The sequence below is a fragment of the Rahnella inusitata genome, from assembly GCF_965118895.1.
In the GTDB taxonomy this organism is placed as follows: Bacteria; Pseudomonadota; Gammaproteobacteria; order Enterobacterales; family Enterobacteriaceae; genus Rahnella; species Rahnella inusitata_A.
This window is the reverse complement of the sequence record NZ_CBCPJJ010000009.1, coordinates 170690-228050: the sequence shown is the minus strand read 5'-3', so window position 1 is coordinate 228050 and position 57361 is coordinate 170690. Positions and strand designations below refer to the sequence as shown.

General features: G+C 53.6%; 52 protein-coding genes and 4 tRNA genes (2 of these 56 cut by a window edge). 32 read left to right on the top strand and 24 right to left on the bottom strand.

Features of this window, described 5'->3' with window-relative positions:
- A protein-coding gene (gltX, locus tag ACMHLI_RS09120; RefSeq protein ID WP_413529184.1) for a glutamate--tRNA ligase crosses the window boundary here: on the bottom strand, positions 1 to 124 show its beginning. The gene continues 1295 nt to the left of window position 1, outside the view; 124 of the gene's 1419 nt are visible here — the first part of the coding sequence; it begins with the start codon at positions 122 to 124; its stop codon lies off the left edge, out of view.
- Positions 125 to 387: 263 nt separating this feature from the next.
- Here gltX and ACMHLI_RS09115 point away from each other — a divergent pair.
- The 4 genes from ACMHLI_RS09115 (at position 388) to ACMHLI_RS09100 (ending at position 785) form a co-directional block, all read left to right on the top strand.
- A tRNA-Val gene (locus ACMHLI_RS09115) sits at positions 388 to 463 on the top strand.
- 44 nt (positions 464 to 507) lie between these two features.
- Positions 508 to 583, top strand: a tRNA-Val gene (locus ACMHLI_RS09110).
- A gap of 43 nt (positions 584 to 626) precedes the next feature.
- Positions 627 to 702, top strand: a tRNA-Val gene (locus ACMHLI_RS09105).
- 7 nt (positions 703 to 709) lie between these two features.
- Positions 710 to 785, top strand: a tRNA-Lys gene (locus ACMHLI_RS09100).
- 209 nt (positions 786 to 994) lie between these two features.
- Here ACMHLI_RS09100 and eutC read toward each other — a convergent pair.
- From eutC to eat, 3 genes are read right to left on the bottom strand one after another with little or no spacing between them, the layout of a single operon-like run.
- Positions 995 to 1780: an ethanolamine ammonia-lyase subunit EutC gene (eutC, locus tag ACMHLI_RS09095; protein ID WP_413529524.1), complete on the bottom strand. Its 786-nt coding sequence runs from the start codon at positions 1778 to 1780 to the stop codon at positions 995 to 997.
- A 30-nt stretch (positions 1781 to 1810) separates the two neighbouring features.
- Positions 1811 to 3193 (bottom strand): ethanolamine ammonia-lyase subunit EutB, encoded by a 1383-nt coding sequence (locus ACMHLI_RS09090; RefSeq protein WP_413529183.1) that lies wholly within the window; start codon positions 3191 to 3193, stop codon positions 1811 to 1813.
- A gap of 21 nt (positions 3194 to 3214) precedes the next feature.
- Positions 3215 to 4624 (bottom strand): ethanolamine permease, encoded by a 1410-nt coding sequence (gene eat / locus ACMHLI_RS09085; RefSeq protein ID WP_413529182.1) that lies wholly within the window; start codon positions 4622 to 4624, stop codon positions 3215 to 3217.
- A gap of 271 nt (positions 4625 to 4895) precedes the next feature.
- Here eat and ACMHLI_RS09080 point away from each other — a divergent pair, with 271 nt between their 5' ends.
- Positions 4896 to 5444 (top strand): nucleotidyltransferase family protein, encoded by a 549-nt coding sequence (locus ACMHLI_RS09080; protein ID WP_413529523.1) that lies wholly within the window; start codon positions 4896 to 4898, stop codon positions 5442 to 5444.
- Between the two features lie 102 nt (positions 5445 to 5546).
- On the top strand, positions 5547 to 5888 hold the full coding sequence (locus ACMHLI_RS09075; RefSeq protein ID WP_413529181.1) for a FlxA-like family protein: 342 nt from the start codon (positions 5547 to 5549) through the stop codon (positions 5886 to 5888).
- Between the two features lie 32 nt (positions 5889 to 5920).
- On the opposite strand, the gene ACMHLI_RS09070 is transcribed toward ACMHLI_RS09075, so the two are convergent.
- Entirely contained in the window at positions 5921 to 6847 is a 927-nt protein-coding gene (locus ACMHLI_RS09070; RefSeq protein ID WP_413529180.1) for a LysR substrate-binding domain-containing protein, read from the bottom strand.
- Between the two features lie 100 nt (positions 6848 to 6947).
- Here ACMHLI_RS09070 and ACMHLI_RS09065 point away from each other — a divergent pair, with 100 nt between their 5' ends.
- Complete coding sequence (locus ACMHLI_RS09065; RefSeq protein ID WP_413529179.1) at positions 6948 to 7940, top strand: bile acid:sodium symporter family protein; 993 nt, start codon at positions 6948 to 6950, stop codon at positions 7938 to 7940.
- A gap of 51 nt (positions 7941 to 7991) precedes the next feature.
- On the opposite strand, the gene ACMHLI_RS09060 is transcribed toward ACMHLI_RS09065, so the two are convergent.
- The 3 genes from ACMHLI_RS09060 to zipA form a co-directional block, all read right to left on the bottom strand.
- Positions 7992 to 8234: a DUF3820 family protein gene (locus tag ACMHLI_RS09060; protein WP_056774102.1), complete on the bottom strand. Its 243-nt coding sequence runs from the start codon at positions 8232 to 8234 to the stop codon at positions 7992 to 7994.
- 3 nt (positions 8235 to 8237) lie between these two features.
- Complete coding sequence (ligA, locus tag ACMHLI_RS09055; RefSeq protein ID WP_413529178.1) at positions 8238 to 10259, bottom strand: NAD-dependent DNA ligase LigA; 2022 nt, start codon at positions 10257 to 10259, stop codon at positions 8238 to 8240.
- A gap of 70 nt (positions 10260 to 10329) precedes the next feature.
- Entirely contained in the window at positions 10330 to 11316 is a 987-nt protein-coding gene (gene zipA, locus ACMHLI_RS09050; RefSeq protein WP_413529177.1) for a cell division protein ZipA, read from the bottom strand.
- 223 nt (positions 11317 to 11539) lie between these two features.
- Here zipA and cysZ point away from each other — a divergent pair, with 223 nt between their 5' ends.
- The 5 genes from cysZ to crr all read left to right on the top strand — a co-directional run bounded on the left by cysZ (position 11540) and on the right by crr (position 16517).
- Positions 11540 to 12325 carry a sulfate transporter CysZ gene (cysZ, locus tag ACMHLI_RS09045; RefSeq protein WP_413529176.1) on the top strand — a complete coding sequence of 262 codons (786 nt, stop codon included), beginning with the start codon at positions 11540 to 11542 and terminating at the stop codon, positions 12323 to 12325.
- A gap of 234 nt (positions 12326 to 12559) precedes the next feature.
- A complete protein-coding gene (cysK, locus tag ACMHLI_RS09040; RefSeq protein WP_413529175.1) occupies positions 12560 to 13525 on the top strand; it encodes a cysteine synthase A in 966 nt (321 codons plus the stop codon).
- A gap of 399 nt (positions 13526 to 13924) precedes the next feature.
- Positions 13925 to 14182 (top strand): phosphocarrier protein Hpr, encoded by a 258-nt coding sequence (gene ptsH / locus ACMHLI_RS09035; RefSeq protein ID WP_003038086.1) that lies wholly within the window; start codon positions 13925 to 13927, stop codon positions 14180 to 14182.
- 50 nt (positions 14183 to 14232) lie between these two features.
- Complete coding sequence (gene ptsI, locus ACMHLI_RS09030; RefSeq protein ID WP_413529174.1) at positions 14233 to 15960, top strand: phosphoenolpyruvate-protein phosphotransferase PtsI; 1728 nt, start codon at positions 14233 to 14235, stop codon at positions 15958 to 15960.
- 47 nt (positions 15961 to 16007) lie between these two features.
- Positions 16008 to 16517, top strand: a complete 510-nt coding sequence (gene crr / locus ACMHLI_RS09025) for a PTS glucose transporter subunit IIA (protein ID WP_056774079.1) — start codon at positions 16008 to 16010, stop codon at positions 16515 to 16517.
- Positions 16518 to 16645: 128 nt separating this feature from the next.
- Here the strand turns inward: crr and ACMHLI_RS09020 are convergent, their stop codons facing one another.
- From ACMHLI_RS09020 to ACMHLI_RS08975, 10 genes are all read right to left on the bottom strand, one after another.
- Positions 16646 to 17971, bottom strand: a complete 1326-nt coding sequence (locus ACMHLI_RS09020; RefSeq protein WP_413529522.1) for an ATP-binding protein — start codon at positions 17969 to 17971, stop codon at positions 16646 to 16648.
- Between the two features lie 4 nt (positions 17972 to 17975).
- On the bottom strand, positions 17976 to 18659 hold the full coding sequence (locus ACMHLI_RS09015) for a response regulator transcription factor (protein ID WP_112164964.1): 684 nt from the start codon (positions 18657 to 18659) through the stop codon (positions 17976 to 17978).
- Positions 18660 to 18759: 100 nt separating this feature from the next.
- Positions 18760 to 19644 carry a cysteine synthase CysM gene (gene cysM / locus ACMHLI_RS09010; RefSeq protein WP_413529173.1) on the bottom strand — a complete coding sequence of 295 codons (885 nt, stop codon included), beginning with the start codon at positions 19642 to 19644 and terminating at the stop codon, positions 18760 to 18762.
- 115 nt (positions 19645 to 19759) lie between these two features.
- Positions 19760 to 20854 (bottom strand): sulfate/thiosulfate ABC transporter ATP-binding protein CysA, encoded by a 1095-nt coding sequence (cysA, locus tag ACMHLI_RS09005; protein WP_413529172.1) that lies wholly within the window; start codon positions 20852 to 20854, stop codon positions 19760 to 19762.
- Complete coding sequence (gene cysW, locus ACMHLI_RS09000; protein WP_413529171.1) at positions 20844 to 21719, bottom strand: sulfate/thiosulfate ABC transporter permease CysW; 876 nt, start codon at positions 21717 to 21719, stop codon at positions 20844 to 20846. Before cysW ends, cysA begins: the two co-directional genes overlap by 11 nt.
- On the bottom strand, positions 21719 to 22549 hold the full coding sequence (cysT, locus tag ACMHLI_RS08995) for a sulfate/thiosulfate ABC transporter permease CysT (RefSeq protein WP_112164931.1): 831 nt from the start codon (positions 22547 to 22549) through the stop codon (positions 21719 to 21721). The genes cysW and cysT overlap by 1 nt, the downstream gene beginning before the upstream one ends.
- Positions 22549 to 23526, bottom strand: a complete 978-nt coding sequence (locus ACMHLI_RS08990) for a sulfate ABC transporter substrate-binding protein (protein ID WP_413529521.1) — start codon at positions 23524 to 23526, stop codon at positions 22549 to 22551. Before ACMHLI_RS08990 ends, cysT begins: the two co-directional genes overlap by 1 nt.
- Before the next feature lie 297 nt (positions 23527 to 23823).
- Complete coding sequence (locus tag ACMHLI_RS08985; RefSeq protein ID WP_112164928.1) at positions 23824 to 24723, bottom strand: Dyp-type peroxidase; 900 nt, start codon at positions 24721 to 24723, stop codon at positions 23824 to 23826.
- 106 nt (positions 24724 to 24829) lie between these two features.
- Positions 24830 to 25456 (bottom strand): RpoE-regulated lipoprotein, encoded by a 627-nt coding sequence (locus ACMHLI_RS08980; RefSeq protein WP_413529170.1) that lies wholly within the window; start codon positions 25454 to 25456, stop codon positions 24830 to 24832.
- Positions 25457 to 25603: 147 nt separating this feature from the next.
- Positions 25604 to 26047: a DUF2919 domain-containing protein gene (locus ACMHLI_RS08975; RefSeq protein WP_413529169.1), complete on the bottom strand. Its 444-nt coding sequence runs from the start codon at positions 26045 to 26047 to the stop codon at positions 25604 to 25606.
- A gap of 171 nt (positions 26048 to 26218) precedes the next feature.
- On the opposite strand from ACMHLI_RS08975, the gene ACMHLI_RS08970 reads away from it, so the two are divergent.
- Positions 26219 to 26617: a YgiW/YdeI family stress tolerance OB fold protein gene (locus tag ACMHLI_RS08970; protein WP_413529520.1), complete on the top strand. Its 399-nt coding sequence runs from the start codon at positions 26219 to 26221 to the stop codon at positions 26615 to 26617.
- A gap of 69 nt (positions 26618 to 26686) precedes the next feature.
- On the opposite strand, the gene ACMHLI_RS08965 is transcribed toward ACMHLI_RS08970, so the two are convergent.
- A complete protein-coding gene (locus ACMHLI_RS08965; RefSeq protein WP_112164920.1) occupies positions 26687 to 27112 on the bottom strand; it encodes a GNAT family acetyltransferase in 426 nt (141 codons plus the stop codon).
- A gap of 278 nt (positions 27113 to 27390) precedes the next feature.
- Between ACMHLI_RS08965 and amiA the strand changes: the two genes are divergently transcribed.
- From amiA to ACMHLI_RS08945, 4 genes are all read left to right on the top strand, one after another.
- A complete protein-coding gene (amiA, locus tag ACMHLI_RS08960; RefSeq protein WP_413529168.1) occupies positions 27391 to 28275 on the top strand; it encodes an N-acetylmuramoyl-L-alanine amidase AmiA in 885 nt (294 codons plus the stop codon).
- A gap of 72 nt (positions 28276 to 28347) precedes the next feature.
- On the top strand, positions 28348 to 29313 hold the full coding sequence (hemF, locus tag ACMHLI_RS08955; RefSeq protein WP_413529167.1) for an oxygen-dependent coproporphyrinogen oxidase: 966 nt from the start codon (positions 28348 to 28350) through the stop codon (positions 29311 to 29313).
- The gene (locus ACMHLI_RS08950) at positions 29313 to 29762 is read left to right on the top strand and encodes a YaiI/YqxD family protein (RefSeq protein WP_413529166.1); all 450 of its coding nucleotides are present in this window, start codon (positions 29313 to 29315) and stop codon (positions 29760 to 29762) included. Before hemF ends, ACMHLI_RS08950 begins: the two co-directional genes overlap by 1 nt.
- A gap of 47 nt (positions 29763 to 29809) precedes the next feature.
- Positions 29810 to 30757 carry a nucleoside hydrolase gene (locus ACMHLI_RS08945; RefSeq protein WP_413529165.1) on the top strand — a complete coding sequence of 316 codons (948 nt, stop codon included), beginning with the start codon at positions 29810 to 29812 and terminating at the stop codon, positions 30755 to 30757.
- Positions 30758 to 30965: 208 nt separating this feature from the next.
- On the opposite strand, the gene maeB is transcribed toward ACMHLI_RS08945, so the two are convergent.
- Positions 30966 to 33245 carry an NADP-dependent oxaloacetate-decarboxylating malate dehydrogenase gene (gene maeB, locus ACMHLI_RS08940; RefSeq protein WP_413529164.1) on the bottom strand — a complete coding sequence of 760 codons (2280 nt, stop codon included), beginning with the start codon at positions 33243 to 33245 and terminating at the stop codon, positions 30966 to 30968.
- Between the two features lie 398 nt (positions 33246 to 33643).
- Between maeB and tal the strand changes: the two genes are divergently transcribed.
- The 3 genes from tal to yegD all read left to right on the top strand — a co-directional run bounded on the left by tal (position 33644) and on the right by yegD (position 38234).
- Positions 33644 to 34597, top strand: a complete 954-nt coding sequence (tal, locus tag ACMHLI_RS08935) for a transaldolase (protein WP_413529163.1) — start codon at positions 33644 to 33646, stop codon at positions 34595 to 34597.
- A 66-nt stretch (positions 34598 to 34663) separates the two neighbouring features.
- On the top strand, positions 34664 to 36658 hold the full coding sequence (gene tkt, locus ACMHLI_RS08930; protein ID WP_413529162.1) for a transketolase: 1995 nt from the start codon (positions 34664 to 34666) through the stop codon (positions 36656 to 36658).
- Positions 36659 to 36881: 223 nt separating this feature from the next.
- The gene (gene yegD, locus ACMHLI_RS08925) at positions 36882 to 38234 is read left to right on the top strand and encodes a molecular chaperone (protein ID WP_413529161.1); all 1353 of its coding nucleotides are present in this window, start codon (positions 36882 to 36884) and stop codon (positions 38232 to 38234) included.
- Positions 38235 to 38317: 83 nt separating this feature from the next.
- On the opposite strand, the gene ACMHLI_RS08920 is transcribed toward yegD, so the two are convergent.
- On the bottom strand, positions 38318 to 39271 hold the full coding sequence (locus ACMHLI_RS08920; RefSeq protein WP_413529160.1) for an aldo/keto reductase: 954 nt from the start codon (positions 39269 to 39271) through the stop codon (positions 38318 to 38320).
- A gap of 269 nt (positions 39272 to 39540) precedes the next feature.
- On the opposite strand from ACMHLI_RS08920, the gene mdtD reads away from it, so the two are divergent.
- From mdtD to ACMHLI_RS08875, 9 genes are all read left to right on the top strand, one after another.
- Positions 39541 to 41013, top strand: coding sequence for a multidrug transporter subunit MdtD (gene mdtD, locus ACMHLI_RS08915; protein WP_413529159.1), 1473 nt, complete (start codon positions 39541 to 39543; stop codon positions 41011 to 41013).
- On the top strand, positions 41010 to 42395 hold the full coding sequence (gene baeS, locus ACMHLI_RS08910; protein ID WP_413529158.1) for a two-component system sensor histidine kinase BaeS: 1386 nt from the start codon (positions 41010 to 41012) through the stop codon (positions 42393 to 42395). Before mdtD ends, baeS begins: the two co-directional genes overlap by 4 nt.
- A complete protein-coding gene (baeR, locus tag ACMHLI_RS08905; RefSeq protein WP_413529157.1) occupies positions 42395 to 43114 on the top strand; it encodes a two-component system response regulator BaeR in 720 nt (239 codons plus the stop codon). The genes baeS and baeR overlap by 1 nt, the downstream gene beginning before the upstream one ends.
- 166 nt (positions 43115 to 43280) lie before the next feature.
- Positions 43281 to 43628, top strand: a complete 348-nt coding sequence (locus ACMHLI_RS08900; RefSeq protein WP_413529156.1) for a YegP family protein — start codon at positions 43281 to 43283, stop codon at positions 43626 to 43628.
- 185 nt (positions 43629 to 43813) lie between these two features.
- Positions 43814 to 45199, top strand: a complete 1386-nt coding sequence (gene yegQ / locus ACMHLI_RS08895; protein ID WP_413529155.1) for a tRNA 5-hydroxyuridine modification protein YegQ — start codon at positions 43814 to 43816, stop codon at positions 45197 to 45199.
- A gap of 369 nt (positions 45200 to 45568) precedes the next feature.
- Positions 45569 to 46456: a lipid kinase YegS gene (yegS, locus tag ACMHLI_RS08890; protein WP_413529154.1), complete on the top strand. Its 888-nt coding sequence runs from the start codon at positions 45569 to 45571 to the stop codon at positions 46454 to 46456.
- Between the two features lie 252 nt (positions 46457 to 46708).
- Entirely contained in the window at positions 46709 to 47923 is a 1215-nt protein-coding gene (gene rspA, locus ACMHLI_RS08885; protein ID WP_413529153.1) for a starvation-sensing protein RspA, read from the top strand.
- Between the two features lie 11 nt (positions 47924 to 47934).
- The gene (locus ACMHLI_RS08880) at positions 47935 to 48948 is read left to right on the top strand and encodes a Zn-dependent oxidoreductase (RefSeq protein ID WP_413529152.1); all 1014 of its coding nucleotides are present in this window, start codon (positions 47935 to 47937) and stop codon (positions 48946 to 48948) included.
- A 131-nt stretch (positions 48949 to 49079) separates the two neighbouring features.
- Positions 49080 to 50369 (top strand): MFS transporter, encoded by a 1290-nt coding sequence (locus tag ACMHLI_RS08875; protein ID WP_413529151.1) that lies wholly within the window; start codon positions 49080 to 49082, stop codon positions 50367 to 50369.
- Positions 50370 to 50440: 71 nt separating this feature from the next.
- Here ACMHLI_RS08875 and ACMHLI_RS08870 read toward each other — a convergent pair whose 3' ends face one another.
- Both ACMHLI_RS08870 and ACMHLI_RS08865 read right to left on the bottom strand, forming a co-directional pair.
- On the bottom strand, positions 50441 to 52417 hold the full coding sequence (locus tag ACMHLI_RS08870) for a glycoside hydrolase family 127 protein (RefSeq protein WP_413529150.1): 1977 nt from the start codon (positions 52415 to 52417) through the stop codon (positions 50441 to 50443).
- A gap of 26 nt (positions 52418 to 52443) precedes the next feature.
- Complete coding sequence (locus ACMHLI_RS08865) at positions 52444 to 53853, bottom strand: MFS transporter (RefSeq protein WP_413529149.1); 1410 nt, start codon at positions 53851 to 53853, stop codon at positions 52444 to 52446.
- 270 nt (positions 53854 to 54123) lie between these two features.
- Here ACMHLI_RS08865 and ACMHLI_RS08860 point away from each other — a divergent pair, with 270 nt between their 5' ends.
- The 3 genes from ACMHLI_RS08860 to ACMHLI_RS08850 all read left to right on the top strand — a co-directional run bounded on the left by ACMHLI_RS08860 (position 54124) and on the right by ACMHLI_RS08850 (position 56730).
- Positions 54124 to 54960 (top strand): AraC family transcriptional regulator, encoded by an 837-nt coding sequence (locus ACMHLI_RS08860; protein WP_413529148.1) that lies wholly within the window; start codon positions 54124 to 54126, stop codon positions 54958 to 54960.
- Positions 54961 to 55072: 112 nt separating this feature from the next.
- Positions 55073 to 55759, top strand: coding sequence for a GntR family transcriptional regulator (locus ACMHLI_RS08855; RefSeq protein WP_413529147.1), 687 nt, complete (start codon positions 55073 to 55075; stop codon positions 55757 to 55759).
- Positions 55760 to 55881: 122 nt separating this feature from the next.
- Positions 55882 to 56730 (top strand): hypothetical protein, encoded by an 849-nt coding sequence (locus ACMHLI_RS08850; protein WP_413529146.1) that lies wholly within the window; start codon positions 55882 to 55884, stop codon positions 56728 to 56730.
- Between the two features lie 16 nt (positions 56731 to 56746).
- On the opposite strand, the gene thiD is transcribed toward ACMHLI_RS08850, so the two are convergent.
- On the bottom strand, positions 56747 to 57361 hold the 3' portion of the coding sequence (gene thiD / locus ACMHLI_RS08845) for a bifunctional hydroxymethylpyrimidine kinase/phosphomethylpyrimidine kinase (RefSeq protein ID WP_413529145.1). The gene runs 186 nt beyond the window's last position; only the last 615 of its 801 coding nucleotides appear in the window; the start codon falls outside the window, past its right edge; the stop codon is at positions 56747 to 56749.

Here is a 57361-nt window from a genome sequence, read left to right as displayed (position 1 = left end):
CGATACGCAGCACAAACTCACCGCCAAGGTTGCGGGCAAAGAGCCAGGAATAGAGTGCGGTACGGGCGCCACCGACGTGCAGATAGCCGGTCGGGCTTGGGGCAAAACGGGTTTTGATTTTCATCCGGGTGCAACCTTAATCATGCAACGCTACGAAACGCTGCTATCAATTAACAAAAAGTGGCTGACATTCTACCACTCTGCCCTGAATCCTCAACGCCGATACAGGGTAAGGCGACCGGTTTAAGACCATGAATGCGTAAAGAATCGACTACGCGGGCGAGAAACACGTCATGTTGTCTAAAAATAAGCCGAACGATCATTTTTGTTTTTAAAAAGCGTTGACGTAATTTCAAGTATCCCTATAATGCGACTCCATCACGACGGGGGCGATTAGCTCAGTTGGTAGAGCATCTCCTTTACACGGAGGGGGTCGGCGGTTCGAACCCGTCATCGCCCACCACTCTTAGAGTGGACGCGTTGTGATAGTAAGCAGGAATGAGAAATGGGCGATTAGCTCAGTTGGTAGAGCATCTCCTTTACACGGAGGGGGTCGGCGGTTCGAACCCGTCATCGCCCACCATTTCTCAGCAGTTTCTGACTTACGTTGTGGAGTACCCAGAAGTGGGCGATTAGCTCAGTTGGTAGAGCATCTCCTTTACACGGAGGGGGTCGGCGGTTCGAACCCGTCATCGCCCACCACTTCTGCGGGCCGTTAGCTCAGTTGGTAGAGCAGTTGACTTTTAATCAATTGGTCGCTGGTTCGAATCCAGCACGGCCCACCAATTCAGAGAAAAGCGCCTTTTGGCGCTTTTTTCGTATGTGAAATTCGGAATCACCCCGTGATGGAGGCCGAATCAATCCAGCACGGCCCACCACTCTTTATTGATAAAGAAGAGAGAAAAGCGCCTTTTGGCGCTTTTTTCGTATGTGAAATTCGAAATCACCCCGTGACGGAGGCGAACCCGCTGCTGGTGCTAATATCTCCTCCTTCCTACTTCAGGGTAAACATCGGCACCACTTTATTGTGCAGCGCCGGATTATCGCTTTCGTCTTTCAGATTCACGCCGGACAGCTGCCGGTGGAAAGATTGTTCCAGCAACCAGGCGAGCTTAAACGCGGCCTGCGGGTAATCCAGGCCTTCCGGTCGCACGTTCGAAATACAATTGCGCTCCGACTCCAGCCTTTTGGTATGCGGCCCCCAGGTCATGTAGATGCCTAAACTGTCGGGTGAGGACAATCCCGGACGTTCGCCGATCAAAATCGCCACTGCCTTTGCTTTCATCAGCTGCGCAATATCATCCCCCAGCGCCACGCGGGACTGATGCGCCAGAACCACCGGCCCTAACGTCAGCTCCAGCGCCGTCAAATACGGCAGCAGCGCTTTAATCAGCGGCACGGCCTGACGATGAACGGCTTTGGAAGATAATCCGTCAGCAACGACCAGCACGATATCCGACGGCTTCAGCGCGAAGCTTTGTAGCGACTCACGGCTTTCTTCGGAAAGTTTGCGCCCCAGATCCGGACGGCACAGATAAGTTGCCCTGTCCGGCGCAGCACTGGCGACGGTCAGCGTTTCCAACCCCATCTGATGAAGTTCGGTTTCCAGCGCATCACTGTCGAAAGGCTGATGCACGGCGTCACGCGCCTGCGCATGGGCTAATCCGAAACGCAGCAGTTCATCCGTCGGCAGACTAGAGCCGGTTCGCCCCAGCGCAATGCGCGCCGCGGTAAACTGCCGCAGCGTTTCCCACGGATTGTTATGGACCAGCGGCGACAGCCATTTGTCTTTATCGGTCACAGGCTTTCCTCAGCTTAATTGCGGCAACTGACGCAGTAACGGATGCGACGCGCGGGTATCCTGCAATACACCCTGCGGATCAATAATTTTCATTTTCTCCAGCCAGACGGCAAATTCCGGCGCGTGTTTAAGCCCCAGCAGCTCGCGGATATATAACGCGTCGTGGAACGACGTACTCTGATAGTTCAGCATGATGTCATCCGCGCCAGGCACGCCAATCAGGAACGTCAGCCCGGCGGTGCCCAGCAGCGTCAGCAATGTGTCCATATCGTCCTGATCGGCTTCGGCATGGTTGGTGTAACACACATCGCAGCCCAGCGGCACGCCCAGCAGTTTCCCGCAGAAATGGTCCTCCAACCCGGCGCGGATGATTTGCTTGCCGTCATAGAGATATTCCGGCCCGATAAAGCCAACTACCGTATTGATCAGCAGCGGCGAGAATCGTCGGGCGATGGCATAAGCGCGCGCTTCACAGGTTTGCTGATCGACACCGAAATGCGCATTGGCAGACAAACAGCTCCCCTGCCCGGTTTCGAAATACATCACGTTATCGCCAAGCGTCCCGCGTTTCAGGCTCAGCGCCGCCTGTTGCGCCTCCTCCAGCAGCGCCAGATTGATGCCAAACCCGCTGTTGGCGGCCTCCGTTCCTGCGATCGACTGAAACACCAGATCGACCGGCGCGCCGCGTTCCACCAGTTTGATGGTATTGGTGACGTGAGTCAGCACGCAGGACTGCGTGGGGATTTCAAAGCGCGTGATGATGTCATCGAGCATGTAGTTGAGATTTTCCAGCAGCGGCAGGCTGTCGCTGGCCGGATTGATGCCGATAACCGCGTCGCCTGAACCGTAAAGCAAGCCGTCGAGCATACTGGCGGCGATGCCCTGCAAGTTGTCCGTCGGATGATTCGGTTGAAGGCGCACGCTCATGTGCCCCGGCAGGCCGATGGTGTTGCGAAATTGAGTGATCACCCGGCATTTTTTAGCGACCAGAATCAGATCCTGATTGCGCATCAGCTTGCTGACTGCCGCCGCCATTTCCGGTGTAATTCCCCACGCGACCGCCGCCAGTACCGCGCTGTCCGTTTTTTCGCTCAGCAGCCAGTCACGAAAATCCCCCACGGTGAGATGTGAAATCGCGGCAAATGCCGCGACGTCGTGGGTATCGATAATCAGCCGCGTGACTTCATCATCTTCATACGGCACCAGCAGCTGTTGCAGGAAGGTTTTCAGCGGGACGTCGGCCAGCGCCATTTTTGCCGCCATCCGCTCTTCCGCGCTGGTCGCCGCCACTTCAGCAAGATAATCCCCCGACCTCGCGGGGGATGCTTTTGCCATCAGCTCACGTAAATCCTTAAACCGGTAGCTGCGATGGCTCAATGTGGTTTGAAACATAACGCTCCTTAGCGAACCGGGTTATTTGCCAATTTTGGCCGATGCCGGTCGCAGTCCACGTAACTGCGGGTCTTCCGCTGCATCGGTACGCGCCTGATGTGTCAGCAGGAACCAGGCGTAGGCCAGCAGCATCATGGCGGCAAAGATCAAAAACAGCAGTGTGTTGTAATAGATCATAGCCCCCAGGCACACCACCGCCAGCACCAGAGCCAGCGCCGGTGCAAAAGGATAGAGTGGCGCACGGAATGGCCGGATCAGATTCGGCTCGCTGCGGCGCAGTTTGAACAACGCCGCCATCGAAATGATGTACATCACAATCGCACCAAACACCGACATGGTCACGATATTCGCGGTCAGCGGCTGTCCGCCGATCACGATCAGTGAATCCGAGAAAATCGCCGCAATGCCTACCACGCCACCGGCGATAATGCCCAGATGCGGAGTCTGGAAACGTGCATTCACCGTCGCCAGCCGTTTGGGCAGATACCCTGCTCGCGCCAGCGCAAATATCTGACGGGAATAGCCCATGATGATGCCGTGGAAAGACGCAATCAGTCCGAACAGCCCCAGCCAGACCAGCATATGCAGCCAGCCGCTGTTGCTGCCGACAATCAGTTTCATCGCCTGAGGTAACGGATCGTTGATATTCGACAATTTGGTCCAGTCGCCCACACCGCCGGCAAATAACATCACGCCCAGCGCCAGCACGGTGAGCGTCAGGATCCCGCCGATAAAGGCTTTCGGAATGGTGCGCTGCGGATCTTTGGCTTCTTCAGCGGCCATTGATGCGCCTTCAATGGCCAGGAAAAACCAGATGGCAAAAGGGATCGCCGCAAAGATGCCGGAGAACGCCGCCGGGCTGAACGTATCGCTGCCGGCCCAGCCTCCGTGCATGAAGTTTGACATCTGGAAGCCCGGTGCAACCACGCCCATAAATACCAGCAGTTCAAAAATCGCCAGCAACGTCACCAGCAGTTCAAATGTCGCGGCAATGCTGACGCCAAGAATATTCAGTACCATGAAAACAATGTACGCGCCGACTGCCACCCATTTCGGTTCGATGGAAGGAAACTGCACGTTGAGATAAGCACCTATAGCCATCGCAATCGCCGGTGGCGCAAAAACAAATTCCACCAGCGTGGCGAATCCCGCGACGAATCCCCCCGTCGGCCCGAAGGCGCGATAGGCGTAGGCAAAAGGCCCGCCCGCATGAGGAATTGAGGTGGTGAGTTCGGTAAAGCTGAAAATAAAGGCGCAATACATGGCGGCAATCACCAGTGCGGTGATAAGAAAGCCCAGCGTACCGGCCTGCGCCCAGCCGTAGCTCCAGCCAAAATACTCGCCGGAGATGACCAGCCCGACGGCGATGCCCCAGAGTTTAAAACTGCCCAGCGTCCGCTTTAATACGGGAGTGACTTTCGTGGTTTGCATGTGTGATCCCCTGCCCGGTGATAACTCAATTTTTGTTGGAAAAGAGACTGCCGCAGCTCTGCCCTATTTTTCTGCGGTATGACCCATCCTGCAAAGGCTGTACCACTTAACCAATCCAGCAAACATGCGGCCTGACACCTTTCAGCCGGGTGGTTTGCTTCATTTTGGCGCGTCCGGGTTGCAGCAAAATCCGAAACGGTGCGTTGACGCGCTGTCATCAAGTTTGGCTACAATGAGATCCCATTCCTGAGGAGAACCGTGCGTGAAAGAGATGGAGCAGCAAATTATCACCTGGCTCAGCGACGAACCGATGCATCTGCGGGCGCTGAATGAAGTGCAAAAACTGGGGCTGAACGATGCGTGGCTGGCGGCGGGTTTTGTACGCAATCTGGTGTGGGACCGGCTGCATGGCTATCCGCACACCACACCACTCAACGATATCGACGTGGTGTATTTCAATCCGGCTGAGTGTTCCGTGGCGACAGATGAGCGGTTAGAGCAGCGTTTGCGTGCAGCCGCGCCTGAACTGCCGTGGTCAGTGAAGAATCAGGCTCGAATGCATGAACGTCACGGCCATGCGCCTTACACTTGCAGCGCGCAGGCCATCAGTTACTGGGTAGAAGTGGAAACCGCCATTGGCGCGCGAATGAATGCTGAGGGACAGATCGAACTGAACGCCCCGCTCGGGCTGGAGAATCTGTTCCACTTAACTATCACGCCAAATCCGCGCCACGCGATCCCGGCAGTATTTGCTGAACGCGTGAGCAATAAAGGCTGGCTGAGACTGTGGCCAAGGCTTGAAGTACAAGAAATGCGTTAACACTGTAAGGAATATGCAAAAACAATAAAGCCGGGCCAATCGCCGCCGATAACGCTTAAGCACCCTTACGTGCAAAATTTATTCACACTAAGCGAGGCTATTATGAGCACTATCAGTGCCACCGGCAGTGCAGTGAGTTCGTCTTCAAGCAGTGATGCGGGCAGCAGCAGTCAGATTGCACAGTTGACTAAACAGATCCAGAAACTGACCGAACAGGTCAAGAATCTGAGCAATTCAGGCGGCGACTCTGAAGACGTGAAACAGCAGCAGGAACTGTTGCAGCAGCAAATCGAAATGCTGCAGCAACAGATCGCACAAATCCAGCAGCAGCAGGCGGAGAAAGCGCTGGAGCAGCAGCAAAAAGCTGAAGCAGCCACTGACATCAAAAAAGAGGAAGGCGTGAATAAGCCGACCGATACCAATGCGATTGATATTTACGTTTAACCGACTTTCAGCCTGAAACAGCCGGCATGGTGTCAGGGTTTGAACACGCCCTGCTGGCTGCGTTTTTCACTCAGTATTAACGCCTGATCTTTCACCACCTGCCAGATGGCCTGCGCGGCCGGCGACAGCGAACGGTTCTTGCGCTTTGCCAGCATCAGCACGCGGTTGATTTCCGGCTCCAGGGGCCTGATCGCCAGCCTGCTGCCCTGCGGAACGGGCAGCGCCAGCGCCGGAAATACGCTGATGCCGATCCCGGCTTCCACCATCGGAAACAGCGTGGCGGTATGCCCGATTTCCTGGGCAATTTCCGCCTTCACGCCCTGCGATTTCAGCGCGCTATCAATCAGTATGCGGCTACCCGAGGCATAATCCTGTAACACAAGTTTGCAGCCGTTTAGAGCCTGCCATTTCACAGATGTCTGACGGGCGAACGGATGATCTTCCCGGCACATCAGCAGAAAAGGTTCATGCAACACCGGCTCGCAGTCGAGATCGGTATTTTCACCGGGATCGATCACAATACCGAAATCCACTTCGGCATTCCGCACGCTGTTCAGTACCAGCTGTTGCGCCTGATCGCGCAGTAAAATACGGATTTCGGGGTAAAGCTGTTCACCGCTGGCGATGCATTGCGGCATCAGTTGGGCAGAAATGGTCTGACTGGACGCAATTCGCACGCGGCCATTGTGCTGCGTACCGAAACTGCGGGTATCGAGCAGCATGGCGTGCAATTCATCCAGCAGCGGTTCTACACGATTTGCCAGACGACGGCCAGCATCGGTCAGTGCCACTTCGCGCGTGGTGCGATCGAGCAGCCGCACACCCATCTCCACTTCCAGCTCTTTCATGCTGTGGCTGACCGCCGACTGACTCAGGCCGATAGCCTCGCCCGCGCGACTGAAGCTGCCGTGGCGTGAAACGGCGACAAACACGCGAAGCTGTCTGAGGGAGTAATTCATGAATTTTCCGCATTAATGGATTAAATAAATCAATTTTTTAATTGTATCGCAGTCGCTCAGAATAGCGCTCACGATATGATTACAAATCTGAGATATGCTCATGCGCTTCTTACCCGATCGCTTTACCCTTACGCTGATTGCCACCGTGCTGCTGGCGACATTTTTCCCGGCCAGCGGCATGTTCGTTGCGTTCTTCAATAATCTGACCATCTTCGCCATCGGCCTGCTGTTTTTTATGCACGGCGCCAAGCTTTCCCGTGAGGCGATTTTTCAGGGCAGCAATAACTGGCGGCTGCATCTGTGGGTGATGTTCAGCACCTTCATTTTGTTCCCGGTGCTCGGGCTGCTGTTTCAGTGGTGGCATCCGGTGGACGTCAGCCCGCAGATTTACAGCGGTTTCGTCTATCTGTGTATTCTGCCTGCGACCGTACAATCGGCAATCGCCTTCACCTCACTGGCGGGCGGAAACGTCGCCGCAGCGGTCTGCAGTGCCTCGGCCTCGAGCCTGTTGGGAATTTTTGTGTCACCGCTTCTGGTCAGCCTGCTGATGCACGTCCAGGGTACAACCGGTAACGGTTTGGAGCAGGTCGGGCACATCGTCCTGCAGCTGCTGGTACCGTTTATTGCCGGGCATCTTCTGCGACCGCTGATTGGCGGGTTTGTAGAACGTCACCGCAAAATGATCGGCAAAACCGACCAGACATCAATTTTGCTGGTGGTGTATTCGGCATTCAGCGAAGCCGTCACGCAGGGGATCTGGCATCAGGTGGGCATCGGATCGTTGCTGTTTATCGTGGTGGTCAGCCTGGTTCTGCTGGCGCTGATTCTGGTTATCAATACTTACATGGCGCGCTGGATGGGATTCAGTAAACCGGATGAAATCACCATTGTGTTCTGCGGCTCGAAGAAAAGTCTGGCGAACGGTATTCCGATGGCCAATATTCTATTCCCGGTCAGCGCGATTGGCATGATGGTGCTGCCGCTGATGATCTTCCATCAGGTTCAGCTGATGACCTGTGCGGTGCTGGCGAAAAGGTATCAGAAGAAAAAGCAGGAAATGGTGCTGAAAAAGGAGCCGGTGACAGACTCTTAGAAACAGAAAAGGCGCTGATATCCGCGCCTTTCTTCATTATTGGGGCTGACGTTAATCGTCAGTGCCGCCTAAACCTGGCCCGTTGCGACGCAGCGGATTAATCAGGCTTTGCAGCCCTTCGCTTTTGATGGTCAACGTCAGCTGCATCAGCTCACCGAGTTTGCCCTGCGGAAATTCATCCTTGCGGGCGAACCACAGCAAATACTCTTCCGGCAGGTCAATCAGCACCCGCCCGGCATATTTGCCAAACGGCATCACCATGTTGGCGATTTGGATAAGATCTTCTTTTTCCATCGCTTATTCACCCAGCAGGCGGATCATCTCCGCTTCGTCGATAACGGCAATTCCCAGCTCCTGCGCTTTCGTCAGTTTGGATCCGGCCGCTTCTCCGGCGATCACCAGATCGGTTTTTTTCGATACGCTGCCGGAGACTTTCGCTCCCAGCGCCGTCAGGCGGTCTTTGGCCTCATCGCGCGAGAGGACAGACAGAGAACCGGTCAGCACCACAGTTTTACCGGAGAACGGGCTGTCGATTTCCTCAGGTACAATCACTTGCACTTCGGGCCAGTGAATGTTGATTTCCGGACTGAGAAGCTCGTCGATCACCTGCTGGTTATGCTCTTCCGACAGGAAATTCACCACGTGCTTCGCCACCACGTCACCGACATCCGGCACGGTTTTAAGAGAATCAATATCCGCCGCTTTCAGCGCCTCTACAGAACCGTAATGCGCCGCCAGATTGGCCGCCGTCGCTTCACCCACTTCGCGAATACCGAGCGCATACAGGAAACGCGCGAGCGTGGTTTCTTTGGCTTTTTCCAGCGCATTCACGACGTTCTGTGCGGATTTCGGCCCCATGCGATCCAGACCGGTGAGTTTGCCGGCCGTCAGGCGGAACAGATCCGCCGGATTCTTGACGTACTCTTTTTCCACCAGCTGATCGATAATTTTATCGCCCATGCCGTCAACATCCAGTGCGCGGCGGGAAACAAAATGCTTTAACGCTTCTTTGCGTTGCGCACCGCAGATCAGACCGCCGGTACAGCGGGCCACCGCTTCGCCTTCCACACGCTCGACGTCGGAATTACACACCGGACAATGTGTCGGAAACACGACTTCACGGGCATTTTCCGGGCGTTCGTCCATTACCACCCCGACGACCTGCGGGATCACGTCACCAGCACGGCGGACAATCACCGTGTCACCAATGCGCAAACCGAGGCGTTCGATTTCATCGGCGTTGTGCAGGGTTGCATTGCTGACCATCACACCGGCGACCAGCACCGGTTCCAGACGCGCCACCGGCGTAATCGCACCAGTACGGCCAACCTGAAACTCGACGTCTTTTACCAGCGTGATTTGTTCCTGCGCCGGGAATTTAAACGCCGTCGCCCAGCGCGGTGCTCGCGCCACGAAGCCCAGCGAATTTTGTAAAGAGATGTCGTCAATTTTAATAACAACGCCATCAATATCAAACCCTAGCTCAGGGCGTATTTTTTCTATTTCTCTATAATATTCAATGACACCATCACAACTTTTTTCTACTTTTACATACTGGTTAACAGGTAAACGCCATTCTTTCAAAAGTTGTAATCTTTCGAAATGGCTATTGGGTAAACTCCCTCCCTCGACACTCCCTACTCCATAGCAGAATAGAAATAGCTTTCTATCATGAGTTATTGAGGAGTCCAATTGGCGTAATGACCCTGCTGCTGCATTTCTGGGATTAGCAAAAGACTTAGTACCATTTTTCCGGGCTGTCTCATTTAAATGTTCGAACTCTTTTTGCCTCATGATTATTTCCCCTCGTATTTCGATCTTTTCTGGGGGATTCGCAGTAAATAATCTTAATGGGACTGACTTAAGGGTGCGAACATTTGTTGTAATATCTTCGCCAGTGATGCCATTTCCGCGCGTCGCTGCTTTTTCGAGCCACCCATTGACATACAATAGGTTGACTGCAACTCCATCAAGTTTCAATTCACAGCAAAAACTTACTTCACGAGCAGTATCCAAACGCTCTTTAACTCTCTGATAAAAAGCAATAAAGTCTTCCTCAGTGAACACACTGTCTAGCGAAAGCATTGGTAGAACATGATCGACAGAATTGAACGACTTTAAGGGCTGGGCGCCTACCCTTTGAGTAGGAGAGTCTCTTGTCACGAGACTTGGGTTTTCGTTTTCAAGTTGGATCAGTTGTTGCATTAAGCGATCGTATTCAACATCTGGAATTTGAGGATCATCCATGACATGGTATTGATACTCATGGTGATTCAACTGAGTGCGTAAATGATTGATTTGTTCTTCGATAGTGGCCATGACTCACCGTGGAGATAAAAAACCCCCGCAAGCGGGGGTCTTGAAAAGGAGGATGTCACAACTGCCTGAGTCAGGCAGTTGCCTCGAGGACCTCACGGATCCGCGCTTTATAGGTTTCGAGCTTCTGCGGCGTAATCATACGACGCTCATCGTCGAGCACCATCGCACCGACATCGTCTGCAATACGTTGTGCAGACTGCAAGAGCAGTTTGAAGTTCTGATGCGCATCGCCGTAGCAAGGCACCATCATGAACAACGTAATCCCAGGCGTCGAGAAGTCGGACATATTGTCAGGATCGAAAGAACCCGGTTTGACCATATTTGCCAGACTAAACAGCACAGGGCCACTGCCTGCAGGGCTGACATGACGATGGAAAATATTCATGGCACCGAACTGGAAGCCGGACTGAAGCACGCTGTTAAGCAACACTTCACCGCCAATCCCCCCCCCCTGATGCGCTGCAACATGCAGCACCAGAACCGTCTCTTTCAGTTTGGCTTTTTCTGCCGGCGCTTCTGGCTCAGCAGGGGCAAACGGTGAGGGTTGAGGCTCTGCTTTTGCCGCAGGTGCTGCGTCCGCATGAATTTCCTGCGGAGGAACCGGAGCCTGCGCTCTCTGTGGCGCTGAAGGGGCGAAATCAACCGCAGGTTCACGGCGGGATCCGGTTTCAGGTTCAGCAGCAGAATACCCGCTTAACAACGGATCCTCTTGCACGGCATGATGTTGAGGCTGAGCAGGCTGCTGCACACGTGCAACAGGCGCTGGCTGCGCAGGGGGTGCCTGCGGCTGACGTGGCGGTGCAGACTGTTCTGGTTCATCGTACTGACCAAAAGTCGGCTCGTCCTGAGAATGAGCAGGACGCACGCGCACCTCTCCCACTCCATCGACAAAATCGTCAGACGGAGACGGGTCCCGTTCTTTTTTCATACGTTTAGCTGGACGATCGCGAAACAGCGAAGAGCGTTCTTTACGGCTGGTCCACAAACCGTGCAATAACAACGCTATTATGGCGATCGCGCCAACAACGATTAATATCAGACGCAAATCCTGCATCATTGCTATCTCTGTTGTTCTAATTCATTGCCACCACGGCAAACATATACATGTTTAACTCTATTTGCCCACGTAGATAAGTGCAAGTCTGGACACTACTTTCTGGTAATAAACATCATAGTTGCACCTTTTTTTGCTGCTTTTTCAGCCAATACGCGGCTAGCCAGTAGAAAATCATACCGATATGATAGTCCATGTCATTCAACTCAGAGAGAAAATTTCTTTTATGACTTCATCGCGAAACGCCGCAACCCATAACGGTGTGCATTATTTCAAACAGGGCTGGACGCTCATTTCCTTATCCGGAATACGACGTTTTGTGATTTTACCCCTCGCGGTCAACATCATTCTGATGGGCGGTGCCTTTTGGTGGTTGTTCACAAAGCTTGGGGAATGGATCCCGGCGATGATGAGCCGCGTGCCCGGCTGGCTAAGCTGGCTGGATTATCTGATCTGGCCGGTTGCGGTAATTTCTGTGGTACTGGTATTTAGCTATTTCTTCAGCACGATTGCCAACCTGATCGCCGCCCCGTTCAGCGGCTTGCTCTCAGAACAGCTCGAAGCGCGGCTGACCGGAAAAGCACCGCCGGATACCGGCATCTGGGACATCATGAAAGACCTGCCGCGCATCATGAAACGCGAGTGGCAAAAGCTGGCGTATTACATTCCGCGCGCGCTGGTGCTGTTTGCGTTGTACTTCATTCCGGTGATAGGGCAAACCGCCGCGCCGGTGATGTGGTTCCTGTTCAGCGCCTGGATGGTCGTTATCCAATACTGCGACTATCCTTTTGATAATCATAAAGTGAGTTTTGCCGACATGCGCCGGTCGCTCGGCAAAAACCGCATCGATAACATGCAGTTCGGCGCGCTGGTCAGCCTGTTTACGATGATACCGGTATTGAATCTGGTGATCTTGCCGGTGGCGGTGTGTGGCGCAACGGCGATGTGGTGCGACCGCTACCGTTCGGTGTACGTCAGAAATAATCTGGACATCAACCCGACACGGGGATAAGCGCCGCCGGGATTTGTTTTTATTGCTTTTTATCGCAACAGCCGCGTTATGCGGCTGTTGGCTTAGCTTGACTTTTGCTTCTCAAACTTATTTCTTAATAACCTATCGATATACCAAATACCAAAAGCTTACTTCACTGGAAAAGCCGTTCGCGTATGCTTTTCTGATTCCCACTAATTTCATAGTGTTGAAAGCTTCACACCGTGGATATTTCATACAGTTAAAGGACGGGTTATGAGCAAGATCTATGAAGACAATTCATTAACAATCGGCCATACGCCACTGGTTCGCCTGAACCGCATCGGTAATGGTCGGATCCTGGCTAAGGTCGAGTCGCGTAACCCGAGCTTCAGCGTGAAGTGCCGTATCGGTGCCAACATGATTTGGGACGCCGAAAAACGCGGCATCCTGACCAAAGATATCGAACTGGTGGAACCGACCAGCGGCAACACCGGCATCGCACTGGCGTACGTCGCGGCCGCGCGCGGTTACAAGCTGACGCTGACCATGCCGGAAACCATGAGCGTTGAACGTCGTAAACTGCTCAAAGCGCTTGGCGCCAATCTGGTACTGACCGAAGGCGCGAAAGGCATGAAAGGCGCGATTGCTAAAGCTGAAGAAATTCAGGCCAGCGATCCGCAGCGTTATTTGATTCTTCAGCAGTTCAGTAATCCGGCGAACCCGGCCATCCACGAACAAACTACCGGTCCTGAAATCTGGGAAGATACCGACGGCGACGTGGACGTGCTGATCGCAGGCGTTGGCACCGGCGGTACCATCACCGGCACGGGCCGTTATCTGAAAAGCAAAAAAAGCAGCGTGACGCTGGTAGCCGTTGAGCCTACGGACTCCCCTGTTATCACCCAGACGCTGAACGGCGAAGAAGTGAAACCGGGCCCGCATAAAATTCAGGGCATCGGTGCCGGCTTTATTCCGGGTAATCTTGATTTAGACCTGCTGGACCGTGTGACGTTGATCACAAATGACGAATCCATTCAAATGGCACGCCGTCTGATGGAAGAAGAAGGGATTCTGGCCGGGATTTCTTCCGGTGCCGCAGTAGCTGCTGCGGTTAAATTGTCCGAAGAAGCGGACTTTGCTGATAAAACCATCGTCGTGATTTTACCGTCCTCTGGTGAACGCTATCTGAGTACCGCATTGTTTGCTGATTTATTCACTGAAAAAGAATTGCAACAATAATGCTACATCGCTAAAAACGCTCAAAAAAGCACCTTAATGGGTGCTTTTTTGTGGGCTACGTCAAACTTTACACCACTCTGTCATTGATTTTACCCGCCAGTTTTAGTATTTAACCGGACAATTATTTCGGTGCGCGAAATTAATCACTTCCATCCTGCCTCCCGCTGAATCGATTTACCGATTTGTTACATGAGGGAAAAAGACGGCATAATGGGGTGATACAGGAAAGCCTAGATCTAGGGCAAAGAGTTTTGTCGCAGAGTGCGGTATTTTCTCTTTTCTGTTGCATCAGAACCAGCCCCTGAAACATAGTCAGGCGCGATTCTCTCAGGCCAAAGTGAAGCTAATACGCTAAACTTTAGCTCCACAACATTACTTTAATAAGTTGGGGAAACAACAATGTTCCAGCAAGAAGTTACTATCACTGCACCAAATGGTCTGCACACTCGCCCTGCAGCACAATTCGTGAAAGAAGCGAAAGGTTTCACTTCTGACATTACCGTGACTTCTAACGGTAAAAGCGCCAGTGCTAAAAGTCTGTTCAAACTGCAAACTTTGGGCCTGACCCAAGGTACCGTTGTGACCCTCTCAGCTGAAGGTGAAGACGAGCAGAAAGCCGTTGAACACTTGGTAAAACTGATGGCAGAGCTCGAGTAACAACAAGCCGCTCTTATATCGTTTAAACCAGTCAAGAGAAAGGTAGGGTTATGATTTCAGGCATTTTAGTATCTCCCGGTATCGCTTTCGGCAAAGCACTTCTGTTGAAAGAAGATGAAATTGTCATCAACCGGAAAAAAATCTCTCCCGATCACGTTGATCAGGAAGTTGAACGTTTCCTCACTGGCCGTGCGAAAGCGTCCGCCCAGTTGGAAGTGATCAAGACCAAAGCCGGTGAGACCTTCGGTGAAGAGAAAGAAGCCATCTTCGAAGGCCACATCATGTTGTTGGAAGACGAAGAACTTGAGCAGGAAATCATAGCCCTCATCAAAGACGAGCATGCCTCTGCTGACGCAGCTGCTTTCTCTGTCATTGAAGGCCAGGCGAAAGCCCTGGAAGAGCTTGATGATGAGTACCTGAAAGAACGTGCGGCTGACGTGCGTGATATCGGTAAGCGTCTTCTGCGCAACATTCTGGACATGGCGATTGTCGATCTGAGCTCCATCCAGGACGAAGTCATTCTGGTTGCGACCGATCTGACACCTTCAGAAACAGCACAGCTGAACCTGAACAAGGTACTCGGCTTCATTACTGATTTGGGTGGCCGTACTTCTCACACCTCAATCATGGCCCGCTCACTGGAACTGCCTGCTATCGTGGGTACCAGCGACGTGACCAAACAAGTCAAAAATGATGACTATCTGATCCTCGACGCCGTAAACAATAAAATCTACGTCAACCCGACGGCCGATATTATTGACGAGCTGAAAGCGGTTCAGAACCAGTACATCTCTGAAAAAGACGAACTGACTAAACTGAAAGACTTGCCGGCCATTACACTGGACGGTCATCAGGTTGAAGTCTGTGCCAACATCGGTACCGTGCGTGATGTCGCCGGTGCAGAGCGCAACGGCGCTGAAGGTGTCGGCCTGTATCGTACTGAATTCTTGTTCATGGATCGTGACAGCCTGCCTACCGAAGAAGAGCAATTCCAGGCCTATAAAGCCGTTGCTGAAGCGATGGGTTCACAAGCTGTTATCGTGCGTACCATGGACATCGGCGGTGATAAAGACCTGCCGTACATGAATCTGCCAAAAGAAGAAAACCCGTTCCTGGGCTGGCGTGCAATCCGTATCTGTCTGGACCGTAAAGAAATTCTTCACGACCAGCTGAAAGGGATCCTGCGTGCTTCTGCTTTCGGTAAACTGCGCATCATGTTCCCGATGATCATTTCTGTAGAAGAAGTGCGTGAACTGAAAGCAGAACTCGAGATGCTGAAAGTTCAGCTGCGCGAGAAAGGCCAGGCATTCGATGAAACCATCGAAGTTGGCGTGATGGTTGAAACACCGGCGGCTGCCGTGATTGCTCACCATCTGGCAAAAGAAGTCGATTTCTTCAGTATTGGTACAAACGATCTTACCCAGTATACTTTGGCTGTGGATCGCGGTAACGAGCTGATCTCTCATCTTTACAACCCAATGTCTCCGTCTGTGCTTGGTTTAATCAAGCAAGTTATTGACGCATCTCATGCTGCCGGTAAATGGACGGGGATGTGCGGCGAGCTAGCCGGTGACGAACGTGCTACACTTCTTCTATTGGGCATGGGATTAGACGAGTTCAGCATGAGTGCTATCTCAATCCCACGCATCAAGAAAATTATTCGCAATACAAACTTCGAAGATGTGAAAGCGCTGGCAGATGAGGCTCTGGCTCAACCTACGGCGCAAGAGTTGATGAACCTGGTTAACAAGTTCATTGAAGAAAAAACACTCTGCTAATTGCGCGATGCTGTAAAGCTGCCCAAACTAATGCTTAGGAGAAGATCATGGGTTTGTTCGATAAACTGAAATCATTGGTTTCTGATGATAAAAAAGACGTTGGCACTATTGAAATCGTAGCGCCAATCTCTGGTGAAATTGTCAACATTGAAGATGTGCCAGACGTTGTTTTCGCTGAGAAAATCGTCGGCGACGGTATTGCAATCAAACCAACTGGCAACAAAATGGTTGCTCCGGTTGACGGCACTATCGGTAAAATCTTTGAAACTAACCATGCTTTCTCAATCGAATCCGACAGTGGCATCGAACTGTTTGTTCACTTCGGTATCGATACGGTGGAACTGAAAGGCGAAGGCTTCAAACGCATCGCTGAAGAAGGCCAACGTGTGAAGAAAGGTGATTTGATTATCGAGTTTGATCTGGCTCTGCTGGAAGAGAAAGCGAAGTCTACCCTGACTCCGGTTGTCATCTCTAACATGGACGAGATCAAAGAGCTGATTAAACTGACTGGTAGCGTGACTGTGGGCGAAACCCCAATCATCCGCATCAAGAAGTAAATCGCTCAGCGATAAAGAAAAACGGCGCTAAGGCGCCGTTTTTTATTGCCCAAAATATCTCTCCCCCAAAATAATTCGAACATCAGGAAGGCGTCAAACGCATCTGCAGCGTGAATTATGACGGGAGATCAGATTTTCCAGTGCGGAACCTGGAGACTAATCACCAGGCCGTGCGGCTGTGCATTTCGGGCATCGACTTTACCTTCGTGCGCCACCATCACTTTACGGGTGATTGCCAGCCCCAGCCCGTAACCTTTGCCTGACAACGGCGACTTCACGCGAACGAACGGGTCAAAGATGCTCGAGAGCTTGTCTTCTTCCACACCCGGCCCCTGATCGGCTACTTCAATCTGCAAAAAGTCTTCAAAATGCGCCAGCGAAACGGTAATCGTCTGGCCGCGCGCTGAGAAACGCAACGCGTTACGTACCACATTATCAACTGCACGACGCATCAACTCCGCGTTCCCTTTCACAGTGTAATCCGCGTCATCCGGTGTTTCAGGATGCATAGCAATTTCCACACCCGGTAACTGCGCTTCATAACGTGCATCATTGACCACCGCTTCGACCAGCCCGAACAGATCGAAATATTCTTCGTCAGGAATTTCGCTGCTTTCTGTTCGCGACAGCGCAAGGAGTTCACCGATCATCTTATCCAGGCGCCCTGCTTCATGCTCTATGCGGCTCAGAGACGTTTCCACGTTCGACGGATTCTGCCGCGCCAGACCAATCGCCAGCTGCAATCGGGCCAGCGGCGAACGCAGCTCATGCGACACATCGTGCAGCAGTTCTTCGCGCGCTTTCACCAGCACCTGTAAACGTTCCGCCATAGAATCGAAATCACGCGCCACTTCAGAAAGCTCGTCATGACGTTTCCCCATACTGGAGAACAGCCGCACAGACAAGTCACCCTGCGCCACGCGTCCAAACGCTTTACGCATTTGCAGCATCGGCCGTGTCAGGTTCCACGCCAGCACGGCGCTGAACAGCAATCCGCCCAGCCCGCCGAGCCACAACAGCGGCGGCGGCATGTTCAGCAGATCTCTGTGACGTTTTGGCCGGTACTCATGCATCAGCCCCTGCACGTCGTAACGCAGGCGATAGCCTTGTCCGTCCGGTCCCTGAACAAATTCGACGACTTCATGGGGAATTTTGCCCGGTTCCAGATCCTGGACGCCACTCCCCTTAGCGGGCAGCAGTGAAGCGGTGACCGAGAAGAGTTTGCGATCGCTTTCCGGCCAGTTGGCCATCATGTCATTGAGCGCGGGCATTCCACCGGTGTGCAGCATCGAGACGGCCGAGTTGATTTGCAACTTAACAAAACGCCGTGCGATACCACTTTCCGGCGGTTCATGCGGATTATAGAAGGCGAATACCACCCAAAGACCCTGGGTGATGGCAACGAAAGTAAACCAAAATCCTAAGAGGATTTTCCAGAACAACCTTCCGCGCATACGTTTATCGGATCCGGTAACCAATACTGCGCACCGTCTCAATAGTCAGAATATCACCACCATCCAGTGACCCCAGTTTTTGACGAATATTACTGATATGCACGTCAATGCTGCGGTCGTATGCTTCACGCGGACGCCCCAGACCTTTTTCGGACAATTCATCTTTGGACACAACACGCTCCGGGGAACGTAACAGCAGCTCAAGCAAGTTGAATTCGGAAGCGGTCAGATCAAAAGGCACACCGCGCCATTCGCTGCTGCGGGTGGCAGGATTGAGCGTCAGATCTCCGTAGTTGACCGATGAGGAATCTGAGTGTGATTCCTGCTGTTCTTCTACCCGACGCAGCACGGCACGCAGACGGGCGACCAGCTCCCGTGGATAGCACGGCTTCGGCATGTAGTCATCCGCGCCCATTTCCAGACCAATGACGCGATCGATGTTGTCGCCTTTGGCGGTCAACATGATGATCGGCAGACGGCTGTTTTTACGCACCTGACGCAGTACATCAATACCGCTCATGTCCGGCAACATAATGTCGAGGATCATCGCGGTATACTCGCCAGACATGGCCCCCTCCACCCCGGCCTTCCCGGTCAGCACCAGAGAAGCGTCAAAGCCTTCGGCAATAAGGTATTCGCTGAGCATGGTGCCTAATTCGAGATCGTCATCGACTAACAAAATTTTCATTATTTTTCCGCCTGGCTAAAATTCTGGTCATTTTTACCACTAAGCCTGCATTGCGCAGCCGCTTTTACTCTAATTTTACATTCTACAGATGAATATAGGATCAGAGATCAAAAACGCCAGTCGATAGATAGCGATCGCCGCGATCGCAGATAATGGCCACGACCACGCTACCAGGGTGGCTTTTTGCCACACGTAGTGCCCCCGCCACGGCACCGCCGGAGCTGACGCCACAGAAAATACCTTCATCACGCGCCAGTGCGCGCATGGTATCTTCGGCCTCAGTTTGGCCCATGTCCATAACTTCATCGACCAGTTCAGGTTTGAAAATGCCCGGCAGATATTCCTTCGGCCAGCGGCGAATACCCGGAATACTGCTTCCCTCGGAAGGTTGCAGGCCGACAATCGTGACACCCGCACTTTGGGTGCGCAAATAACGGCTGACGCCGGTAATGGTACCGGTGGTGCCCATGCTGGAAACGAAATGCGTTACGCGCCCGTGAGTTTGCTGCCAGATTTCCGGCCCGGTGGTGGTGAAATGAGCCAGGGGATTGTCCGGGTTGTTGAACTGATCCAGCACTTTGCCCTGCCCCTGCTTTTCCATGTCCAGCGCCAGATCCCGTGCGCCTTCCATCCCCTGCGCCCGGCTCACCAACAGCAACTCTGCGCCGTAAGCCCGCATTGAAGCCTGACGTTCGAGGCTCATGTTTTCAGGCATCAGCAATTTCAGCTTGTAGCCCTTCAGTGCGGCAATCATAGCCAGTGCAATTCCCGTGTTTCCGCTGGTGGCTTCAATCAGCGTATCGCCGGGGCGAATTTCTCCGCGCTTTTCCGCCTGCTCGATCATGAACAGTGCCGCACGATCTTTTACCGATCCGGCCGGGTTATTGCCTTCCAGCTTGACCCAAATCTCGCTGTCCAGACCTTTGGTCAGGCGCTGTAATCTCACCAGAGGGGTGTTACCGATAAATTTTTCGAGCGTACTCACGGGGCTGGCCTTATATCAAAAAGAACTATTGACTGAGAAAAAACGCATAAACAGATATCAGACGAGAAAAAGGGCGGCCCGATGACCGCCCTGTAAACGTGCAGATTAAAAAATATCAGGCACTCTTCGCTAACGCAACGGGTTGCAGTTGTTGATCACCGGCATACAGGCGTCCATTAAGGCCGCCGACGTAGAATCGATCGCCGCGCTGCGGCACGTTGACGCCATAGGTTTGCGTAAGCACAACGGAAAGTGGTTCGTCATGCCAGCCTTCGGCCTGCACGATAAGCTGCCAGAAATGTCCGCGTGGGCTGACTTCCAGTACTTTCACCGGCAGCGGGCAGCGGGCATTACTTTGCGCTGTGATTTCCATCTCCCACGGGCGCAGGAACAGATCAACCGGCCCCTGATGCAGCGGCGGGTTTTCCAGCGGCCAGTGGTGCGCACCGACGTACAGCTGCGAGCCGCGGATGTCACCGCTGATTTTATTCACTTCGCCCATAAACTCGAGTACGAAACGGGTTGCCGGTTCGCGCCAGATTTCTTCCGGAGCCCCGACCTGTTCAATATTGCCCTGGCTCATCACCACCACGCGGTCGGCAACTTCCATCGCTTCTTCCTGATCGTGCGTCACGAACACGCTGGTAAATTTCAGTTCTTCATGTAACTGACGCAGCCAGCGGCGCAGCTCTTTACGCACCTGCGCATCCAGCGCGCCGAAAGGCTCATCGAGCAGCAGGATTTGCGGTTCCACGGCCAGCGCACGCGCCAGTGCGACACGCTGTTTCTGGCCGCCGGAAAGCTGGGCAGGATAGCGGTTGGCCAGATGCGCCAGTTGAACCATCTCCAACAATTTGGTGACCTTTTTCTTGATCTCTTCAGCGTTCGGACGCTCGCGACGCGGCAGCACGGTCAGACCAAAAGCGATGTTGTCGAACACCGTCATATGGCGGAACAGTGCGTAATGCTGAAACACAAAACCGACCTGGCGGTCGCGGGCATGAAGACGCGTAACGTCTTTGCCGTGGAAGCTCAGATGGCCAGCACTCTGATTTTCCAGTCCGGCGATAATGCGCAGCAACGTGGTTTTCCCTGAGCCCGAGGGCCCGAGCAGCGCAACCATTTCTCCGGAAGCAATATCGAGCGAGATATCATTAAGCACTTTCGTGCGACCAAAATATTTGTTGATACCGTTAATTTCAATGCTCATGACTTTCCTCCCGCTCAAGACGGTCGTTGTGGCGCTTCAGACGCCATTGCAGGCCGCTTTTCAGAAACAGTGTAACGATGGCCATCAGGGTCAGCAGCGCTGCGGCAGTAAACGCGCCTGCGGTGTTGTAGTCCTGATGCAGTAATTCAACCTGTAATGGCAGCGTATAGGTTTCGCCGCGAATCGATCCGGACACCACCGAGACAGCGCCGAATTCCCCGATAGCGCGAGCGTTGGTCAGCACTACGCCATACAACAGTGCCCAGCGGATATTCGGTAATGTCACGCGGCGGAACATCTGCCAGCCGGAAGCACCGAGTAATACTGCGGCCTCATCTTCGTGGCTGCCCTGGCTGAGCATGACCGGCACCAGCTCACGGATTACAAACGGGCAGGTGACAAATACCGTGACCATCACCATGCCTGGCCACGAAAACATAAACTGAATATTGTGCGCGTCCAGCCAGCCGCCCAGCGGACCGTTGGTGCCGTAGAACAACAGATACAGTAAACCGGCGACCACCGGCGAGACCGCAAACGGAATGTCGATCAGCGTCAGCAACAGCTGGCGGCCGGGGAAGTTAAAGCGCGCCACCAGCCAGGCCAGTAGCGTGCCGAAAATCAGATTGACCGGCACGGTGATAAGCGCCATCAGCACGGTCAGCCAAATGGAGTGCAACATGTCGGAATCCGACAGGTTCTTCCACACAGCGGCAATACCGTCGGAAAACGCCAGCACAAATATGCTGATCATTGGGATCACTAACAGCAAGATACAAATCAGCACACCAGTGCCAATCAGCGCCCATTTCACCCAGTCGATACGCTGGCGGGATGCGCCCGCAAAAGCCGGAACATCAGACATTATTGGCCTCCCAGACGACGGCCGTAGCGGCTCTGTAATGTATTAATGGCGAACAGCAGAATCAGTGAAGCCGCGAGAATGACCGAGGCAATGGCGCTGGCCGCCGGATAATCAAATTCCTGCAAGCGGATAAAAATCATCAGCGACGTTACTTCAGTTTTCCATGCGATATTGCCGGCGATGAAAATCACTGCGCCGAATTCCCCAAGGCTGCGGGTAAACGACAACGCTGTACCCGCCATCAGCGAAGGCATCACTTCCGGCAACACCACGCGACGAAAACTCTGCCAGCGCGATGCGCCCAGTGTTTCGGCCGCTTCTTCATATTCAGGGCCTAACTCTTCCAGCACCGGCTGAACGGTACGCACCACAAACGGGATGCTGGTAAATGCCATCGCCACCGCGATACCAAGCCAGGTATAAGAAACTTTAATATCAAAATGCGCCAGCCACTGGCCGTAAAAACCGGTAGTCGAGAACAACCCCGCCAGCGTCAGCCCCGCTACCGCAGTCGGTAACGCAAACGGCAAATCCATCAGGCCATCGATCAGGCTTTTGCCCGGAAACTCATAACGTGTGAGGATCCACGCCATCAGCATGCCAAACACGCAGTTGAACAGGCTGGCCACGCCCGCCGCCAGCAGCGTCACTTTGTATGCGGCGACAACCTGACCGTTAGTTATCACATCCCAATATTGCGACAGCGTCATTTGTGACAGCTGCATCACCAGCGCGCTCAGCGGTAAGAGCAGCACCAGACACACGAACAGCAGGCTGCTGCCGAGGCTCAGGGTGAATCCGGGTAATACGCGTTTGCTCGACAACAACATTACTTGTGACCTTGCTCTAACAGTTTATCCAGCTCACCGCCGGTACTAAAATGGGTGTCCATGACCTGTTTCCAGCTGCCAAACTGGTCTTCTACTTTGAAGAGTTGGGTGTCCGGAAACTGCCCTTTCGCCGCGGCCATCGCCGTTTTGTCATACACGCGGTAGTTAAAGCTGGTGATAATTTTCTGTGCCTGCGGACTCCACAGGTAATTCAGGTAATCTTTAGCCGCTTTCCCGGTGCCATTTTTCTCGACGTTTTTATCGACCCACGCCACCGGGAACTCAGCAAGAATGTCCACCGGCGGAACAATCACTTCGTATTTATCGTCGCCGTACTGTTTGCGAATGTTGTTCACTTCGGATTCGAAGCTTATCAGCACATCACCCAGACCGCGTTCCACAAACGTCGTGGTCGCGCCACGACCACCGGTATCAAAGACCTGCACGTTTTTCAGGAAGCTCGCCATTTTGGCGCGGGTTTTTGCGGTGTCTTTTTTATCTTCAATATTAAAAGCACCCCAGGCGGCCAGATAGGTATAACGGCCATTGCCGGAGGTTTTTGGATTCGGAAACACCAGTTTCACATCGGCACGGGTTAAATCATCCCAGCTGTGAATATTCTTCGGGTTGTCCTTACGCACCAGGAACGCCATGGTGGAATAGAACGGCGAGCTGTTGTTCGGGAGACGTGTTTGCCAGTCGGCGGGGATTAAATCACCACGATCATGGAGGATCTGCACGTCCGTCACCTGATTGTAAGTGACCACATCGGCCTTCAGGCCCTGCAAAATCGCCAGTGCCTGTTTGGATGAACCGGCGTGCGATTGCTTAATCTCGAGTTTGTCGCCGTTATTTTGCTCAGCCCACTGTTTCTGAAACGGAGGATTCAGCGCAGCAAATAGCTCGCGGGAGACATCATAAGAGCTGTTCAGCAATTCGGTGGCGGATGCCGCGCCGCTGGCCAGCAACATCGCCATCACGGAACCTTTCAGCACGTTGCCTCTAAACCACGCTTTACCCAACCCCGTTTCTGCAAACCCGATAGTTTTCATGCTTAGCCTTAGGTGAGTGAACCGATATGCGACGCTGATAAATGCCGCTCAATATCACACAGTGTATTTATAACTGAGGGTCAGGCTGTAACGGTTTTATATACCATTTAGTGATTTTCAAGCATGAAAAGCTATAAGGCATTAACAATCGAGGGGACAAACAAGGTGGGCAATAAGGATGAAAGGAATACAGCGCGCCCGGAACGGACGCGCGGGGAGAATTTACAGCGCCAGCAAACGCGTCAGGGAAGGTGCGAAATAATAGCTGCCGGTCACCGGTCGGGTGAAGCGCAACATGGCGTCGCGTTTACCGTCCAGGTCGCCAAACATGCTCAGCAATTGTTTCTCAATGTTCCACAACCGCGCGCAATAACTGATGAAGTACAAACCGTGCTCGCCGCTGACGGTGCCGTACGGCAGGCTCTGGCGCAGGATCTTCAGGCCTTTGCCCTCTTCTTTCAGATCAACGCGGCTGACGTGAGAGGTGTCCGGACGCGTTTCTGAATCCAGCTCTTCGTCGGTCAGCTTGGTACGGCCAATCACCTCTTCCTGCTGTTGCACGGAGAAGCGCTCCCACTGCACCAGATTGTGTTTCCAGCGCTGGACCATCACGTAGCTGCCACCGGCATCAACGCTGCCTTCAGGAATGATCGCCACCTGCGCACGGGCCTCGGCTTTCGGATTTTCAGTCCCATCGACAAAACCGCTGAGATCGCGCTCTTCGATTCCGCGAAAACCGTGGGTTTCCTCTTCTACCACAATAGATGTCCCGAAGGCTTTCAGCGCTGCCTGCGCCAGCGCAAAGTTCACGTCATGGCGGAGAGACTGAATGTGCAACAACATATCGCGCTGCGTGGCCGGTGCCAGCCCTTTACCGAGCGGCACGAAAGATTTCAGCTCGTCCGCGCCCTGATTACCGGAAAGATCGCGCCAGACGTCGTGACCAAATGCCACCACAGCGCCGAGATGTTGATCAGGAAACTTTTGCTGCAACTCTTCGAGCGCAGCAACAAATGTCCGGCAGCCCTGCCGGAGCGCATCCAGGTCGCCCTGAGCTTTCGCTTCTATGTAAATGGCGAAACGGCAATGTTCGGGCAAAATGCCGCTCTGAACCTGAGTCATGTTTTCATCCTCGTTAATTTGACCGGCGATATCATACCGGATGTCAATAAAAATGCCTTGCGCGAAGGCAAGGCATTGAGGATTTAGTGAGGCAAAAATTCAGGCTTTACTGCGCAGTTGCCGCCGCAGGATCCGCGCGCCAGATAATTTTGCTGACCTTCCAGTCTTTGAGTGAATCATCCGCAGGCATCAGAGAATCCGGGCCGTGCCAGATGCCGCTGAACACGTAGCTGACGTGCGTGCTTTGTGGCGCTTTACACTCAATGTTTTGAGCATCATCGCCCTCACCTTTCACGCACACATCGAACGCCTTGGTGTAAAGATCGCTAAACGGCGTACCGATTTTGACACCCCATTCGCTTTCGACTTTAGGATCCACTACGTCAACACGCTGCACGGAACCCTTTGGCTCGCCGCTGATTGACATTTTCACGTCTTTATCATTCATCGCCTGATAGAAGCTCAGCATTTTACCGTTGCTCATCGACATGCCGCTGCGCAGGGTGTAATCACCATCGAGCGCGTCTTTAATGGCCTCTTCTGTCAGCGGCGTGCTGGCGGTTATCTCGCCGACACCTTTGTCGGAAACGGTCAGGCTGCTGCCGAACCAGTTAAGCGGATTGAAAGATGACCAGGACACGCTCGGCATCGACATATGTGACATTGACGAACAGCCGGTGAGGATCAGAGGCAGCGCCAGCAACATCGGGCGAACCTGTAGGCGAACAGTCATTCAGTACACTCCTTGACGGCCCGTTCCCGTTGGCCGGTGCGGCCTGACGGATAAACCGGCAGCATAAAAATGGGATATTTTTCAGTTATCAGCTTTTCAACATCAGCGCCAGTTCGAGTGCTTTCTTTATGTAAAAGTTCAAAAGCTTCACACCAGCCATCGCGCGGCATCGAAACAGGCGCGCAGACGGCGGCTCAGCAGCCAGTACGCCAGCGCGGCGGCATCGAGCAGTGCCAGCACGATATCGACACCCGAAATCATATCAGTACTTTGCCACAGCCCGAGCGCCTGCAACGCGAACGTCACGAACATACCTGCCAGCAATAACCAGTAACCGGCCTGCCAGATTCGCGGGAATAAATGACGACGACCGCTCAGCAGAAAAATCATCGCGGGCGGCAGGCCGAGCAAAATGCCTGACCAGAAACTGCGGGTATCAGGATAGAACAGCGCCAGTAAATCGCTGCCCTGCTGACGGGACGCGCCTGCCATCACAAACAGTAACCAGGTTCGCGCCTGTAAAATCAAAATCGTCCAGAACCACAGCGGCAATCGCAACATACCGTGGTCGTTATAATCATCCGGGTTCATAAAAGAGGACAACGTTCCTGCATATTAAGGGAAATTAAACAATAATCAGGGCAGCTTAAGAAACCGTTAAGAAGACTCTGTTTTAATGGTTCTCAACGCAGCAACACATCGAAAAGATGCCATAGTTGCTGACACTCACCAGAAACAGTTAATTAAGGAAGACCTATTATGATGAAGAAGATCACTCTGGCAACCCTCATCGCACTTTGTTCAGCGACTGCCTTTGCACAACAGACCGGCGGCTTTAACGGACCTTCGGCGCAGGACGCTCAAACTCAGGCCGCACCGCAGGGCGGATTCACCGGAACCACCGCCCTGAGCACGGTCAAAGATGCGCAAACTATGAAAGACGATCAGTGGGTAATGCTGGAAGGTTTTATCGATCAGCGCATCGATCACGATAAATACATTTTCCGCGACAGCACCGGCACCCTCAACGTAGAGATTGATGGCAAACGCTGGCAGGGACAGAACGTATCGCCAAAAGATAAAATCCGCATCGAAGGTAAAGTCGATAAAGACTGGAACTCTGTAGAAGTGGACGTCAAAAGTGTAAAAGTGATCAAGTAATCACGCCCTGACGTAAAAAAGCCCCGACAGTGAAAGCTGTCGGGGCTTTTTACTGAATGCCTGAGGGGATCAATATTCCTGATCTTCGATCAACCGTTTTCCCAGCAATAACGTATCTGAAATCTCATAGCCGAGCTTTTCGTACATACTGACTACCGCATCGTTTTCAGCCCGCACCATCAAATTGATTTTCGGACAACCGCGCGCGATGAGTTTCTTTTCCAGACGGTTCACCAGCGCATTGGCTATGCCGCGCCCGCGATAATCCGGATGAACACCGAGATAACCCGCCGATCCGCGATGGCCGTCGTAGCCGCCCATCAGCGTGCCAACCACTTCCCCGCCGACTTCCGCTACCAGGAAAAACTCCGGGCTGTGGTTAATTTTACGCTCAATATCCAGTTCAGGATCATTCCACGGACGCAACAGATCGCAGCGCTCCCATAAGGTCAGTACTTCTTCGAAATCTTCTTGACGGTATACGCGAATTTCCATCACTGTCGCCACGGGTAATAAAGGGATAACCTAATTATCGCGTGATCTGTTTGATACGCAACATCAAAATCTAAAATTGTGTGTTTTATAACCGCAACTTATCGGTCGCTTTCATCCCCCCGGCAGAGAATTAATCATTACCCTGAGAAATATTTGCGCGGCAATATATTCATTCGCGACACAAAATTCATAAAAAGTAATAGTTCTCAGATCGAAACTATAAAAAAGATACTCTATAACATAGGGCATTCTGCACTTATTCTGACGGTAATGGACTGATGTTAAACCCTCTGAACAAATTTCTGCATTTCCAGCCTCTGCCTGCTGCCGCTACCCGTCGCCAACTGTTGTTGTCCGGCCTGGGTCTGGCCATTGCCGCTTTTGGCTCCCGCTCCGCCAGCGCCGCGCAGCAAGAACACATCACCAAATCAGCTCCGGCACCCAAACCACCCGGCGCCAAAAAGCTGGTGATGATTGATCCGGGCCACGGCGGCATTGATTCCGGTGCCGTCGGCCATGAAGGCTCGGAAGAGAAACACGTGGTGTTGGAAATCGCCAATTACGTGCGTGCAATCCTCGGTGAGCAGAGCCATATTGAAGTCAAACTGACCCGCGATTCTGATCACTTTATTCCGCTGTACCAGCGCGTCGAGCTGGCGCACCAGCATCAGGCAGATCTGTTTGTGTCGATCCATGCCGATGGCTACACCAGCCCGAGCGCATCCGGCGCCTCGGTGTTTGCCCTTTCAAATCGCGGAGCCAGCAGCGCGATGGCGCGATATATGTCGAAAAAAGAGAACGACGCCGATCTGGTCGCCGGGGCGAAATATGCCAAAGAAGACAATAATTATCTGCAACAGGTTTTATTCGATCTGGTGCAAACCGACACCATTAAAAACAGCCTGACGCTCGGCCACCACGTGCTCGACCGCATCCGTCCGATCCACCATCTGCACAGCCAGCAGACCGAACAGGCGGCATTCGCGGTACTGAAATCTCCGTCTATTCCGTCGATTTTGGTGGAAACGTCGTTCATCACCAACCATCAGGAAGAGCAACTGCTGAGCACCACGGCGTTCCGTAAAGAGATTGCGCAGGCGATTTCACAGGGGATTATCAATTTCTTCAGTTATTTCGATGCCAACGAACGCAAACCCCGCTGATCTGCCAACCTGAGCACAAATCACGTTATACTGACCTCCTATTTTTTTGATTCAGCGCCCGCAAGGCGCTGAATGTCTTTTCAGTCAACGTCTGCGAGTTTGCCCGTGAGCCAATCGATTCCCGACATCCAGCAAGTTAAAACCTTCCTGCTCAAACTGCAGGAGCACATCACTGAGCAACTGGCAGCCGCCGACGGTCAGGGCCAGTTCGCCGAAGATCAATGGGTGCGCGAAGAAGGCGGCGGCGGCCAGAGCCGGGTGTTAACCGACGGCGCAGTCTTCGAACAGGCGGGCGTCAACTTCTCGCACGTGTCAGGCGCCACGCTTCCGGCCTCCGCCACCGCACACAGGCCCGAGCTGGCAGGACGCAGCTTTCAGGCGATGGGTGTTTCGCTGGTCATTCATCCGCTGAATCCTTACGTGCCAACCAGTCATGCTAACGTGCGTTTTTTCATTGCTGAAAAAGACGGTGAGGCGCCGGTGTGGTGGTTCGGCGGTGGATTTGACCTCACGCCTTACTACGGATTTGAAGAAGACGCACGCCACTGGCACCTGACGGCGCAGCAGCTTTGCCAGCCATTTGGCGACGACGTTTATCCGAAATACAAAAAGTGGTGCGACGACTACTTCTTCATCAAACACCGCAGCGAGGCGCGCGGCATCGGCGGCCTGTTCTTTGACGATCTGAATACCCCTGATTTCGACACCTGCTTCGATTTCATGCAGGCCGTGGGCAACGGCTTTACCGACGCCTATCTGCCGATTGTTGAAAAACGCAAAGCGCTGCCGTGGGGCGAACGCGAGCGTCAGTTCCAGCTCTACCGTCGGGGCCGCTATGTGGAATTCAACCTGGTGTGGGATCGCGGCACGCTGTTTGGCCTGCAAACCGGTGGCCGCACGGAATCGATTCTGATGTCGATGCCGCCGCTGGTGCGCTGGGAATACGGTTATCAGCCAGAGGCGGGAAGCCCGGAAGCCGCGCTGTACAGCGATTTCCTGCCGGTGCGCGACTGGCTGGCTGACGGAGACCAACAATAATGCAAATCTGGGTCGACGCCGACGCCTGTCCGAACGTCATCAAAGAGGTTCTGTTCCGCGCCGCCGAGCGCACCGGGATGATGGTGACATTGGTGGCTAACCAAATCATCCGAACACCGCCGTCCAAATTCCTGCGCACGCTGCGGGTCGAGGCCGGTTTTGACGTCGCCGATAATGAAATCGTCCGGCGCACTGAGCCGGGAGATTTAGTGATCACCGCTGATATCCCGCTGGCGGCTGAAGTGATCGAAAAAGGTGGCGTCGCGCTGAATCCGCGCGGCGAACGTTACACCACGGAAACCATTAAAGAGCGACTGAACATGCGTGATTTCATGGACACCATGCGCGCCAGCGGCGTACAGACCGGCGGACCGCCTGCGCTCAATCAGCGCGACCGTCAGCAATTCGCCAATGAACTGGATAAATGGCTGCAACAGGCCAAACGCTAAATCCGGTCGGGCAAACCGATTTACCCTACACATTAAAGGAATAAGAAATGGTCAAAAAGATTATCCTCGATTGCGATCCTGGGCACGATGATGCTATTGCGATGTTGCTGGCGCACGGAAATCCGGAGATCGAGTTGCTCGCCGTCACTACGGTGGTCGGCAATCAGACACTGGAAAAAGTCACCCGCAACGCCTTAGCAGTGGCGCGGGTCATCAACCTGACCGGCGTGCCATTTGCCGCAGGCGCGACCCGCCCGCTGGTGCGTCAGGTGGAAATCGCTGATGAAATCCACGGTGACTCAGGCCTCGATGGTCCGGTTTTACCGGAAGCCGCCATTACCCTCGAACCGGTTCACGCCATTGATTTGATCATTGATTTGATCATGACGCATCCGCCGAAAACCATCACACTGGTGCCGACCGGTGGTTTGACCAATATTGCGATGGCGGTACGCAAAGAGCCGCGCATTGCCGAACGCGTCAAAGAAGTGGTGCTGATGGGCGGTGGTTATCACGTCGGTAACTGGAGCGCCGTGGCAGAATTCAATATCAAAATTGACCCGGAGGCCGCGCACATCGTCTTTAACGAAAAATGGCCGCTGACCATGGTAGGGCTGGATTTAACCCATCAGGCGCTGGCGACGCCGGAAGTTGCGGCACGCATCGCCGCCGTCGGTACGCAACCGGCAAAATTCGTCGGCGAGCTGCTCGATTTCTTCGGTCTGAGCTACAAAGACAGGCAAGGCTTTGATTCCCCGCCGGTGCATGACCCCTGCGCCGTGGCTTATGTGATTGATCCGAACGTGATGACGGTGTGCAAAGTGCCGGTAGATATCGAGCTGACTGGTACGCTTACGCTGGGCATGACCGTGGCAGACTTCCGCGCCCCGCCGCCGCCTGATTGCCATACCCAGGTTGCGGTGAAACTCGATCATCAGCGTTTCTGGGATCTGATCGTCGATGCACTTGAGCGGATCGGCGAAGTGGAATATTGACATAATGATGTTTGAGTTAGATAAGAAACTGTCAGCAGCGGTGAAAACCGGCAGATCGTAAAGACGACGTGAAATCATCCCTGATGGCTCGAACCGCGCCATCCATGGCGCGGACGCTTTACCCTTCTGCCTGTCTTCAACTGTGGGGATTGGGCTTAGTAATCTGATTGGCTTCCTCCGGGACGCCCTTTTGCTTATTTAACAAAACTTATAGTGGCTCGGTTTGCGCCTCGACCACCGCCAGTGCCACCATATTTACAATGCGTCTGACCGAGGCAATTGGCGTCAGAATATGCACCGGTTTCGACACCCCCATCAGCACCGGCCCGACGGTCACCCCTTCGGAACTGGAAACCCGCAACAAGTTATAACTGATACGCGCCGACTCCATGTTTGGCATGATCAGGATATTGGCAGCCCCTTTTAGCGGGCTGTCTGGCATGATGTCCTGACGGATACTTTCCACCAGTGCGGCATCGCCGTGCATCTCTCCGTCGATTTCCAAATCCGGCTCACGGGCGTTCACCAGTTCCAGGGTTCTGCGCATTTTCAACGCCGCCGGACTGTCAGAGGTGCCGAAACTGGAGTGCGATAACAACGCGACTTTCGGATCGATACCGAAGCGCCGCACCGTTTCGGCCGCCATCAACGTGATTTCCGCCAGCTGTTCCGCCGTCGGATCGTCATTGACGTAGGTATCGGCGATAAAGGTGTTCCCGCTCGGCAACAGCAGGGCATTCATCGCCCCGGCAACGTGTGCGCCTTCGCGGAAACCGAACACGTTTTCCACAATGTCATAATGCTCATGATAAGTGCCGACGGTGCCACAAATCATCGCGTCGGCTTCGCCACGCAGCAACATTATCGCGGCAATCAGCGTCGGGTTACCGATCACCGCTCGGCGGGCCTGCTCCTGTGAGACGCCGCGCCGTTTCATCCGCTCATAATATTCGCGCCAGTATTCGTTAAAACGCGGATCGGATTCATTATTCACCACTTCAAAATCCCTTCCCGCCTCAAGTTGCAGACCGAGTTTTTTGATGCGCATCTCAATGACACTCGGCCGCCCTACCAGAATCGGTTTCGCCAGCCCAAGGGAAATCAGCTCCTGCGTCGCCTGCAGTACGCGCTCCTCTTCCCCTTCGGCCATCACCACGCGTTTGGCGTCTTTTTTGGCCTGTGAGAAAATTGGCTTCATAAACAGATTGGTTTTGTAGACAAACTCCGACAACTTCTCAATGTAAGCATCAAAATCGGTGATTGGACGCGTCGCTACGCCGGAATCCATCGCCGCTTTAGCGACTGCCGGGGCAATTTTCACGATAAGCCGCGGATCGAAGGGCTTAGGAATGATGTACTCAGGCCCAAAAGACAACTCCTCTTCCCCATACGCCGAAGCCACAACGTCGCTTTGTTCGGCCATCGCAAGGTCGGCGATCGCATGCACGCAGGCCAGTTTCATTTCCTCATTGATGGTGGTTGCACCAACGTCCAGCGCCCCGCGGAAAATGAACGGGAAGCACAGCACGTTATTCACCTGATTTGGATAATCCGACCGGCCGGTGCAGATAATCGCATCCGGGCGCACAGCTTTGGCCAGGGGCGGCAGGATTTCCGGTTCAGGGTTAGCAAGCGCCAGAATCAGCGGATCTTTGGCCATGGTTTTCACCATGTCCTGCGTCAGCACGCCCGGCCCGGAACAGCCAAGGAAGATATCAGCCTGTGGGATCGCATCAGCCAGCGTGCGCTGTCCGTTATCTTCAATTGCATAGGCCGCTTTCGTTTCGGCCATATTCTCTTCGCGACCCTGATAAATCACACCGCGTGAATCGCAGGCCGTGATGTTATGGCGTTTCAGCCCCAGCGCCACCAGCAAATTCAGGCAGGCGATGGCCGAAGCCCCTGCGCCTGAAACCACCAGCCGCACATCTGAAATATTTTTCCCGACCACACGCAGGCCGTTCAGGACCGCCGCGGTACAGATAATCGCGGTGCCATGCTGATCGTCATGGAACACCGGAATGTTCATACGTTCGCGCAGTTTTTTCTCAATGTAGAAACATTCGGGCGCTTTGATGTCTTCGAGATTGATGCCGCCGAACGTCGGCTCAAGCGCAGCGATCACGTTGATCAGTTTGTCCGGATCCAGCTCATCTATTTCGATATCAAACACATCGATACCGGCGAATTTCTTAAACAGCACGCCCTTGCCTTCCATCACCGGTTTACCTGCCAGCGCCCCGATATTGCCCAGCCCGAGCACCGCCGTACCGTTAGAAATTACCGCCACCAGATTGCCTTTAGCGGTGTATTTATAGGCCGCCAGCGGGTCTTTTTGGATTTCAAGACAAGGAGCCGCCACCCCGGGAGAGTACGCCAGCGCCAGATCGCGCTGCGTGGCAAGCGGTTTGGTGGGTGAAACCTGTATTTTTCCGGGCACGGGGAATTCGTGGAAATCAAGCGCACTTTGTTTCAGTTGTTCGTCCATCGTAGGATCCTTTTTGTGTTTCTTATTTTTTGTAGGGGCACAGACCGGGAAACCCGCAACATTTGATTCACCAACGCTTTCAGTTTTCCCGCACAACAGTATAGATAACCTGCCACGACAGAGGGCGAAGCACGACCAAAACTTGCGCGTTACATTGATTGCTTTTCGTTCGCGGAAGACGTCTCGCAAATTTCGACTAAGCTTAAAGTTCCCCCTTGCGCAACACAGGTTGAAAGTTCAGCCTTGCGTAGGCTTTTGCTTTTTCATTGCTCTGACCCATTACAACAATCAGAGAAAGCGCATTCAAATTGTTAACAGAATGATGCAGGGTAGTAGCCCTGTGAAAAGAGACCACGCTTCTCTTCTCGTATCATTTTTCTTCCTAAGGAGATGTTGAAATGAACCAGTTAGACGCCCTCAAAAAGCTAACGACTGTCGTTGCCGACAGCGGTGATATTGAATCCATCCGTCATTTCGAACCGCAGGATGCCACCACCAATCCATCCTTAATTCTCAAAGCCGCCGACCTGCCTCAGTATCAAAACCTCATCAAAGACGCGCTGGATTACGCACGTAAAAAAGGTGGCAGTAAAGAGGATCAGGTGATCAACGCCACGGATAAACTGGCGGTGAATATTGGTGTCGAAATTCTTAAAAGCGTCCCCGGCCGCATCTCGACAGAAGTCGATGCGCGCATGTCCTTTGACAGCGAAAAGTGCCTGACCAAGGCGCGTGAATTGATTGGTTTGTATCAGGAACAGGGGATTGATAAATCCCGCATTTTGATCAAACTGGCTTCCACCTGGGAAGGCATCAAAGCAGCCGAACAGCTGGAAAAAGAAGGCATCAACTGTAACCTGACGCTGCTGTTTTCTTTTGCTCAGGCACGCGCCTGCGCCGAAGCCGGTGTGTATCTGATCTCCCCGTTCGTTGGCCGTATCTATGACTGGTACAAAGCCAAAGAACCAAATGCGACGTATGACGTGGAAAAAGATCCGGGCGTTAAATCCGTTCGTGAGATCTACAAGTACTACAAAGCGCAGGGCTATGAGACCGTCATCATGGGTGCCAGCTTCCGTAAAGTGGAACAAATTCTGGCACTTGCCGGTTGTGACCGCCTGACCATCTCACCCAACCTGCTTGAAGAGCTGAAAGCCAGCGATGCGCCAGTGGAGCGCAAACTGCAACCGTCATCTGCTTCGGGCAGCAAGCAGCCTGCGCCGCTGACTCAGGCCGAATTCCTCTGGGAACATCATCAGGATGCCATGGCCGTTGATAAACTGGCCGAAGGTATCCGCCAGTTCGCCGTCGATCAGAAGAAACTCGAAGATGTACTGTCTGCTCAACTGTAATTTCACCCACTGAAATTCCAATGGCTGCTGCCTGCTGGCGTGGCCATTCATTCACCGGAGAAAAATATGCCTTCTCGTAGAGAGCTAGCGAATGCTATCCGTGCCTTAAGCATGGATGCGGTGCAGAAAGCGAATTCCGGCCACCCCGGCGCACCAATGGGGATGGCGGATATCGCTGAAGTTCTGTGGCGCGATTACATGAATCACAACCCGACTAACCCGCACTGGGCCGATCGCGACCGCTTTGTGCTGTCCAACGGTCACGGTTCGATGCTGATTTACAGCCTGCTTCATCTCACCGGCTATGACCTGCCGATGAAAGAGCTGGAGAACTTCCGCCAGCTGCACTCCAAAACGCCAGGCCACCCGGAATACGGCTATACGCCGGGCGTTGAAACCACCACCGGTCCGCTGGGTCAGGGCATCGCCAACGCCGTTGGTTTTGCTATCGCCGAACGCACGCTGGCCGCGCAGTTCAACCGCGAAGGCCACGATATCGTCAACCACCACACCTACGCTTTTATGGGTGACGGTTGCATGATGGAAGGGATTTCCCACGAAGCCTGCTCGCTTGCCGGCACCATGAAACTCGGCAAACTGACCGCGTTTTATGATGACAACGGGATCTCCATCGACGGCCACGTGGAAGGCTGGTTCACCGATGACACGGCCAAACGTTTCGAAGCGTATGGCTGGCATGTGATTCGCGATGTTGATGGCCAGAACTCTGACGCCATCAAAGCGGCGATCGAAGAATCCCACAAAGTCACCGACCGTCCTTCCCTGCTGCTGTGTAAAACCGTCATCGGTTTCGGTTCACCAAATAAAGCAGGCACGCACGATGCGCACGGCGCTGCTCTGGGCGTGGATGAAGTGGCTGCCACCCGCAAGGCGCTGGGCTGGAACTACCCTGCCTTTGAAATTCCGCAGGACATTTATGCCGCCTGGGATGCCAAAGAAGCGGGTAAAGCGAAAGAAAAAGCCTGGGATGATAAGTTCGCGGCTTACGCCAGCGCTTATCCTGATTTGGCGAAAGAGTTTAAGCGCCGCGTGAGCGGTGAGCTGCCGGAGAACTGGGAGGCCGACGCGCAGAAATTCATCGAAGGTTTACAGGCTAAACCGGCCAACATTGCCAGCCGTAAAGCCTCGCAAAACACGCTGGAAGAGTTCGGTAAAATACTGCCTGAATTCCTCGGCGGTTCTGCTGACCTTGCGCCAAGTAACCTAACCATGTGGTCCGGCTCTAAATCGCTGGGGGATGATCTGGCCGGTAACTACATTCACTATGGCGTGCGTGAGTTCGGCATGACGGCTATCTCCAACGGGATCGCGCTGCACGGCGGATTCCTGCCTTACTCGGCGACCTTCCTGATGTTCGTCGAATACGCCCGTAATGCGGTGCGTATGGCATCACTGATGAAGATCCGTAACGTGTTCGTCTACACTCATGACTCCATCGGTCTGGGCGAAGACGGCCCAACGCACCAGCCGGTCGAGCAAATGGCCAGCCTGCGCGTGACGCCAAACATGAGTCTGTGGCGTCCGGCGGATCAGGTTGAGTCTGCCATCGCGTGGAAATACGCCATCGAACGTAACGACGGCCCTTCCGCGCTGATCTTTTCCCGCCAGAACCTGACCCAGCAACCGCGAACTGCGGAGCAGTTGGCCAACGTGGCGCGTGGCGGTTATGTGCTGAAAGATTGCGAAGGCAAGCCTGACGTCATTCTTATTGCCACCGGTTCTGAAGTGGGTATTACCGTCGAAGCCGCCGATAAACTGGCCGCAGGCGGGACCAAAGTACGCGTGGTTTCGATGCCGTCCACTGACGTTTACGACAAACAGGACACGGCATATCGTGAATCTGTGCTGCCGAAAGGCGTCACGGCGCGACTGGCGGTGGAAGCTGGTATTGCGGATTACTGGTACAAATACGTTGGCCTCAACGGCGGCGTAGTCGGCATGACCAGCTTCGGCGAATCGGCTCCGGCAGAACAGCTGTTCAAAGAGTTCGGCTTTACTATCGATAACGTTGTCGCCAAAGCGCAGGCGTTGCTGCAATAACGTCGTCGCCTGCCATACCCCCTCCCAGCCTCCCCTTTCGCAGGGGAGGAGCAAATTCAAAACCGGCTGGGTCTGCTCCCTCACCTGCTAAGGGGAGGGCCGGGCTGGGGGCATCATTGCAAACACCTTGCATTTTTCAGGGCTAAAATCCCTTCGCTTTGGTCTTGCTCTAAATCCCTCGCTCCGGTAAAGTCCCGCCCCTTCTTTGGCATGGGGATCAGTGATGTTTATTGGATTTGACTACGGTACAGCGAATTGCTCAGTTGCGGTGATGCGCGACAATAACGCCCAACTGCTGGCGTTAGAAAATAACGATCCTTATTTACCCTCCATGCTTTGTGCGCCAACTCGCGAAGCGGTCAGCGAATGGCTGAACCGTCACGGACAGGTGCCAACGGGCAGTGATGAAAATCTGGCGCTGCTGCGTCGCAGTATCAGCTTTAACCGCGAGGAAGATATTCCGGTTAACGCCAACAGCGTGCAGTTTGGTTTGCAGGCGCTCGCCACCTATATGGAAGATCCGGAAGAGGTGTACTTTGTCCGCTCACCGAAATCCTTCCTGGGCGCAAATGGCCTGAAGCCGCAACAAATTGCTCTGTTCGAAGATCTGGTCTGCGCGATGATGTATCACATCAAACGTCAGGCAGAATCCGTATTACAGCACACCATTGAGCAGACCGTTATTGGCCGCCCGATCAACTTCCAGGGTATGGGCGGCGATGACGCCAACCGTCAGGCACAGGGCATTTTGCAACGTGCCGCAGAACGCGCCGGTTTCCGCGATATCGCTTTCCAGTTCGAACCGGTAGCAGCAGGGCTGGATTTTGAGGCGACGCTGACAGACGAGAAAACAGTGCTGGTGGTAGATATCGGCGGTGGTACCACCGACTGTTCGGTATTGCTGATGGGGCCACAGTGGCGCGATAAGGCTGAACGTCAGAACAGCCTGCTCGGCCACAGCGGTTGCCGCGTGGGCGGGAACGATCTGGATATCATGACGGCGTTCAAACAGTTGACGCCACAATTCGGCATGGGCAGCGAAACCCACAAAGGTATCGCGATCCCCGCACTGCCTTACTGGAATGCGGTAGCGACTAACGATGTCCCTGCTCAGATCGATTTTTACAGCGTCGCCAATGGCCGCATGCTGCGTGATTTGATCCGCGATGCCGCACAGCCGGACCTCATCAAACGTCTGCTGAAAGTTCAGCAACAGCGTCTGAGCTATCGTCTGGTGCGCGCGGCAGAAGAGAGCAAGATTGCGCTCTCCGAACGCGAAAGCGTCACGGCGGCAATGGACTTCATCGAGGCGGGTCTGGCAGAGACTATCAGCCAGCAGCAGCTGAGCGAAGCTATCGCACAGCCGCTGGAGCGCATTCAGGAACAGGTGAATCTGGCGCTGGCGAGCAGTGACATTAAGCCGGACGTGATTTATCTGACCGGTGGCAGCGCACGTTCTCCTCTGCTGCGGGCCGCGTTGCAGGCACAATTGCCGGGCATTCCGCTGGTCGGTGGCAACGACTTTGGCTCTGTCACCGCCGGTCTGGCGCGCTGGGCGCAAACACTGTTCCGTTAAGCGCAAGATTGCCGACACTTTAGTACTAAATAAAAACCGCCTGATTTCTCCTGGCGGTTTTTTTATTTCGGGAACGGCGTTAATTACCAGGCGCTGGCGTCATTTAGCGTCTGAATATCCGCCTCATCGAGTTTCAGCGTCGCGGCCTGCGCCAGCTCATTGAGCTGTTGCAAAGAGGTCGCGCTGACAATCGGAGAGGTAATGCTCGGGCGCGCAATCTGCCATGCTAACGCCACCTGCCCCGGCTGCACGCCGTGCTTCTCAGCTACCTGGTCCAGCCCTTTAAGCACTTTCAAACCCCGATCGTCGAGGTAGCGCTCAATCACGCTTTCGCCACGCTTACTTTTGCTGGCATCAGCTTTGGTGCGGTATTTCCCGGTCAGGAAGCCGCTGGCCAACCCGTAGAAGTTGATCACACCGACACCGTGTTCCGTGACGACTTTTTCCAGCGCTTCTTCATACACTTTGCGGTCATACAGGTTGTACAGCGGTTGTAGCGTTTCATAACGCGCCAGCCCGTTGTCCTTGCTGATTTTCAGCGCTTCGGCCAGACGCGGTGCGCTGTAGTTAGAAGCACCGATGGCCCGTACTTTACCTTCTTTGATTAACGCATCGAACGCTGCCAGCGATTCCGCCAGCGGTGTATCAGCATCGTCATCATGGGACTGATAGAGATCGATATAATCCGTTTGCAGACGTTTCAGCGATGCTTCAACCGCCTCTTTGATATAGCGCGGCGACAGGCCGACTTTGCCTTCGCCCATAGGTTTACCGACTTTGGTCGCCAGAACTATCTGGTCGCGCTTACCCGTTTTCTTCAACCAGTTGCCGATAATCGTTTCAGATTCGCCGCCGTGATTACCATCGACCCAGCGGGAATAGACGTCGGCGGTATCGATAAAGTTCAGGTTATTATCCAGCAAGGCATCGAGCAGGCTGAAAGAGGCGGGCTGATCGACTGTCCAGCCAAATACGTTGCCACCAAAAGTCAGCAACGGTACCTGAATACCTGAACGGCCTAATTCTCTTTTACTCATCACACTCTCCCTATAACGGTCAGTTTAAACTTGCTTCGCGTGCAAACGGTTTGTGATTCAGGGTTAACCTTAGCATTTTGATATAAAATGAGTGGCTTACCGTCCGACCTTTTTGTCATAAGTCATTTCAAAAATGTTGAGAAGATTGAGAAGGACTCTCCTTATTTCCTCCATTTTCTGCCGGAGCATTCTGGCTACACTGTGGGTCTGGCCTGTTGACGGTTGCCGTCACCAGGCCGCGACAATGATTGTACTGATGCGATAACCCGATGAAATCTGAAAATACTGAGACTGTACCGCCCTCCGAGCCGCTGCCGCCTTCTGTGCGCTGGCAATTGTGGATCGTCGCGTTTGGCTTTTTTATGCAGGCGCTGGATACCACCATCGTCAACACTGCGCTGCCGTCGATGGCCCTAAGCCTCGGCGAAAACCCTCTGCACATGCATTCGGTGGTGGTCGCTTATGTTTTGACAGTCGCGGTGATGCTGCCCGCCAGCGGCTGGCTGGCGGATAAAGTTGGTGTCAAATGGGTGTTCTTCTCGGCCATCGTGCTGTTCACCCTGGGTTCGCTGCTCTGCGCACAATCTGACAGCCTGCGCGAGCTGGTGATGTCCCGCGTGGTACAAGGGATTGGCGGCGCGATGATGGTGCCGGTCGGGCGGCTGACGGTGCTGAAAATCGTGCCGCGCAGTGAATATATGGCGGCGATGACCATGGTGACATTACCCGGTCAGGTCGGCCCGCTGCTTGGCCCGGCACTCGGGGGTTTTCTGGTGCAGTACGCAAGCTGGCACTGGATATTTTTGATCAACCTGCCGGTCGGCATTGCCGGTTGTATCGCCACATTGATGATCATGCCCAATTACAAAATGCAGACACGCCGCTTTGATATCAGCGGGTTTGTGATGCTGGCGGTATGTATGGCGACCCTGACGCTGGCGCTCGACGGCAGCCGTGGCCTCGGGCTGACGCCGCTGGAATTACTGCTGCTGGTAGTGGTTGGGTTTGGCGCGCTCGGTATCTACTGGATGCACGCACGCGGTAATTTGTCCGCCCTGTTTTCACTGCGTCTGTTTCACACCACGACGTTCAAAATCGGCCTGACCGGCAGTTTTCTGGGTCGCATCGGCAGCGGTATGTTGCCGTTTATGACGCCGGTCTTTCTGCAACTCGGCATGGGCTTCACACCCTTTCACGCCGGGCTGATGATGATCCCGATGGTGCTCGGTAGCATGGGAATGAAGCGCGTGGTGGTCCGGCTGGTCAATCAGCTCGGCTACCGTTCTGCGCTGGTAACCGCCACGCTGTTGCTGGCGCTGATTACGCTTATCTTCCCGCTGGTGGCGATTTACGGCGCGGTGTGGATGATCCCAATTGTGCTGTTCTTCCAGGGGATGGTGAATTCACTGCGTTTCTCGTCGATGAATACCCTGACGCTGAAAGACTTGCCGCCGCGCCTTGCCAGCAGCGGCAACAGTTTGTTGTCGATGATCATGCAGCTGTCGATGAGTCTGGGCGTCAGCGTCGCGGGTATCCTCATCGGCGTTTTCGCACATCAGCAGGTAGACGTCGGCAGCGGCGCAATGCATACCGCGTTTCTCTACTGCTATATGTCGATGGCGGTGATTATCGCCCTGCCGGCCTGGGTCTTTTCCCGCGTGCCGGCGGATGCCCAGAAAAATGCCCTTATTGACCGTCGTCGTGCGGCGGCAGGCTCTCCCGATCCAATGAGAAAATCATGAAACCAGGAATTACCGCCAAACTGTTCATGGCCATCTTCTGCACCTGTGCGCTGGTGTTAATCACCATGAACTGGGGCGTGCGGATGAGCTTCGAGCGCGGCTTTATTGATTACATCCGCCAGAGTAACGAACAGCGCGTCGAACTGCTGGCCGACACCTTGCAGGAACAATATAAACAGCACGGTAGCTGGGAGTTTTTAGAAACTAACGACCGGCTGATCTATCAGCTGATGCGCTCATTTGAACAAAACAGCAGTCCGAGAATGCCACCACAGGGATGGCGAACAAAATTCTGGATCCTCGACAGTCACGATCGGCGGATCGGCGGATACGATCAGCCGGTTCCGCCTGATTTGCAGGGACCGCGCCGCGTGATGACCGTCAACGGCGTAGTGATTGGTTCGGTGATTTCGACCCCGGCTGAACGCCTGACGCGCGACGCAGACATCAACTTCGAGCGTCAGCAAAGCCGCACCAGCTGGATGATTGTCGCCTTTACCGCACTTCTGGCCGCCGCCGTGACCTGGCTGTTATCGCGCGGTATGCTCGCGCCGGTTAAACGGCTGGTCAACGGCACCCATCAGCTGGCCGCCGGGGATTTCAGCACCCGTGTGGAGGTCGACAGTGAAGATGAGCTGGGAAAACTGGCGCAGGATTTCAACCAGCTGGCAATGACGCTGGAAAAGAACGAGCAGATGCGTCGGGCGTTTATGGCCGACATCTCCCATGAGCTGCGCACCCCGCTGGCAGTGCTGCGTGGTGAACTGGAAGCGATGCAGGACGGCGTGCGAAAAATGACGCTCGGCTCGCTGGAATCATTGCAGTCGGAAGTATCGATTCTCACCAAGCTGGTGGATGATTTACACCAGCTTTCCCTTTCTGATGCCGGAGCGCTGGCGTACCGCAAAGTCGATACCGACGTCGTGCATCTGGTGCAGCTGGCGGAAGCCGGTTCGCGGGATCGTTTTCACAGCAAGCAGTTAACGCTGATCAGCAAACTGCCGGAAAGCGCGGAGGTGTTCGGTGATCCGCAACGCCTTTCGCAGCTTTTCAATAATCTGATGGAAAACAGCCTGCGCTATACTGATCCCAACGGCGGGCTGGAAATTCTGGGCGAAATTCGTGATAAATCGCTGATTCTGACTTTCCAGGACACTGCACCAGGTATCAGCGATGAACAACTGATCCGCATTTTCGAACGTTTTTATCGCACCGAAGGCTCGCGCAACCGCGCCAGTGGCGGCTCCGGTTTAGGTCTGGCGATTTGTCAGAATATCGTCGAAGCACATGGCGGGCAGATAAGCGCCAGCCACTCTCCCGCAGGCGGCGTGCGTATCACGGTCGTCCTGCCGCTTTCTGTTCCACATGGACCGAGAAACTGATGAACGATTTAGTAGCATCCGGCCGCGCGCCGTTAAAAATCTTGATTGTGGAAGATGAGCCGAAACTGGCTCAGTTGCTGATCGATTATCTCGACGCGGCGGGTTATGTCACCCAGTGGCTGCCTGACGGCCACGACGTGATAACTCAGGTCAAAACCAGCCCGCCGGCGATGATCTTGCTGGATCTGATGCTGCCGGGCAGCAGCGGACTGTCGATCTGTCGTGACATCCGCCAGTTTTCCGACGTGCCGATCATGATGGTTACGGCGAAAACCGAAGAAATTGATCGCCTGCTGGGGCTCGAAATCGGGGCGGATGATTACATTTGCAAACCGTACAGCCCGCGTGAAGTTGTGGCACGCGTCAAAGTTATCTTGCGCCGCTGCGTGCGTCCGGACGAAAACATCACCAAAAGCCACGGCCTGCATATCGATGAAGCGCGCTTTCAGGCATCTTTTCAGGGGCATGAACTGGAGCTGACGCCAGCAGAATTCCGCCTGCTGAAAACCCTGTCGGTAAAACCTGGCTATGTGTTTACCCGTGAAGTGCTGCTCAATAATCTCTACGATGATTACCGCGTAGTCACTGACCGCACCATCGACAGCCATATCAAAAATCTGCGCCGCAAGCTGGAGTCGCTGGACGGCGAGAAAGCCTTTATCCGCGCGGTCTACGGCGTCGGTTATCGGTGGGAGGCGGAGCCCTGCCACCTCGCCTGACGCGCAAAGCCGTTCTTTCCGGGCCGACAGTTCAGTTTTGTAAAGTTGCTGAAAGTCTGTCGGCCAGTTCACATTTCATGCCTTAACTTCCTCTTATCGCCGCGAAAGATTCTCCTTTAACTACACTTAGCTGTGGAAAATAACCCCCTTGCTGGAGATAACCTTTATGGCGACTGGTCACTATGATCTGAAAAAAGCGAAGAATGGACAGTTTCACTTTAACCTGAAGGCCGGGAACGGAGAGATTATTCTCACCAGTGAAATGTATGCCAGTAAAGCCTCGGCAGAAAATGGCATTACGTCTGTGCAAAACAACGCGCCACATGAAGAACAATACGAGATAAAACCGTCAAAAGACGGGCAATTTTATTTTGTGCTGAAAGCCAAAAATCATCAGGTGATTGGCGTCAGTGAAATGTACACCACCGAAAGCGCGGCCAGAAAAGGCGTACAGTCAGTGGTGAAAAACGGGGCGACAGTCGATATCCGAGATTCAACCCAACAACCCGCCTGATGCCTTTTACTGAGGTTGTCGCATTTCCTGCGGCACCCTCAGAAGTTAAAAATTGATCTGACCCCGTAAAACCCCAAATACCCACACTAACCGGCTGCTTTTGATCAACTCAGACGTTACAATTCTGGCCTTTCGTCGCCCCGCATCCGGGACGGCCCTGACTTGTGATCAGACTGAGATTGACTATGTTGACCCCCGACGCTTTTGTTCCTGAACTGCTCTCCCCAGCCGGTTCCCTAAAAAACATGCGCTATGCTTTCGCCTACGGCGCAGACGCCGTGTACGCCGGACAACCCCGCTACAGCCTGCGCGTGCGTAACAACGAATTTAACCACCAGAATCTGGAAATCGGCATCAACGAGGCTCATGCTCTGGGTAAAAAATTCTACGTGGTAGTCAATATCGCGCCGCACAACGCCAAACTGAAAACCTTCCTGCGCGACCTGCAACCGGTTATCGACATGGGGCCGGACGCACTGATCATGTCCGATCCGGGTCTTATTATGATGGTGCGCGAAGCGTTCCCGCAGATGGACATTCATCTGTCGGTACAGGCCAACGCGGTGAACTGGGCTACAGTGAAATTCTGGAAACAAATGGGGCTGACTCGCGTGATTTTATCGCGTGAACTGTCACTCGAAGAAATCGCCGAAATCCGCTCACAGGTGCCGGATATGGAGCTGGAAATCTTCGTTCACGGCGCGCTGTGCATGGCCTATTCCGGCCGCTGCCTGCTTTCTGGTTACATCAATAAACGGGATCCGAATCAGGGCACCTGCACTAATGCCTGCCGCTGGGAATACAAAGTTCAGGAAGGTAAAGAGAACGATATCGGCAGTATTGTGCATCAGCACGAGCCGATCCCGGTGCAACAGGTGGAAGCTGTGGAACCCACTCTGGGCATCGGTCAGCCGACGGACAAAGTGTTCATGCTGGAAGAAGCGCTGCGTCCGGGCGAATACATGAGTGCGTTCGAAGATGAACATGGCACCTACATCATGAATTCCAAAGATTTGCGCGCTATCCAGCACGTCGAGAGCCTGACAAAAATGGGCGTCCATTCGCTGAAAATCGAAGGGCGTACCAAATCCTTCTACTACTGCGCCCGCACCGCGCAGGTGTATCGCCGCGCTATCGACGACGCCGTGGCCGGTAAACCTTTCGATCCAACACTACTGACCACGCTGGAAGGCCTGGCGCATCGCGGTTATACCGAAGGTTTTCTGCGCCGCCATACGCACGATGCTCAGCAGACATATGAGTACGGTTTCTCAGTCAGCGACCGTCAGCAGTTCGTCGGGGAATTTACCGGTAACCGCGTGGATGGCTGGGCAGAGATCGACGTCAAAAATAAATTCAGCGTCGGCGATAGCGTGGAAATGATGACACCACAGGGCAATATTCAGTTCACCCTGGAAGCGCTGCGTAACAAGAAAGGCCAGCCAACGGACGTCGCACCGGGTAACGGACACATTGTATACGCCGCGTTGCCTGACGACATCAACCTCGAGTTCGCCATTCTGTTGCGCAATTTGCAAGAAACTGACACACGCAATCCGCACGCGAAATAAGGCTTTTGTTGAAAACAAGAAACTGATCACATCTATTTCTTGCGTGGCTGGATAATATGCATTCGCAATTTACTTCGAATGCAAAATAAAGCACAGGACTACACTAGGAACCACCTCCTTGGCCGGCTCAATCTCCCTTGAGCTGGCTTTTCTTTTTGAATTCAATCCTTTCAACATGCCTCTTTGGCTGAAAAAGTTATTCTTCTCTTCCAACATATAAATCAAAATAATACATTTCTGGAAAATAATATCCCTGTAATATATTTAACAGGCACTCTTCTATTCATGGAGGATTTTCGATCATTTATCTGATAGCCAAGCATCCGTTTAATCATTTATGGTAATGATGTTTAGAGAAAAGGAGCATACATGACCACAGCACTGCTGATTTTGAATGGAAAAGGCGCAGGCAATGAGGAACTTCGCGTGGCGGTCGGTGCGCTGCGAAAAGAAGGTGTGGAACTGACAGTCCGCGTCACCTGGGAATATGGCGATGCTGCCCGCTACGTCGCCGAGGCGGTAGAGCGCGGTTGTGACACCGTCATAGCCGGAGGCGGCGATGGCACCATCAATGAAATCGCCGGAGCATTGGCACAGCTTGAAGAACCGCGCCCGGCTCTGGGTATTGTCCCGCTGGGGACGGCGAATGATTTTGCGACCGCCTGTAATATTCCGCTGGCCCCTGAACAGGCGTTGCTGCTGGCGATAAAAGGCCGGGCAGAAGCCATCGATCTTGCCCGGGTGAATGATAAGCACTATTTCATCAATATGGCGACCGGTGGATTTGGTACGCGTATCACCACCGAAACGCCGGAAAAGCTGAAAGCGGCACTCGGTGGCGTCTCCTATTTTATCCACGGACTGCTACGTCTTGATACGCTGAAGGCTGACCGCTGTGAAATCAAAGGTCCGGATTTCAGCTGGGAAGGCGACGCGTTGGTTATTGGCATCGGTAACGGTCGTCAGGCCGGTGGCGGCCAACAAATCTGCCCGGAAGCGCTGATCAACGACGGGCTGTTGCAGCTACGTCTCCTGACCTCCGAAGAGCTGCTGCCTTCGTTCCTGCGCAGCCTGCTCAATAACGAAGAAAACAAAAATATCGTCTCCGCCCATCTCCCCTGGCTGGAGATCACCGCGCCGCATGACATGACCTTCAACCTCGATGGCGAACCGCTGACCGGTAAGCATTTTCGCATTGAAGTTCTGGCCGACATCATTCAGTGCCGCCTGCCGCCGCATTGTGAACTACTGGGGTAAACTCCTTGCCAGTTGACAAAGCCCGCAAACTTTGCGGGCTTTGTCATTTTAAGAGGTGTGTTCCCGAGACTGGCGTCATGTAATGCAATCAAAAACTATTTTGGAAGGCGTCATCCCTTCAGACAACTTTCGCGCAACAAAGTGTGATCCCCTCCGGCAAAAACCAATAAACATACTTGTATGGTAGTTGTCATGTGGCGTATTTATAGCCAAAGGAAATGCATCCAACTTTACTGCAGAAGGTCGTAACCGATGAAAATCGTGAATGCTGAAGTCTTTGTTACTTGCCCGGGGCGCAACTTTGTGACGTTGAAAATCACCACAGATAGCGGCCTTACTGGCATTGGTGATGCCACGCTCAATGGCCGAGAGCTGCCGGTGGCGTCATATCTGAAAGACCATGTTTGCCCGCAGCTTATCGGGCGTGATGCACACCAGATCGAAGACATCTGGCAGTTCTTCTACAAAGGGGCTTACTGGCGTCGCGGGCCGGTCACTATGTCGGCGATTTCGGCGGTGGACACGGCGCTGTGGGACATCAAAGCCAAAGCTGCCAATATGCCGCTGTATCAGCTGCTCGGCGGCGCATCTCGTACCGGCGTGATGGTTTACTGCCACACTACCGGCCATTCAGTGGATGAAGTGCTGGATGATTACGCCAAACACAAAGAGCTCGGCTTCAAAGCGATCCGCGCGCAGTGCGGCGTGCCAGGCATGAAAACGACTTACGGGATGTCGAAAGGCAAGGGATTGGCCTACGAACCTGCGACCAAAGGTAACTGGCCGGAAGAGCAACTGTGGTCGACCGAAAAATACCTCGATTTCACGCCAAAGCTGTTTGAAGCCGTACGTAACAAATTCGGTTTTGACGAACATCTTCTTCACGATATGCATCACCGCCTGACGCCTATCGAAGCCGCACGCTTTGGTAAGAGCATCGAAGACTATCGTCTGTTCTGGATGGAGGATCCGACCCCGGCGGAGAACCAGGAATGCTTCCGTTTAATCCGCCAGCACACTGTGACGCCGATTGCGGTCGGTGAAGTCTTCAACAGCATCTGGGATTGTAAACAGCTTATCGAAGAACAGCTTATCGACTATATCCGTACCACCATCACCCACGCGGGCGGCATTACCGGTATGCGCCGGATCGCCGATTTTGCCTCTCTGTATCAGGTTCGCACCGGTTCGCACGGCCCGTCAGATCTCTCGCCGGTGTGCATGGCCGCTGCGCTGCATTTCGATCTGTGGGTGCCAAACTTTGGCGTGCAGGAATACATGGGGTATTCCGAGCAGATGCTGGAAGTGTTCCCGCATAACTGGACGTTTGATAACGGCTATATGCATCCGGGCGACAAACCGGGGCTGGGCATTGAGTTCGACGAAAAACTGGCAGCGAAATATCCGTATGAACCGGCGTATTTGCCGGTGGCCCGTCTGGAAGACGGTACTCTGTGGAACTGGTAAGGGAGCGAAAAATGAACAGCGTCGTTATACAAGAACCGGGAAAACTGGTGATCGAGCAACGTGCCTTGCCGGTACCTGCCGCCGGTGAGGTACGAGTTCGGGTCAGTCACGCAGGGATCTGCGGCTCGGATGTGCACATTTATCACGGTCACAATCCGTTCGCGAAATATCCGCGTGTAATAGGCCATGAGTTTTTCGGCCATATCGACAGCGTCGGAGAAGGCGTTGACGCATCGCGCATTGGCGAGCGCGTCGTTATCGATCCGGTGGTCAGCTGCGGACATTGTTATCCCTGCTCCATCGGGCGCCCCAACGTTTGTACCGAATTGCAGGTGATCGGTGTGCATCGCGACGGCGGCTTTAGTGATTACGCCTGCGCACCGGCTAAAAATGCGTATGTCGTGCCCGCGGCGATCCCTGACAAACTCGCCAGCATGGTCGAACCCTTTACCATTGCGGCCAATATCACGGCATTTTTAAAACCAACACCGCAGGATACCGCGCTGGTGTACGGCGCTGGCCCGATGGGGCTGACGGTGATTCAGGTACTGAAAGGCGTGTACGGTGTGCAAAAAGTGATTGTCACCGACCGCATCGAAGAACGGTTACAGATGGCACAGGAAAGCGGTGCCGACTGGACTATCAATAATACCGAACGCAGCGTGGCTGATGTGCTCGCCGCAGAAGGTGTCCGACCGACGCTGATTGTCGATGCAGCCTGCCATCCGGCGATTTTGCAGGAGGCTATTTTGCTGGCATCACCGGCAGCGCGTATCGGGATGATGGGCTTCTCCGGCGAACCGAGCGCATTCACGCAGCAAAGTATTACCAGCAAAGAAATCTCGTTGTTCTCATCGCGTCTGAACAGCCACCGCTTCCCTCAGGTGATTGAATGGATGGAACAAGGAAGAATTGCACCGGAAAAACTGGTGACGCACTGGATGCCCGCCAGCGAAGTGGAAGCCGCTCTGACGCTGTTTGAAAAGGATCAGCGTGCCTGCTGCAAAGTGTTACTGACGTTCTGATGTGATCGAAAATTTATAAGATTTGGAAATTCAGGAAGGATGCCCGCCATCCTTCCTGCCACTGAGTACCTGAGATTCAACCTACAAATAACGCAACACTATTAAAACGACACCAAGTGGAGCACTTACCTATGTTCAAGAATCTGCGCTGGATTATCGTATTCCTGCTGTTTATGGTGTACATGATCAATTACCTCGACCGCGTCGCGCTGTCGATTACTGTCCCGATGATAGAAAAAGAACTGACCATTAATCCCGAACAGTTCGGCCTGATATTTGGTAGTTTCTTCTTTGGTTATGCGATATTTAACTTCCTCGGCGGTTTAGCGGTGGATAAATTCGGCCCGACGATTGTTATGGGTTTAGCTGTCGGGCTGTGGTCCGTATTTTGTGGAATGACCGCCATCGCCACCGGTTTTTATTCCATGCTTATTTTACGGGTATTATTCGGCATGGCCGAAGGCCCCATATGCGCGTCGGCAAATAAGATGATTAACGGCTGGTTCCCGAAGAAACAGGCGGCCACCGCGATGGGGTTACTCAGCGCCGGTTCACCGCTCGGCGGCGCGGTAGCAGGGCCGATCGTCGGGTATCTGGCGATCTCCTTCGGCTGGCGTCCGGCATTCATGGTCATCGCGTCTATCGGCATTGTGTGGATGGCTATTTGGTTCTTTACGGTGGCAGATAATCCGCTGAAAAGTAAACGCGTCTCCCAGGAAGAATTGCGTCTGGTCGATGCCATGAAAAATGAGCATTTAAGTGCCGAGGAAGATCTGGCACAGGCAGCACACGGTCTGGGTTATTATTTAAAACAGCCGATTATTCTGGTCACCGCCTTTGCGTTCTTCAGCTATAACTATATTTTATTCTTCTTCCTGAGCTGGTTCCCGGCATATTTAGTGCAGGCGCACGGATTAAATATTAAAGAAATGAGTTTAACCACCGTCATTCCGTGGATTGTCGGTTTCGTTGGTCTGGCATTAGGCGGTTATATTTCGGATAAAATTTTCAATATCACCGGCCGTTTACTGCTTTCGCGTAAAATTATACTGGTCGTCAGCCTGTTAGCGGCAGCCGTTTGCGTGGCGCTCGCCGGTATCGTCACCAGCGTGGTGCCCGCTGTAGTGCTAATGTCAGTTTCTATTTTCTTCCTGTATACCACCGGTGCAATTTACTGGGCGATTATTCAGGATGTGGTGCATAAATCCCGCGTCGGCGGCACCAGCGGATTTATTCATCTGGTCGGCAGCGTGTCCGGGATCATCGGGCCGATCGTCACTGGCTTCATCGTGCAGAATACAGGCCGTTTCGACAGCGCCTTTATGCTCGCAGGCGGCGTCGCCGCGCTGGGTGCCATTCTGGTGTTCTTTGTGATTAAACCCCCAAAGCAATCAGTCGAACCAAAACTCTCTCATAGCTAAAATCCAAATATCAATATGAAAAACCCGGCCAACTGCGCCGGGTTTTCTTTTATCACGAACGGATATTATTTCTATGCTTCATCAATCCATACCCGCATCTCGCCTTCCCCACGGTTTGCCCAGGTAAAGTACGGCACAAAGGTCATGGTTTGCGCGACGGTCTCTTCAACTGATGGATTGAAGCGGTAGAGCGGCTGCTCACCGGCCTGAGCCGATACACGCCGTTGTCCCTGCGTTTGCAGCAGCGTTTTACCGGCGAAAAGTCCGCTTCCGGCGATCAACCGGAACTGCGCATCGTATGGCAACCGGACGTTGTGCAGTTCGCTGCCGTTATCCGCCTGTTCGAGGCAATAAACCAGCGGACCGCGCTGGATTGCCACTTTTCCGGCAACATGGCGCAGCAACGCATTCCCCTTCACACGCGTCACCGGCATCGGTAATGTCATTTCAATGCGATCGCCCTGCTGCCATTGCTGCGTAAGACGCAAATATCCGCGCCGGGTCAGACCGGCCAGCTCCAGCGGCTTGCCGTTCAGCATCACCTGCGGGCTGGCGCACCAGTCCGGTAAACGCAGCGCCAGCGTGGCCTCAAGCTTCTCATCGGTGCTGACGTCAATCAGCACCTGTTCGGTCCACGGATAGCCGCCGGACTGTTTGAGACGCAGCGGTTTGCCCCCGACCGTCGCTTCCACATCGCTGCCGATATAAAGATTGATGTCAACGCCGTCAGGCCGTTGGGTGTAAATATAATGGCCGAGCGAAGCCAGCAGACGTGCGATATTCGGCGGACAACAGGCACAACCAAACCAGCGCTGACGCACCGTTTTGACGTGATCGTAAATATGGTTGAACGGGATACTTTTCGGATGCACTTCCAGCGGATTAACGTAGAAGAAATGTTTTCCGTCGAGCGCCATACCGGCCAGGACGGTGTTGTAAAGCGCGCGCTCCATGACGTCGCTGTAACGGCTGTCGGCCTCGAGTTGCAACATGCGGTTGGCAAACATCATCAGGCCAATTGAGGCACAGGTTTCGGTATAAGCGGTGTCATTGGGTAAATCGTAATCTGATGAAAACGCTTCGCCGCTGCTTTGCGAGCCAATCGAACCGGTAATGTACATCTGCCGCTGAGTCATGTTTTCCCACAGCCGCTGGCAGACTTCACGTTTTTCCTGATCCTGACTCAGCCTTGCCAGATGCGCGACGCCGGCGTACAGATACACAAATCGCACCGCGTGGCCGATAGCCGTGGTCTGCAACGCTATCGGCAAATGCGCCTGGCTGTAGGCTTTGTCTTTCACCATCCACGCCGGACCGTATGTATTCCAGTGTGACGTTTTACCGCGTTTTTCATATTCACTGTCGTAGAAATGCGGCTCTGCACCACGCTGTTCGACGAAGTAACGCGTCAGTTCCAGATAACGGGCTTCGCCGGTCGCTTCATATAAACGCATCAGCGCCAGTTCGATTTCCGGATGACCGGGATAACCGTGCAACTGCTGTTGGCCTGGGCCAAATACCTGCGCGATGTGGTCCGCCAGCTTGCAAACGATCTCCAGCAAACGGGCTTTTCCGGTGGCCTGAGCGTAAGCCACGCCTGCTTCGATCAAATGTCCGGCGCAGTAAAGCTCGTGGCACTCCGCCAGATTCGTCCAACGCTGCTGCGGTTCTTTGACAGTGAAATAGGTATTGAGATAACCATCAGGTTGCTGCACCGCGCCGACCAGCTCAATGACCGCATCAGCCGTTTTTTCCAGTTCAGCATCGGGCGTTTTAGCCAGCAAATACCCGACCGCCTCCAGCCATTTAGCGACATCGCTATCCTGAAATACCATGCCATAGAACTCCCCCTCGCTCTGCCCGGCAGCAATTCTGAAATTCTCAATCGCATGGCTCGGCTCGGCGTCTGCCACGTCGTCGTTCAGTGCTTTCCATTGATAAGGCACCACCACATCCCTCACCAGACGCTGATATTCCAGCCAGAACGCATCGGAAATATTCACTTTTTGCAAAGGGACTTCTAGAGATTCAACCGGAGAAAATGACATACAACCCCCTTAAATAATGACCTTCGTTAAATTTTTGCCGCCAGATCGTGCGACATCCGCGTTAGCAGTGTGTTATCGAGCTTGCAGAACATCAGCGTTCCCGCCAGCAGGAGATGCATTGCCGCAGGCAGCAGTGTTTCAAGCAACGTGATGCCGCCGAGCGACGCCGGGGTCTGGTGTTCAGCACCCGCCTGATAAGAAACCCAAATGAATACCAGGCTGATGATCCCTGCACTTGACGCCCAGGCCAGCTTGATGAAGAACAGATTGAAGGCGAAGTTCATGCCCGAGGAACGGATACCATTTTTCCAGTGCCCGTAGTCGTCTGCGAACGCCATGATGGAAAAGTGCAACGGCAGCGTAAATCCGAGGATCACGCAATGCACAAAGATGACACCCAGCCACAGCGTCTGGAATTGCTCTCCCACCGGCACAAACCACAGCAGCAGAGAAAATACCGCCAGCACCAGATTGGTGAGCAAATAGAGACGGACGCTGTCGATAAATTTGGTCAGCTGATTGACGATGACCGCCCCCAGAATCGACGCCAGCGTCACCATGCCGAAGAACATCGAGGCGTATCCGGCCCCGCCTTTGAGCACGTAAGTGATGAAATACATATAGCCGCCGCCGCGCAGATTGAACACATTGATCAGCAGAAAGGACATCAGCAATACCAGCAGCAGCTGATCGTTTTTCAGCATTCCGCGTATATGTTCACGAATGCTGAACTGGCCGAGCAACGCCAGCGGCAGACGTTCGCGTACGGTAAAGAAGCACCAGAGGAACATCACAACGGCGATGGCACACAGCAAGCCGACGCCTTGCTGATAGCCCAGCACCGCATCGCCTTTGCCGAAAATCTGCACCAGCCACGGCAGCCCGACGGATACCATAAAGCCCGCCACGCCGCATAGAACAAAGCGCCATGACTGGCAGGAAATGACCTCACGATGATCGGTGGTCATGGTGTTTATCAGCGCGCAATACGGCACATTGATCGCGGTGTAAGACACCGAGAGCAAAAAATACGTAAAGAAGGCATAGGCAATTTTGGCGTCACCGCTCAAACCTGGCACGGTAAACGTCAGAAAACCAACCACGCCAATTGGCAGCGCGATCCACAGTTGCCACGGGCGAAAACGGCCCCAACGGCTTTGCGTACGGTCGGCCAGGATACCCATCAGCGGATCGGAAATCGCATCGATAACGCGCAGGGAAATAAATAATGTACCGACAATCGCCGGCGTCAGGCCGAATACATCGGTATAGAAGAAGGTCAGGAAACTGGTGATCAGGCAGGTAATGATCGTGCCACCGGCATCCCCTAATCCATAACCTATTTTCTCACTGACGGAAAGTTTGGCATTCGCAGAAATTATTTTCTCTGCTTTCTCTCCCGGTATTGAACCGGTATTAACAGAATCTGTTGGCATTATATTTCCTCGCTTTTATATGGGTATCAATAAGCCGTCAGGAATGCAGGGATATCAGGCCGGGTGTAATATCAGCCTTTTTTATAGGGTGCGTATTTAATCTGGCACGGGAAAAAGATGCCAACAAGAGGAGGATAAAGTAGTTAAACGGGACAATTCCGACTCATGCATGGAATATGTGAGGCAGATCAAAACGTCTTCCGGCAGGACTGGTACCCGCTGCGCGCTGTGCTACTGTCACGCTTTATTCGCTGCTGGCAAGACGGCTAAATGACTGATGTACTCTCCTTTCCTGTGAATTATCCGGTTAATGTGCAGAACGGCGGACTCTTTATCTCGCGAGGAATTGGCACACATCCGACACGCAGACTTAACTCGTATGAATTGATGTATGTCGTACGCGGCAGCCTGTCATTGCAGGAAGAGAATACGCGTTTTGATCTGCGTGAAGGGGAAAGTTTACTGTTATTTCCCGGCAGGGAACATAAAGGGTTAACGACGTTTGATCCTGAATTAAAATTTTACTGGTTACACTTCGATATTGAGAGCAATCGCACGTTAATAGATTCTCGGAAAAATAATCCCTCTTTACAGCTGAATATTCCACAGCATTGTAAAGTCAGGGATCGTGAAACACTCTTAACGCTATTCAGACTATTTTTATATGAGCAGGAAAGAGGTGGCAATTCGCTGGAGTTGTATCTGATTTTGCTGTTGCAGGAAGTTGCGCGCGCCTGGCCGGAAAATGTGGAACCCGGCGGGCCCGGCGTCGCGCTGGCCTACAAGGCGCGGCAACTCATCACTACCCAGTTTCATCTGCCGCTGGGGGCTTCTGAACTGGCGGAAAGGCTGCATTGTAATGCCGATTATCTCGGACGCGTGTTTCGTCTGACGTTCCAGATGACCCTGACAGATGCGCTGCATAAACACCGCGTCGCCGCCGCCGAGAAACTGCTGCTGGCCAATACCGGGAACGTCGCTGATGTCGCACGGCTGACCGGTTTTAACGACGCAGCGTATTTTCGTCGGGTGTTTCGCAAACTGCTGGGCATTACCCCGGCAGCCTATAAAAAACTTTACTGCCGTGAGCATATCAATTCGGATTAGTTTCTATGATATATCCCAAATTTCTGTCACAACCTTGCGCTAACAATCTCAAAACCCTGAGAAAACTCATGGTAGTATTGTGAACTCCCGACCTTGAAGACAACTTTTGCCCATGACAGACGCCTTTGAATTTCTCAGTAATGTGCCGGTGAATCAGCAGATTTATCGCACCTTGCGTCAGGACATCGTCACCTGTGCCATTGCGCCGGGAGCGTTCCTGTCGGAGAAAGAAATTTCCACACGCTTTAACGTATCGCGCCAGCCGGTTCGCGAAGCCTTTATCAAACTGGCCGAAGCCGGGCTGGTTCAGGTCTTACCGCAGCGCGGTACATATGTGATGAAGATTTCATCCAAGCGCGTCGCCGATGGCCGTTTCATTCGTGAAGCCGTAGAAACCGCCGTCGTTCGTCGTGCTGCTATGGTTGCCACGGATAAAGATCTGGCGCTGCTGGAACACAATCTTGAGCGTCAGCGGCTTGCGGCAAAAAGCCAGCAAACACAGGAATTTTTGTTGCTCGACGATGATTTTCACCGCACGATCGCGCAAATTATCGATTGCCGCCTGGCCTGGGAAACCGTCGAACATATCAAAGCGACGATGGATCGCGTACGTTTCCTGACACTGAGCAAAGTCTCCCCGCCGGAAAATCTTATCGCGCAGCACTACGCCATTTTCGACGCTCTTAAAGCACATGATCCGGACGCCGCTGAAAATGCCATCCGCATTCATTTGCAGGAAATGATATCTACCATTACCCCGATAGCCGAGCAAAACAGCGACTGGTTTGATGCGGAGTAAAAGGCATTATTCCCAATAAATCTGCTGTCAGACCGTTTTAGATTAATTTTGCGGGTTAACCCCAAAATTTGTATGACAACTTGAGGTAAGCTGTAAACCACATCGATACCGTGGAAATTTTTATGCCTGCTACTGCCCCCCTGAAGAAAAGCTTTTACAGTGCTGAAGAGTCACTGTCCCTCGCCCAGCTGGATGAAGAAAAAATCAGCCAGATTGCCCGCGATCTCGACGTGGCGGAAAGCGAGAAAGAACATTACCTTACCGGATGGATGGGCCAGAACAGCGTGGTGCTGGTGCGCAATTATCAGGACAAACGCGGTACCGCGAACGGCCTGGTAATGTCTCGCGGTAATCGTTACAAGCTGACCATTCAGGCCATTACTTTTCGTATCCCAAAAATCCTGCTTTGGGTCACTTTTCGCCGCACGCCTCGTACCATGACGGTGGTCGCCTATAACAAGCTGGGCGAACAGGCCAGCGGTCTGCAGCAGTTTATGCACGTGCAAGATCCCGAGCTGAAAGAGCGGCTGGAAAATGACTGGCGCGAGCTGAATGACTATCTTGGGATGGCCTGCTGGCAGATGGACAATAACCGTCCTATGTGGCGACAGCTGCATGAAGAAATCACACCGCAGGCGCTGTGGATGCTGGCAGATTCGCCGTGGTTTAGCGGCAAAAAATTGCAACATGATGGCGATCTGGAAGGTCTGTGGCTGAACGAGCAGTTTATTGGCCGTCGCAGCGGTGAGCATGCTGCACTGGTGCTGTCCTGGAAGGATGAAGAGAATCAGGACATCGCCAGCTATCTTTATGAAAGGATGTCAGCCAATAAAATCCGCGTGATGCTGCGCCCGCGCAAAGACGAAAAGTTCTATCCGCTGAATCCGTTCGATGCCCTGCACTTACAACGGGCGCTGGCGATGTTTCATCAGGCTGAGCAGGCGCTGGGAGAAGCTCAACGCCGCGCCTGATGGATTTCAAACCGCCCTACCACCACCGGTGAAAATGATGCACCGGGCCGATGCCGTGCCCGACTTCAAGAGAGTCGGCCTGCATCAGCGCCTGTTGCAAATACGCTTTGGCTTCGCGCACCGTATCCGCCCAGTTGTTGTGACGCGGGCGCAGTGCTGCCAACGCCGCAGACAATGTACAGCCGGTGCCGTGGGTATGGCGGGTATTGACACGCGGCGCGGTAAAACGCTCACGGGAACCGGCCACAAACAGCCAGTCAGGACTTTCTTCATCGCTCAGATGACCGCCCTTCATCAACACCGCGCCACACCCCATCGCCAGCAAGGTTTCACCCTGCTCACGCATTTCCGCTTCGCTGGTCGCTATCGGACATTCGAGTAACGCTGCGGCTTCAGGCAGGTTTGGCGTGATGATCGAGACCTGCGGGATCAGCAACCGGCGCACTGCATCCACCGCCTCCGGCAACAATAACGGATCGCCACTTTTCGCCAGCATAACGGTATCGAGCACCACAAACGGCGGCTGATAGTGCCGGAGCCGTTCCGTGACCGCTTCCACAATCTGACTGTTTGCCAGCATACCGATTTTCGCACTGTCGATGCGGACGTCGCTGAGCACTGAATCCAGCTG

What these genes read in the sequence shown, in the direction of transcription:
- ACMHLI_RS09090 (WP_413529183.1), bottom strand. Translation starts at nt 3,193, where the DNA reads ATGTTTCAAACCACATTGAGCCATCGCAGCTACCGGTTTAAGGATTTA.
- eat (WP_413529182.1), bottom strand. Translation starts at nt 4,624, where the DNA reads ATGCAAACCACGAAAGTCACTCCCGTATTAAAGCGGACGCTGGGCAGT.
- ACMHLI_RS09080 (WP_413529523.1), top strand. Translation starts at nt 4,896, where the DNA reads ATGGAGCAGCAAATTATCACCTGGCTCAGCGACGAACCGATGCATCTG.
- ACMHLI_RS09075 (WP_413529181.1), top strand. Translation starts at nt 5,547, where the DNA reads ATGAGCACTATCAGTGCCACCGGCAGTGCAGTGAGTTCGTCTTCAAGC.
- ACMHLI_RS09070 (WP_413529180.1), bottom strand. Translation starts at nt 6,847, where the DNA reads ATGAATTACTCCCTCAGACAGCTTCGCGTGTTTGTCGCCGTTTCACGC.
- ACMHLI_RS09065 (WP_413529179.1), top strand. Translation starts at nt 6,948, where the DNA reads ATGCGCTTCTTACCCGATCGCTTTACCCTTACGCTGATTGCCACCGTG.
- ACMHLI_RS09060 (WP_056774102.1), bottom strand. Translation starts at nt 8,234, where the DNA reads ATGGAAAAAGAAGATCTTATCCAAATCGCCAACATGGTGATGCCGTTT.
- ligA (WP_413529178.1), bottom strand. Translation starts at nt 10,259, where the DNA reads ATGGCCACTATCGAAGAACAAATCAATCATTTACGCACTCAGTTGAAT.
- zipA (WP_413529177.1), bottom strand. Translation starts at nt 11,316, where the DNA reads ATGATGCAGGATTTGCGTCTGATATTAATCGTTGTTGGCGCGATCGCC.
- cysZ (WP_413529176.1), top strand. Translation starts at nt 11,540, where the DNA reads ATGACTTCATCGCGAAACGCCGCAACCCATAACGGTGTGCATTATTTC.
- cysK (WP_413529175.1), top strand. Translation starts at nt 12,560, where the DNA reads ATGAGCAAGATCTATGAAGACAATTCATTAACAATCGGCCATACGCCA.
- ptsH (WP_003038086.1), top strand. Translation starts at nt 13,925, where the DNA reads ATGTTCCAGCAAGAAGTTACTATCACTGCACCAAATGGTCTGCACACT.
- ptsI (WP_413529174.1), top strand. Translation starts at nt 14,233, where the DNA reads ATGATTTCAGGCATTTTAGTATCTCCCGGTATCGCTTTCGGCAAAGCA.
- crr (WP_056774079.1), top strand. Translation starts at nt 16,008, where the DNA reads ATGGGTTTGTTCGATAAACTGAAATCATTGGTTTCTGATGATAAAAAA.
- ACMHLI_RS09020 (WP_413529522.1), bottom strand. Translation starts at nt 17,971, where the DNA reads ATGCGCGGAAGGTTGTTCTGGAAAATCCTCTTAGGATTTTGGTTTACT.
- ACMHLI_RS09015 (WP_112164964.1), bottom strand. Translation starts at nt 18,659, where the DNA reads ATGAAAATTTTGTTAGTCGATGACGATCTCGAATTAGGCACCATGCTC.
- cysA (WP_413529172.1), bottom strand. Translation starts at nt 20,854, where the DNA reads ATGAGCATTGAAATTAACGGTATCAACAAATATTTTGGTCGCACGAAA.
- cysW (WP_413529171.1), bottom strand. Translation starts at nt 21,719, where the DNA reads ATGTCTGATGTTCCGGCTTTTGCGGGCGCATCCCGCCAGCGTATCGAC.
- cysT (WP_112164931.1), bottom strand. Translation starts at nt 22,549, where the DNA reads ATGTTGTTGTCGAGCAAACGCGTATTACCCGGATTCACCCTGAGCCTC.
- ACMHLI_RS08990 (WP_413529521.1), bottom strand. Translation starts at nt 23,526, where the DNA reads ATGGCGATGTTGCTGGCCAGCGGCGCGGCATCCGCCACCGAATTGCTG.
- ACMHLI_RS08985 (WP_112164928.1), bottom strand. Translation starts at nt 24,723, where the DNA reads ATGACTCAGGTTCAGAGCGGCATTTTGCCCGAACATTGCCGTTTCGCC.
- ACMHLI_RS08980 (WP_413529170.1), bottom strand. Translation starts at nt 25,456, where the DNA reads ATGACTGTTCGCCTACAGGTTCGCCCGATGTTGCTGGCGCTGCCTCTG.
- ACMHLI_RS08975 (WP_413529169.1), bottom strand. Translation starts at nt 26,047, where the DNA reads ATGAACCCGGATGATTATAACGACCACGGTATGTTGCGATTGCCGCTG.
- ACMHLI_RS08970 (WP_413529520.1), top strand. Translation starts at nt 26,219, where the DNA reads ATGAAGAAGATCACTCTGGCAACCCTCATCGCACTTTGTTCAGCGACT.
- ACMHLI_RS08965 (WP_112164920.1), bottom strand. Translation starts at nt 27,112, where the DNA reads ATGGAAATTCGCGTATACCGTCAAGAAGATTTCGAAGAAGTACTGACC.
- amiA (WP_413529168.1), top strand. Translation starts at nt 27,391, where the DNA reads ATGTTAAACCCTCTGAACAAATTTCTGCATTTCCAGCCTCTGCCTGCT.
- hemF (WP_413529167.1), top strand. Translation starts at nt 28,348, where the DNA reads ATGTCTTTTCAGTCAACGTCTGCGAGTTTGCCCGTGAGCCAATCGATT.
- ACMHLI_RS08950 (WP_413529166.1), top strand. Translation starts at nt 29,313, where the DNA reads ATGCAAATCTGGGTCGACGCCGACGCCTGTCCGAACGTCATCAAAGAG.
- ACMHLI_RS08945 (WP_413529165.1), top strand. Translation starts at nt 29,810, where the DNA reads ATGGTCAAAAAGATTATCCTCGATTGCGATCCTGGGCACGATGATGCT.
- maeB (WP_413529164.1), bottom strand. Translation starts at nt 33,245, where the DNA reads ATGGACGAACAACTGAAACAAAGTGCGCTTGATTTCCACGAATTCCCC.
- tal (WP_413529163.1), top strand. Translation starts at nt 33,644, where the DNA reads ATGAACCAGTTAGACGCCCTCAAAAAGCTAACGACTGTCGTTGCCGAC.
- tkt (WP_413529162.1), top strand. Translation starts at nt 34,664, where the DNA reads ATGCCTTCTCGTAGAGAGCTAGCGAATGCTATCCGTGCCTTAAGCATG.
- yegD (WP_413529161.1), top strand. Translation starts at nt 36,882, where the DNA reads ATGTTTATTGGATTTGACTACGGTACAGCGAATTGCTCAGTTGCGGTG.
- ACMHLI_RS08920 (WP_413529160.1), bottom strand. Translation starts at nt 39,271, where the DNA reads ATGAGTAAAAGAGAATTAGGCCGTTCAGGTATTCAGGTACCGTTGCTG.
- mdtD (WP_413529159.1), top strand. Translation starts at nt 39,541, where the DNA reads ATGAAATCTGAAAATACTGAGACTGTACCGCCCTCCGAGCCGCTGCCG.
- baeS (WP_413529158.1), top strand. Translation starts at nt 41,010, where the DNA reads ATGAAACCAGGAATTACCGCCAAACTGTTCATGGCCATCTTCTGCACC.
- baeR (WP_413529157.1), top strand. Translation starts at nt 42,395, where the DNA reads ATGAACGATTTAGTAGCATCCGGCCGCGCGCCGTTAAAAATCTTGATT.
- ACMHLI_RS08900 (WP_413529156.1), top strand. Translation starts at nt 43,281, where the DNA reads ATGGCGACTGGTCACTATGATCTGAAAAAAGCGAAGAATGGACAGTTT.
- yegQ (WP_413529155.1), top strand. Translation starts at nt 43,814, where the DNA reads ATGTTGACCCCCGACGCTTTTGTTCCTGAACTGCTCTCCCCAGCCGGT.
- yegS (WP_413529154.1), top strand. Translation starts at nt 45,569, where the DNA reads ATGACCACAGCACTGCTGATTTTGAATGGAAAAGGCGCAGGCAATGAG.
- rspA (WP_413529153.1), top strand. Translation starts at nt 46,709, where the DNA reads ATGAAAATCGTGAATGCTGAAGTCTTTGTTACTTGCCCGGGGCGCAAC.
- ACMHLI_RS08880 (WP_413529152.1), top strand. Translation starts at nt 47,935, where the DNA reads ATGAACAGCGTCGTTATACAAGAACCGGGAAAACTGGTGATCGAGCAA.
- ACMHLI_RS08875 (WP_413529151.1), top strand. Translation starts at nt 49,080, where the DNA reads ATGTTCAAGAATCTGCGCTGGATTATCGTATTCCTGCTGTTTATGGTG.
- ACMHLI_RS08870 (WP_413529150.1), bottom strand. Translation starts at nt 52,417, where the DNA reads ATGTCATTTTCTCCGGTTGAATCTCTAGAAGTCCCTTTGCAAAAAGTG.
- ACMHLI_RS08865 (WP_413529149.1), bottom strand. Translation starts at nt 53,853, where the DNA reads ATGCCAACAGATTCTGTTAATACCGGTTCAATACCGGGAGAGAAAGCA.
- ACMHLI_RS08860 (WP_413529148.1), top strand. Translation starts at nt 54,124, where the DNA reads ATGACTGATGTACTCTCCTTTCCTGTGAATTATCCGGTTAATGTGCAG.
- ACMHLI_RS08855 (WP_413529147.1), top strand. Translation starts at nt 55,073, where the DNA reads ATGACAGACGCCTTTGAATTTCTCAGTAATGTGCCGGTGAATCAGCAG.
- ACMHLI_RS08850 (WP_413529146.1), top strand. Translation starts at nt 55,882, where the DNA reads ATGCCTGCTACTGCCCCCCTGAAGAAAAGCTTTTACAGTGCTGAAGAG.